This window comes from Mesorhizobium sp. B2-4-18 (assembly GCF_006441385.1).
Taxonomy (GTDB): domain Bacteria; phylum Pseudomonadota; class Alphaproteobacteria; order Rhizobiales; family Rhizobiaceae; genus Mesorhizobium; species Mesorhizobium australicum.
This window is the reverse complement of sequence record NZ_VFUW01000006.1, coordinates 164529-217907: the sequence shown is the minus strand read 5'-3', so window position 1 is coordinate 217907 and position 53379 is coordinate 164529. Positions and strand designations below refer to the sequence as shown.

The window sequence follows — 53379 nt, the reverse complement described above, 5'->3', positions numbered from 1 at the left end:
TAAGGATTGAGCGCTCGAGCCAGACTACCTTGGAATGAAAAAGGGCCAGCGACGTTCGCTGGCCCGGGAATTGTGGCGTTGAACAGTCTTACCAGCGGCAGCGCCGTACTCTCTCGACGATCACCCTGCGATGGCCATGCCGCCACACCACTCGCTTCTTCACGATGATGCGGCAGACCTGCTTGTGGCCGTGCCAATGACGCGCCATGGCCGGCTCAGGGGCCGCCGCCATCGACCCGGCAAGCACCGCGGCCCCTGCCAGGGTAAGGAAAAACTTCTTCATGCAATTAAGCTCCTCTAGCTCCAGTCCCTTCCTGGTGCCGCTGGCGCAAACCTCCCGCCACATCGGCATCGCATCAACGCCTTGGACGCTATACGGTTGCGTTGCGCCGCGCCACTCACAAGCTTGACACCGGTTAAATCTCGGTTTAACCAGCCGCCAACGCCGGGCAGCGATGTCCGGTGTTTGTTTTGCATACGCAAGATCTGTCACGACAATCGTTTCCGATCTTGTTTGAACTGACGTGTCCCGTGGGTTTTCCGCCGCGTTGCGTGGGAAAACCCTGTCAGGTCTCGAAAACAGAGGCCAGAGGAGGGCGCGTTTCCTTCACCCGGACCATGAGGTGCCGGGTGTGTTGTCTTTGAAAGGGAATGCGATGAGCAAGCGCGAATCCGCGAAATACAAGATCGACCGCCGTCTCGGCGAAAATATCTGGGGCCGCCCTAAGTCCCCGGTCAACAAGCGTGAATACGGCCCCGGCCAGCATGGCCAGCGCCGCAAGGGCAAGCTTTCCGACTTCGGCCTGCAGCTCCGTGCCAAGCAGAAGCTGAAGGGCCACTACGGCGACGTGTCGGAAAAGCAGTTCCGCAAGGTCTATGAAGAGGCCGATCGCCGCAAGGGCGACACCTCGGAGAACCTGATCGGCCTGCTCGAATCGCGTCTCGACGCGGTTGTCTACCGCTCCAAGTTCGTGCCGACCATTTTCGCCGCCCGTCAGTTCGTCAATCACGGCCACGTCAACGTCAACGGCAAGCGCGTCAACATCGGCTCGTATCGCTGCAAGCCGGGCGATGTCGTCGAAGTGCGCGAAAAGTCGAAGCAGCTGGTGATCGTCCTGGAATCGGTTGGCCTCGCCGAGCGCGACGTGCCCGACTACATCGAAGCCGATCACAACAAGATGACCGCGACCTTCTCGCGCATCCCGGGCCTGGCGGACGTTCCGTTCGCCGTGCAGATGGAACCGAACCTGGTCGTCGAATTCTACTCGCGCTAAGCGAACGCTTTTTTTGCGATACCGGAAAGGCCGCCCTCGAGGCGGCCTTTTTGTTTCGGGCACCCGCTTTGCGGTGTGTCGTTAAAATCAATTTCGATTTTCCAGACAATGCGCTAAGCCGGGCGGAAGTCACATCCGGGGCCGTCGCGCCATGAACATGCAGCCAGACATCGAAACACTAGAACCGGCCGCCGAAGGCGGCTCTCACCCGCTGTTCGCCGATGTACCGTCCTCGGTCGAGTTCAACAAGCTGCGCAAGCGACTGCTGCGGCTGACCCGCCAGGCGATCGAGGATTTTTCGATGGTGAAGCCGGGCGAGCGCTGGCTGGTCGCGCTATCGGGCGGCAAGGATTCCTACGGTCTGCTGGCCATGTTGCTTGATCTCAAATGGCGCGGGATGCTGCCAGTCGAGTTGCTGGCCTGCAATCTCGACCAGGGCCAGCCGAATTTCCCCAAACATATCCTGCCCGACTATCTCGACACCAACGGCATAGCGCACCGTATCGAATACCGGGACACCTATTCGGTCGTGACCGACAAGCTCCCCGAAGGCAGCACCTATTGCTCACTCTGCTCGCGGCTGCGGCGCGGCCATCTCTACAGGATCGCGCGCGAGGAAGGCTGCTCGGCCCTGGTCCTCGGCCATCATCGCGAGGACATCCTCGAAACCTTCTTCATGAACCTGTTCCACGGCGGGCGGCTTGCCGCCATGCCGCCGAAACTGCTCAACGACGAAGGCGACGTGGTGGTGTTGCGGCCGCTGAGCTACTGCGCCGAAATCGATCTGGAGAAATTCGCTGCCGCGATGCGGTTCCCAATCATCCCTTGCGATCTCTGCGGCAGCCAGGAAGGGCTGCAGCGCAACGCCATGAAAGCGATGCTCGAGGACATCGAAAAGCGCATGCCCGGCCGCAAGGACACCATGATTCGCGCTCTGTCCAACACCAGGCCGTCGCATTTGCTCGACCGAAAGCTGTTCGATTTCGCCGCCCTCAATGAAACCCTCGCGATCAGGCAAGACATTTCCGATGACATTTGACGACACCGCGATCGACTGGCTGGCCGGCATTCTGGCCGAGGCAGCCCAAGCCGAAATCATGCCGCGCTTTCGCCGACTGGGCGACGGCGACATCAGGCAGAAGACTTCCGCCGCCGACCTGGTGACGGAGGCCGATGTCAACGCCGAGCGGCTGATCACCGCCAGGCTGCGCGATCGCTATCCCTCTGCCATGGTGGTGGGCGAGGAGGCCTGCTCCGAAGATCCGGCGCTGCTCGACGGCTTGGGCGATGCCGAACTGGCGTTCACCGTCGATCCGGTGGACGGCACCTTCAATTTCGCGTCCGGCGTGCCGCTGTTCGGCGTCATGCTGGCGGTCGTGGTCAGGGGGGAGACGGTCGCGGGCATCATTCATGATCCGGTGGGCAAGGACTGGCTCATCGCCGCCAGGGGTGCCGGCAGTCATATCAGGCATGCCCATGGCAACCTGGAGAAAGTGCATGTGGCGGCGCCCGTGCCGATCTCGCAGATGACCGGCGCGGTGTCCTGGCAATATCTCGACGAACCGGAGCGCTCACGCCTGGCGCGCAACCAGACCAAGGCACTGTCGCAGTTCGCCTATCGCTGCGCTGCTCACGAATATCGCCTGCTGGCGAGCGGGCATGCGCATTTTGTCGTCTACAACAAGCTGATGCCCTGGGATCATCTGCCCGGCGTGCTGATCCATCAGGAGGCCGGCGGCCATGCCGCTCGCATCGACGGCAGCGCCTATCTGCCCTCGCATGTCGATGGCGGTCTGCTTGTCGCGCCGGACCAGGACAGCTGGCAGGAACTGCGCCGCGAGTTGTGGGCGGAATAGGACCAATTCCTGTCGCTTAAACCGTTGTATGATCGAGTCGGGCGTTTTGGCGGAGGCTCTCGGATGAAACCTCGGTTCGCAATTTTTGCGGCGGCTCTTGCCGTGGTGCTGTTTGCGAACTCCAGCGCGGCAATCGCGCAAGAACGCCCCTGTCACAGTTCCGATCCCATCGACACCATCAAGGAGATGTCGGACGCTATCTATGCCTGCTGGAAACCGCCACCCGGAACCGCGGGCATGTCCTTGACCATGCAGTTCTCGCTCCGTCGCAACGGGACGCTGATCGGGACGCCTCGCGCCTCCTATTCCGATCTGGGGGCCGATCCGCGGCTCAGCCGAGCCTTCGTGGCGTCCATCCTCAAGGCGCTCGACGACGCTCTTCCATTGCCCTTTTCAAACGGCATGGGCGGAGCGATCGCGGGGCGGATGCTCTCTCCTCGCTTCACGGCGGCGCTTGAACGCGCATCCTGACGCCACCAGCAGACGGCAATCAGTGCAGGTCGGTGACGTGGCCTGAAACGGGGGCGTTCTGCGGCTGGAACATCTTGCCGCGCTCCGCAAACAGGATCATCAGCAGCGCGGCCACCGAGACGCTGCAGAAACCGGCGGCCAGCGGCGTCACCGTGCCGTTGAAAGCCTGGCCGATCAGCGTGCCGAGAATGCCGCCGAGAAAAGTCTGCATGAAACCCAGGATCGATGACGCCGTGCCGGCCAGCTGGCCAAGCGGCTCCATGGCCAACGCATTGAAATTGGCTCCAAGACAGCCAAACGGCAGCATGGCACTGGCAAAGAAGGTGATGAACAGCCAGAGCGGCATCTTCGTTTCCAGTGAAACCACCAGCCAGGCCAGGCTGATCACCAGAAACAGCAACAGCGCGCTTTGCGACAGGCGGCGCATGCCGACGCGGCCGACGAGGCGCGAGTTCAGATAGTTGGAGAAGGCGAGTACGCCCGCGACACCGGCGAAGATGACGGGAAACATCTCGCCGACGTCGAAGACGCCGACGTAGATCTGCTGCGCCGAGGCGATAAAGCCGAACATGGCGCCGAAGATGAAGGTGCTGGCGAAGGCATAGCAGAGCGCGATGCGGTTGGTGAGCACGATGCGGAAGCCGCCGAGGATGGATGAAACCGTCAGTGGCCGGCGATATTCGGGATGCAGTGTCTCGGGCAGGCGCAGCAGCGACCACGCCGAGACGATCATAGCTCCGACGGCCATTGTGACGAATATCCAATGCCAGGTCGCGAACAGCATGATGAACTGGCCGATGCCTGGAGCCACGACCGGGATCGCCATGAACACCATGAAGATCAGCGACATGACTTCGGCCATACGCCGGCCGTCGAATGTATCGCGCACGATCGAGACCGCTATGACGCGCGTGGCGGCCGCGCCAAGGCCTTGCACGGCGCGGCATATCAAGAGCGTTTCAAAGCTCGGGGCGATAGCGGCCGCCGCGGCCGCCGCCACATAGATGATAAGGCCGGCGACGAGCGGCGAGCGGCGCCCGAACCGGTCCGAGATCGGCCCGAAAAACAGTTGGCCGCCGCCGAAACCCAGTATGTAGGCGGTGACCACATATTGCCGATGATTTTCGTTCTCGACCCCGAGCGAGGCACCGATCTGCTGCAGCGCCGGCAGCATGATGTCGATGGCCAGCGAATTGAGCGCCATCAGTGCCGCGCAGAGCGCGATGAACTCCCAGCGCGGAATCGGCAATTGGCTTGCCCGGGACACGGTGCTTGCCCCTTGCGGCGCTGATTTCTGCTGGTCCACGGCAAGTCCGATCTCTCAAACGAAAACGCGCCGGCGGGCCGGCGCATTTGGCTCGTCCTGGTCCCGGGATCCGGGCTTGTAAAATTGCCGAGGTGGGGCCGCCCCGGTGGCTTGGGCATGTCGATACCGACACGCCCAAAACTGAAGTCAGGCGGCGCCTTTGACGCTCACGCCCTTCTCGACCAGAAAGGTCTGCAATTCGCCGGCCTGGAACATTTCGCGGATGATATCGCAGCCGCCGACGAATTCGCCCTTGACGTAGAGCTGCGGGATCGTCGGCCAGTTGGAATAGTCCTTGATGCCCTGGCGCAGTTCGGCGGAGTCCAGAACGTTCACGCCTTTGTAGTCGGCGCCGATATAGTCGAGGATCTGGACGACCTGGCCGGAAAATCCGCATTGCGGGAAGCCGGGCGTGCCCTTCATGAAAAGGACGACGTCGTTGCCCTTCACTTCATTGTCGATGTAGTCGTTGATGCCGCTCATGGAATATCCTTTCACGCCTGTGGGAGTCAGGCTCGAAACATGTCCCTCAAATAAACCCATAGGTTGCCCGAAACAAGACTTTAGCCATGCCATCACCCGAATGGCGCAAAGAATGGGCGGCTTTGGGCCAAGCGTGTCGGGTGGAATGCCTCAGTCGGGAACGCTGGTCTGCAGCGCCAGCGCGTGCAGCACGCCGCCCATATTGCCCTTCAGCGCGTCATAGACCATCTGATGCTGCTGGACCCGGCTTTTTCCGCGAAAGCTCTCGGCCACGACCTCAGCGGCGTAGTGGTCGCCGTCACCGGCGAGGTCGCGAATCGTCACACGGGCATCCGGTATGCCGTCCTTGATCAGTTTTTCGATGTCGTGGGCGTCCATTGCCATTGCGGAAATTCCTGTTTCGGAAGGGCGGCGGTGCGGCGGCCCATATGATGAGAGTCGGGCAAGCCTAAAGCCTTTCCAATCCGGATTGAAGCGGTTCTGTCCGGTGTCCGTTCTGTTGGTGTTCAGGCGATGGTTTCATCCGGCCCCTGCGCCGGCTCATCCTCGCGCATCGAGAAGGCGCGGCCAAGGCTGAAGACCAGCACGTAGAGCGGGAGGTTGACCGCCATGTTGGCGATCGGCAGATAGCTGGTCATTCGCCAGGCGGGCGAGAAGAACGGCTGGCCGTAACCATCGCAGACAAGCGAAGAGCCGTACTCCCACAAGGCCCCCAAGACGGCCGAGACGGCGAAAAGCTTGATGCAGGTGACGACGTGTCTTGTCCGCGCCTGGTCCGGCAGAAGCCGGTTCCAAAGCAGCAGGCAGACGATCGGAACCGCATAGATGAGGTTCTGCAGGACAAGCATCGGAATCGTGCCGTTGGCCGCGGCGAGGAATTCTCCGCGCGTTTCCAGCCTGGGACAAACCTCGCTCGATGTTGTCGAGAGCAGGAAGAAGACGAACGGCCCGAGACACCAGAAGAAGAACAGCGACGGCCAGAAGACCACTGCAAGCAGCGCCCGGACGGCCAGTTTCTTATGATTGAGCAGGATCTCTGGACAAAACGGTTTTCCCTTTGTCCGAGAAAACCGGTTTCCACCTTTCAGGATCATGCCCTGGTCAACTGGCCTGATCCATGAAGCGCGGGAACCAGCCTTCATGGGCGGCGGTCAAGTCGCTGACCGGGATTGCCCTGGCATCGCCGAGCTTCAACGCGGCGCCCCCGGTCGAGCCGATCCACGGCGCGAAAATGCCGAGTTCACCCTGCTGCTTGCGGATGGCGTCCCATTCATCGCCATGCGGATCGATCGACAGCGTCAGCAGATAGCGGCCCTGGTCTTCGCCGAACCAGACCGGGATCGGATCGGTACCGACAAGCCCGGGAACGGTCGCGCCGATGCCCGACGCCATCGCCATTTCGGCCAGCGCCACCGCAATGCCGCCATCTGAGACGTCATGCGCGGCCGTGACGATGCCGGCAGCGATCAACGAGCGTACATGGTCGCCGACACGCTTCTCGTGTTCGAGGTCGACCGGCGGCGGCGGGCCGTCGCTGCGGCCGTGGATATCCCTGAAATAAACGGACTGGCCAAGATGCGTTCCCCAGGAAGCCGGTGCGCCGACCAGCAGGATCATCTGGCCTTCCGCGGCGAAACCGATCCGCGCCATCTTCGACCAGTCTGATATCAGGCCGACACCGCCGATGGTCGGTGTCGGCAGGATGCCCTGGCCGTTGGTCTCGTTGTAGAGCGAGACATTGCCCGACACGATCGGGAAACCAAGCGCCCGGCAGGCGTCGCCGATGCCTTTCACCGCGCCCACCAACTGGCCCATGATCTCAGGCCGTTCGGGATTGCCGAAATTGAGATTGTCGGTGGCGGCGAGCGGCAGCGCGCCGGTGGCGGTCAGGTTGCGCCAGCATTCGGCCACCGCCTGCTTGCCGCCCTCGTAGGGGTCGGCTTCGCAATAGCGCGGCGTCACATCGGAGGAGAAGGCCAGCGCCTTGGTTGGATGGCCCTCGACCCGCACCACGCCGGCGTCGCCGCCCGGAAGCTGCAGCGAATTGCCCTGGATCAGTGTGTCGTACTGTTCCCACACCCAGCGGCGCGAAGACAGGTCCGGTCCGCCAAGCAGCTTCAGCAGCGCATCGGCGAGGTCGGCCTGCGGGATATCGTTGGCGGCAAGCGGCGCCGGCTTCTTCGGCTCGACCCAAGGGCGATCGTATTCGGGAGCCTTGTCACCGAGATCCTTGATCGGCAGGTTGGCGACCTCGTTCCCCTGGTGCCGCACGCGGAAGCGCAGATCGTCGGTGGTCTTGCCGACGATGGCGAAGTCGAGGCCCCATTTGTGAAAGATCGCCTCGGCCTCCTTCTCTTTTTCAGGGCGCAGCACCATCAGCATGCGCTCCTGGCTTTCCGACAGCATCATCTCGTAGGCGCTCATGCGCTCCTCGCGCACCGGCACCTTGTCGAGGTCGAGTTCGATGCCGAGGTCGCCCTTGGCGCCCATTTCGACCGCCGAACAGGTGAGGCCGGCAGCACCCATGTCCTGGATGGCGATCACGGCGCCCGAAGCCATCAGTTCGAGAGAGGCCTCCAGCAGGCATTTTTCGGTGAAGGGATCGCCGACCTGCACGGTCGGGCGCTTCTCGTCGATCTTGTCGTCGAATTCGGCCGAGGCCATGGTGGCGCCGCCGACGCCGTCGCGGCCGGTCTTGGCGCCCAGATAGACGACCGGCAGGCCGACGCCCTTTGCCTCGGACAGGAAGATGGCATCGGTCTTGGCAAGGCCCGCGGCAAAGGCATTGACCAGGATGTTGCCGTTGTAGCGGGCGTCGAAATTGACCTCGCCGCCGACCGTCGGCACGCCGAAGGCATTGCCGTAGCCGCCGACGCCGGAAACCACGCCCGCGACCAGATGCCTGGTCTTGGGATGGTCGGGCGCGCCGAAGCGCAGCGCGTTCATCGCCGCGATCGGCCGCGCGCCCATGGTGAAGACGTCGCGCAAGATGCCGCCGACGCCCGTCGCCGCACCCTGGTAGGGCTCGATGAAGGAGGGATGGTTGTGGCTTTCCATCTTGAAGACGACGCAGTCGCCGTCACCGATGTCGACCACGCCGGCATTCTCGCCCGGGCCCTGGATGACTTGCGGGCCGGTGGTCGGCAAGGTGCGCAGCCATTTCTTCGAGGATTTGTAGGAGCAGTGCTCGTTCCACATCGCCGAGAAGATGCCGAGTTCGGTGAAGCTCGGCTCGCGACCGACCAGGTCCAATATGCGCTGATACTCATCGGGCTTCAGCCCATGCGAGGCGATGAGGTCTGATGTGATCGGGACGGAATTGGAAGTGGTCATGGGCGGCGATTTATGTCCATGGAGCAGGGATTTTGAGTCTCCTCTTATCGCAAGCCTTGCGGTCGATACACCCGTCGGCTGAGGAAAAAGGCAGAAAGCAACAGGGCGATAGATCGCGGCAGGCCTTTTGGTGAGCAGCGAAAGGCGTCCACCCAGCTTTCAAGTCCCCGCAAAACCAAAATGGGGAACGCTCCGATGCCCCGGTCGTTAGGTCCCTATCACCGAGGAGACAGAATCATGGCTACCAAGCAAGGCAAGAACGACAATCGCCTCTCGGACAAGGAAGCTCTCCATATCGCGGAGACCACCGACGTTTCGCCGCGGCAGGCCAAGGAATTGGCTGAGAAGCACGGCAAGGAAAAAGCCGAGAAGGAAGCCAAGAACTTCAAGGCCGAAGGTTGATCCGGGTCTGGTTCTGACAAGTCCAGTGTCGCAAGTCGACGTCTCGAGGCAGCAGGGCGGGTGGCCGCGAACGGTTCAGGAAAAACTGTCGTAGCCCGCGCGGCCCTCGTCCAGCAGCCGCCTGATCACCGCGACGCCGCCGGCAACATCCTCGCGCCCGCTCGGCTGCGAAACACCGAAGCGCACCCCATGGAAAACCCGCTCCGAGCGCCCCGCCTTGAATTCATCCTCATCGTCGATCAGCACGCCATGCTCCAGGCAGGCATTCTTGAACGTGCCGGAAAGCCAGGGATCGGGCAGGGTGAGCCAGACGAACGGCACCTTGTCGTGCGATCTGAATGAGAAGCCCGCCAAACTTTCGCGCACTATGAACATGCGGGCGCTGATCTCCGCGATGCTGCGCTTGCGGATTTCGCTGGCCTGGCCGGAAAGCACCAGCCGGGCATTCACCTCCGCCAGCAGGAATGGCATGCCGCCGGTCATCATCTTGTGGGCGACCCGGATGCGATGGCGATAGGCGGGCGGGCAGGAGAGCCAGCCGCCGCGCAGTCCGGCGGCGACCGACTTCGACAGGCCGCCGGCGATGATGGTGCGCTCGGGCGCGAATTCGGCAAGCAGCGGTGTCGGGTCGTCGGTCAAATGGCCGTAGAGGTCATCCTCGATCAGGATGACGTTGTAATCACGGGCGATACGCGCGATCGCCTCGCGTCGAGCCGACGACAAGGTCACCAAGGTCGGATTCTGCGCCGTCGGTATCAGGAAGATCATCCTGGGGTGCTTTTGCGCGCAGACGCGTTCGAAATCCGCCGGATCGAGGCCTTCATCGTCCGATGCAACCAGCGCGGTGCGCCGGCCGATCAGGCCGGCGCTGCGGGAAATCTGGGAGTAGGTGAGGTGCTCGAAGGCGACATAGTCGCCGGGCGTGGTCAGGGCCGCGATCGCGGCCATCACCGCGGCGTGGGTACCGAGGGTAGGCACAATTGTATCGATCGTTGGCCGGAAGGCATTCCGGGACAGCCAACGGGCGCCGGCTTCGTACCAGCGATCCGGGAAGTCGCGCGTGTAACTTGAGATCTCATGCGGATGGTCCTGTGCGGTGCGCGACAGGACGTCGGCTACAACGGCGCCCTGGCCGATATCAGGGGCTGCCGTGCTGTCGAACCGCAACTTGCCCTTGGGGGCATCGACATAGCGCGTGCCCTCCACGCTGGTGTCGGGCGCCTCCGGCTTCGTAACCCCGATGTTCTGGCTAAGCACATAGGTCCCGCGTCCGACTTCGCCGCTGACGAGACCGCGCTCGCGCAGCAACTGATAGGCCCGCCCGACGGTGCCGACCGTGGCGCCGATGTCGTAGGCAAGGTCGCGCTGTGGCGGCAGTTTTGCCCCCGCGCCGATCACTCCTCGATCGATATCCGCCTCGATGGAATCCGCGAGACGCTGATACAGCGGGCCTGAACCGGTGAGATCTGGAACCCAATTTGTCATGGTGACAATTTTCTATATTGCACCGTTTTGGGAGTCAATACATATCGGCAGTGCACCCAACCAAGGGTGCAATTGACATTTGGCAGAAGAAAATGAATACAATCGGACCATTCCGCCACTCGGCAATCCAATTGCTCGGTCAGCCTGCTCGCCCGTCCGGGCAGCGCGGCTTCGCCGGCCGAATTGTGCAAGTGCTCAGTTCGCTGGCGAAATGGATCGACCGCCTGCTGGAGCGCCGGCGCGGCCGGCTGGCGCTGCTGGAGATGACCGACGATCAACTCAAGGACATCGGCATCTCGCGCTGCGACGCTCACCGCGAAGGCATCAAGCCGCTCTGGGAATAGCGACCCGTCTATCGGATGCCTTTGCTCCCGAGGCGCCCGATAGCGTGGTCGACGAAAACGGCGACGATGCATATCACCAGGAAAAGCGTGGTTATGGCGAGCGCGGCCATGGCGACGCTCTCAACGCCGTTCCTGACGACATCGAGGAAGGGGTAGGGCACTTCGCCCGCCAGCGGCGCGCGCGCCAGCGCATAGGCCAGATAGGCGATGGGATAGAGCACCCACCAGGAGATGTCGCTCCATCGCGTCCTGCCATCGGCGCCCGATATCAGCCACCACAGCACGAACAGCACCGGCGTCACATAGTGCAGCAGGATGTCGCAGAGCAGGAACAGGCCTTGCGGCTGCCAGAGCCGCGCCAGAACCGTGGCATAGACGGTGAACACCAGGGTGATCGAAGCCGCGACGCCCGCGCGCATCCGCGGTCCGGCAAAGGCCGGCAGCCATGCATAGAAGCTGGATGACAACAGCGAAGCGTGGACCAGCACGGCGCCAATGTTGGTCAGGATGGTGAAGAAGCTGAAATAGAACACGATCGAGCCGAGCAGGCCGCGGCCCGCTACCATCGAAGCCGGAATGGTGATCGAGAACTGCAAAGCGAGCGCTATCAGGCCAACAAACAATCCCGCGATCTGCAGGAACCGACCCATGGCAGGCTCAGGCGGTGGCCGCGCAGGCCGGATTGCCCGCCTGCCAGCGCGCGACATCAGAGCTGATGCGTGCGCCGAGCGGGTCGTTCATCAACGGTCCGAAGACGTCGACACGGCTTGAATTGCCCTGTGCCTGCACGACCAGCAACGGTTTGCCGCCATAGTGCTTGGCCGGCACCAGAAGGAAGCGCGGCGTGCCGCTGAACGAGTTCAGTTCATTAGCCATCTGATACTGCCTGAAGGCCGGATCCTTGCTGGCGATCCAGCATTTGTGGGCCGATATCGCCACCTGTTCCATGGAGAGCAGCGCGGCGCTCTTGCCGGACGGCACGGGCGTGCTCTTGGGGCTCGATTGGCAAGATGCCAAGGCAAAGCCTGACACGGCGATCAGGGCGATCGTCCTGTTCTTGATCAAGCGGCACCCATTTCGAGTTCGGACAGAGAGATCTTCAGGCCGTCGGTCATCTCGCCCCACACCCTGGACAATGCCGGATGCTGCGAAGCGATCTGCTCATAGGCATCGAATCTGGGATAGGCGTCGAGCAGGTCGTGGCGGCCGGTCATGGCGCGGAAATTGTTGAAGATGAACCGCGTCGGCGTCAGCCAGGCATCGGCGAAACTGATGTCGCTGCCGAGCGCGAAGGGGCCTTGCGCCATGCGTGCCTCGATGGCGGCCAGCCCATGGTGCAGACGGGCGAATTGGGCGTCGATCTCGGCAATGTCGCGCTTCGGCACGAAATGCAGTTCGAAAAGCTTCATCGTCGGTGTGAGTACGTCGAGATCGACGATGCGGGCAAACATGCGCACCAGCGCGCGGTCCTTCGAATCGGGCGGCAACAGAGCCGGTTCGGGAAACCGTTCCTCGAGATATTCGGCGATCACCACCGATTCGACGATCGTTTCGCCTGAGCCGGTGATCAGAACCGGAATCCGGTTCATCGGCGAGATGGCGCGAAACGCCTCGGGGATCGGAAAACCGGGCGGCGGCGCGATGATCTTGATCGGCACGTCCTTGATATAGGCCAGCGCCCGCACGATCGAAGAGTAGGGCGACAACGGCCGCGAATAGAGTTTCATGACCGTCTCTCCCTCACGCTATGATCTTTAATTGCCGCAATTCTTAAGGTTGCAGTTGCAAACCTCAAGCGGCAATGCCCAAGGCGCCTTCGAACAGCGCTCTGCCGTCATTGCCGCCATGCGCTGCTTCTATCAGATTCTCGGGATGCGGCATCAGGCCGAGCACATTGCCTTGTTCGTTGACGATGCCGGCAATGTCGTTGATCGAGCCGTTCGGGTTGGTGCCTTCGGCATAGCGGAACACCACCTGGCCTTCGCCCTCGAGACGGGCAAGTGTGTCGGCGTCGGCAAAGTAATTCCCGTCGTGATGCGCCACCGGCGAGCGGATGATCTGGCCCGGCTGGTAGCGACGCGTGAACATGGTGTTGGCGTTGGCGATCTCGAGCTTGACCTGCCGGCAGACGAATTTCAGCGAGGTGTTGCGCATCAGCGCACCTGGCAGCAGACCGGCCTCGACGAGGATCTGGAAACCGTTGCAAACGCCGATGACCATGACGCCCTTGGCCGCCTTTTCGGCGACCGCCCGCATGACCGGCATGCGTGCCGCGATCGCGCCGCAGCGCAGATAGTCGCCAAAGGAAAAACCGCCTGGGATGGCGATCAGGTCGACATCGGGAATTTCGGTGTCGGTCTGCCAGACGGTTGCCGGCGCCTGTCCGGAAATCTTGGTCAGCGCCGCGATCATGTCGCGGTCGCGGTTGAGGCCAGGGAGAAGGACGACGGCTGATTTCATTTTGGTTCGTAAGGCCTTTGTGCTTCGGCAAGTTCGCGCGGGTCGAGACGGCGCTCGATATGTTCTAGCCAATCATCCCGGCGAGCGAGCACGCCATAGATGTTCTTCACGTCACTCTCGGTGGCTATCAGATGACCGCGGATGGAGCCAAGCTCGGATTTTACCTCTCCGAGCGTCAAATCCATCCTGTCCAACCGTGATTGAATGGACTTGCGGCCTTCAAATATCAAGCTTCCATCGCGCTCGGCCATCAGTTCCTCCGCCACAACTTCAGGTAAGCGTCACACTATAATTCTCAATTACAGTGTTCGCCAGCAGCTTGTCGCACATGGCCTTGAGATCGGCCTCGGCCTTGCCCTTGTCGCTTTCCGAAAGCTCGACGTCGAACACCTTGCCCTGCCGCACTTGGCCGACGCCATCGAAGCCCAGCCCCGACAGCGCGTGTTCGATCGCCTTGCCTTGCGGGTCGAGCACACCATTCTTGAGGGTGACGGTAATGCGGGCCTTGATCACGCTGGACATGCTCCTGTTCTGAACGTTGGGCGCAAGCCGCTGTCAGTGCGGCTTGCCTTTGAGGCCATCGGTCGAGGCGACAAGCACCGGACCGGTAGGACGCGGCGGCTCGTTCTCGTTCATGATGCCGAGGCGGCGGGCGACTTCCTGATAGGCCTCGACGAGGCCGCCCATGTCGCGGCGGAAACGGTCCTTATCGAGCTTGTCCTGCGTCGCCACGTCCCACAGGCGGCAGGAATCCGGCGAAATCTCGTCGGCCACGACGATGCGCATCATATCGCCCTCGAACAGGCGACCGCACTCGATCTTGAAGTCGACGAGCTGGATGCCGACCCCCATGAACAGGCCGGAGAGGAAATCGTTGACGCGGATGGCCAGCGCCATGACGTCGTCGATCTCCTGCGGGCTTGCCCAGCCGAACGCCGTGATGTGCTCTTCCGAAACCATTGGATCGTCGAGCGCGTCGGCCTTGTAATAGAATTCGATGATCGAGCGCGGCAGGACGGTGCCTTCCTCGATGCCGAGGCGCTTGGACAGCGAACCGGCGGCGACATTGCGCACCACCACCTCGAGCGGGATGATCTCGACTTCCTTGATCAGCTGCTCGCGCATGTTGAGCCGGCGGATGAAGTGGGTCGGGATGCCCATGCGGTTCAAATGATTGAAGATGTATTCGGAAATGCGGTTGTTGAGTACACCCTTGCCGTCGATGACCTCGTGCTTCTTCTTGTTGAACGCGGTTGCGTCGTCCTTGAAGAACTGGATCAGCGTGCCCGGCTCGGGTCCCTCATAGAGGATCTTGGCCTTGCCTTCATAAATGCGGCGGCGATTTTTCATTTGAATTTTTCTCTGGATTTGCGGACAGGCGGCAAGCGACCACTTCCTGTCCGTCCGCCTGAATTAATGCGGCGACGGTGACGTTCAATGCCGGGTCTATCCCAATCACACCGTTTGCTCAATCGGCAAATCCTTTCAATCAACCGCTTTCGGGACTGAAATGCCGCAGCGCAGCATATGACGAAGCATATTGACCGGCCCGCGACCTTTTGGTTTGTGCTTCGGCAACACACATATCCATTGCCAACGAATCGGATTTGACCGGAGGGACGCCATGAGCAGCATGAAAGACCGCGAAGAGGGCTTCGAGCGCAAATTCGCATTCGACGAGGAGCTTCGGTTCAAGGCTTCGGCGCGGCGCAACAAGGCGCTTGGTCTGTGGGCAGCCGAAAAGCTCGGAAAGTCCGGCGCCGATGCCGACGCCTACGCCAAGGAAGTCGTTGTTTCCGACATCGAGGAAGCCGGCGACCACGACGTGTTCCGCAAGATCCGCAAGGATTTCGATGCCGCCGGCGTCGAGCAGTCCGATCACCAGATCCGCCGCACCATGGACGAAATGATGGCGCAGGCGATCGAGCAGATCAAGAACACCTGATCCGGCCGCTTTCTGGCCCAATCGACCGCCCGGCCGATCCGGGCGGTTTTTCTTTGCCTTTGCGGCGGTTTCCGGCTGAAACTGCCGACGTTAACGAGGAAAGAGATTAGATGTCCCTGAAGTCCCGTCTTGCCGCAGATGAAACGCTGGTAACCGCCTGGTCGGGCGTGCCGGACGCCTTGACCGTGGAGATCCTCGCCAGGCAGGACTTCGATGCCGTGACACTCGACATGCAGCATGGCGGCCATCACGAGGACAGCGTCCTGCGCGGCCTGGCACCCGTGCTGGCCGTGGGCAAGCCGGCGCTGGTGCGCATTCCCGTTGGCCGTTTCGACATGGCCAGCCGCGCTCTCGATTTCGGCGCCGAGGCGGTCATTGCGCCGATGGTCAACTCGGTGGCCGATGCAAAGCTGTTCGCCGCGGCCATGAAATATCCCCCGCTCGGCGAGCGCTCGTGGGGTCCGACCTATGCCTTTCCCCGCCATGGCAAGGGCGACTATGCCGAATGGCTGCGCGACACCAATCAGCGCACCATGGCTTTTGCCATGGTCGAGACGCGCGCCGCGCTCGATGCGCTTGACGGTATCCTCGACACGCCGGGCATCGACGGCATTTTCCTCGGGCCGTCCGACTTCTCGATCGCCTGGACCAACGGCACCACGGTCAATTCGACGCTGGAAAGCATGATGGAGACGGTGGCTTCGGTTGCCGAGCGCACCCGCAAGGCCGGCAAGCATGCGGCGATCTATGTCGTCGAACCGGCTATCGCCGGCCGCGTCGTGTCGATGGGCTATCGCCTGCTCGCCACGGGTTCCGAGCACGCGCTGATTTCATTGGGAGCAAGGACCTTGCTCAAGGACATGCGGGACTCGATCGGATCCTGAACCAGCGGACTGCTGTCGCCAGCGTGTTGCTCAGGCCTTTGCACCGCGAGCGCCGTGGCGGCCGATCCGCCGCGTCTGATCCTGTCGAACAAAGCGCCGAGCGCCTGGACCCACCAGTTGTTGAAAGCCATCAGCGGCAATGCCGCGAGGATCGACCCAGATATCGCGGCGGCAGCGCCGAGTGCGGCGGAGTCGCTTGCCAACAGCGCCCATGATCCCAACGAGCAGATAACGGGTACATGCACGAGGTAGAGCGGGAAAGACAGGTCGCCCAGGAAACGTGCGGCCTTGCCGGAGAGCCATGACGGTGGGTCATCCATGCTCAGCACGGCGTAAACCAGCATGATGCTTGCCGGGATGGCCACGCAAGCTTGCCGCAAACCAATATCGGAAGCTGCAATATCGAGCACGGCGAAGGGCCGGTATATTCCGACAGCATCTCCTGCATAACCCAGCAGCACCAGCGAAATAATCGCCATGGCCCCTCTCACCCATCGATTCGGGCGAAATCCCATGGCGAGAAGCGGATAGAGTAGGAGGCTGGCCGGAAAGGCACAAAAAAAGAAGCTGACTTGCACCGCCAAGAATACGCCTGTTGCTATGCAAAGCCAGGACAATAGCGCCCAGCGGCCTTGGAAGAAAAAGACGATCGGGGCGAGGGCGAAGGTCAGCATGCTGCCCCAGAACTCGATCGTCATGGTCCACAGGCTGCTGTCGTAATATTTGTCGCCGTAAATGAATGTCCGCCACGCTCCTTGCAGGAATGCGTCGGAGAAACTCGCTGTCTCCCGCGACAATAACTTTGAAGCATTGCCGAATCTGCCGAGCCACTCAGATTGAGCGACCGCCGCTGCATCCTCGAAGAAATACAGATCGAGCTTGAAGATGACACAGGACGATAGAACCACAACAAGCACGGGTCCAGCCAGACGAGGCAAACGTTTGATCGCACCCAGCCGAAGGTCTTGTGCGTCGCGGGACTGGAAATAACGCTTCACAAGCACATAGGAAGAGAGGACGAAAAACAAGTAGACGGCAGAGCCGCCATTGAAAGCGATGAAAGCCAGACTTGTCTTGAGCGATTGCGCAGCCGCCTCTTCGCCCGCCGCGGACGGCGCAAAAGCACACAAGATATGCCAATTGAGAACGATAAGCGCTGCGGCACCTCTCAAGAATTCGAGTGAAGCGTCCTTGCGCAAGCATTGACCTCTGTTTCAAGGGCGAAGAATTGGCAGCCCGGTTCAAGCACGGATGATCATCCAGAAAGCAATTTCCACTGCTTCTGAATAGTTAACGCTGGCCCTCTTAAATTATTATTATTCGAGTCCTGCAGTTTGATCGAAGGCCATCGTGCGTTGATTTTGGCGCGCCTCAGAGGTCCGTCAGGAACTTGGCGAAGGTCATCGATCCCTCGGGCCAGGGGCCAAAGCCTGAATCCTCGCTGAGATGGCCGGTTTCTCCGGCATCGATGAACAGCGAGCCCCAGGCGCCGGCGATGTCCTCGGCGACATCGAAAGGGCAGAAGGGGTCGTTGCGGCTGGCGATCACGATGGAGGGAAACGGCAGCGGTTCGCGAGGATAAGGGCCGAAGGTCATCAGATGTCTTGGCTTGATCTTGGGATTCGCGACGTCCGGCGGTGCCACGAAGAAGGCGCCGGCGACCGGCTTCCGGAACTGCGGAATGGCTTGTACGGCCGCGGCCACTCCAAGTGAGTGGGCGACGAGAACGACAGGTCTCTCGGCCTCGTTGACCGCCTTGGCCACACTCGCCGTCCAGTCCTCGCGTACCGGCTTCGACCATTCCGCTTGCTCGACGCGGCGCGCCGTGGACAGTTTCGATTGCCAGCGGGTCTGCCAATGCTCAGGCCCCGAATTGGTGTATCCGGGAATGATCAGAATATCTGCGTCCTTGACTTTCATGGCGCTCAGATAGCGAGCGCGATTGCCTCATGCAACCGTTGATGGGCAGGCTTCCGGTCGCAACGGTGAACACCATGTTCGCTTTTCGCTGTCTTGTGTGAACGATGAAGATCGACGATCTCTGTCGGGAGAGAAACAGCCGTGGAGGACCGGGATTTTGGCGCTGACACGATGTAGAATGATCGGCGCCGCTGGCCTCCTGGCTTTGGGAGCTTCGCGAGACGTCGCCGCAACGGAGACAATGATGAGCGAATTGCCATTTGCCGCCACCACGCCGGTGAGCGTCGCCCGCGTCGGTCTGAAGGCGCGTGATGCCGAAAGTCTTGCCGCCTACTATCGTAAAGTCGTCGGACTGCAGGAATTGAGCCGTGCCGAAGGCGCGATCACGCTCGGCGCCGGCAGCCGTCCGCTGCTGGTGCTTGAGCCGGACAGCTCTGCCAAACCGGACGATCCGCGCAGCGCCGGCCTGTTCCATACGGCTTTCCTGCTGCCCAGCCGTGCCGATCTCGGACGCTGGATCAACCACGCCATCTCAGACAAGATCGCTATCGAGGGCGCTTCGGACCATCTGGTCAGCGAAGCGCTCTACCTGACCGACCCCGAGGGCAACGGCATCGAAATCTATGCCGACCGCCGCCCGCAGGATTGGAAATGGAACGGCGACAAGATCGCCATGGCGACCGAGCGGATGAACATTCCGTCTGTCGTTGCCGAAGTGGCGGCCGGCGATGCGGGATGGCAAGGCGCGCCGGAAAACAGCATTGTCGGCCATGTCCACCTGCGCGTCGGCAGGCCGGAAGAGGCCGAAGCCTGGTGGAACCAGGAATTCGGCTTCGACACGGTCGCCAAATATGGCGGCCAGGCGGTGTTCCTGTCGTCGGGGCATTATCACCACCACATCGGCGCCAATGCCTGGCAAAGCGCCGGCGCCGGCCGCCGCGACCCCTCCCGCTCGGGCCTTGCCTGGGTCGAGATGCGTTCGGACAATGTGAGCAGCGAAACGACCCGTGAGGATCCTTGGGGCACGGTGATCAGGACCGTGCCGGGTAAGGCTTGATTGGACGTCATCACGGCACCTTCTCCCCGTAAACGGGGAGAAGGAAAGCTCATGCTCCTCCGAACACCCGCTTGAAGATCGTGTCGACGTGCTTGGTGTGGTAGCCTAGGTCGAATTTCTCGCGGATTTGCGCCTCCGGCAGCGCGGCTGTCACTTCCTTGTCGCCCAGAAGTTCCTCAAGAAAATCAGCGCCTTGTCCCCACACCTTCATGGCGTTGCGCTGTACCAGCCGGTAGGAATCCTCGCGTGACAGGCCGGCCTGCGTCAGCGCCAGCATGACGCGTTGCGAATGCACAAGGCCGCGAAACTTGTTCATGTTGTTCAGCATGTTGTCGGGATAGACGACCAGCTTGTCGACGACGCTGGTCAGGCGTGACAGCGCGAAATCAAGCGTCACGGTGGCGTCCGGGCCGATCATGCGCTCGACCGAGGAGTGCGAGATGTCGCGCTCGTGCCAGAGCGCAACGTTCTCCATCGCCGGCAGCGCCATGGAACGCACCATGCGGGCAAGGCCGGTGAGGTTTTCGGTCAGCACCGGGTTGCGCTTGTGCGGCATCGCCGACGAGCCTTTCTGGCCCGGCGAAAAATACTCTTCCGCTTCCAGCACTTCGGTGCGCTGCAGATGCCGGACCTCGATCGCCAGCCGCTCGATCGAGGAGGCGATGACGCCGAGGGTCGCGAAGAACATGGCGTGGCGGTCGCGCGGAATCACCTGCGTCGACACCGGTTCCGGCTTCAGTCCGAGCTTACGAGCCACATGTTCCTCGACATAGGGCTCTATGTTGGCGAAGGTTCCGACCGCGCCCGAAATCGCACAGGTGGCAATGTCTTCGCGCGCGTGCACCAGCCGCTCGCGGCAGCGCGAGAATTCGGCATAAGCCTGCGCCAGCTTTATGCCGAAGGTCGTCGGCTCGGCATGGATACCGTGGCTGCGGCCGATGGTGACGGTGTCCTTGTGCTCGAAGGCGCGGCGCTTGAGCGCTGCAAGCAACGTATCGATGTCGGCCAGCAGAATGTCGCTGGCGCGGGTGAGTTGCACAGCAAAGCAGGTGTCGAGCACGTCCGAAGACGTCATGCCCTGATGGATGAAGCGTGCATCGGGCCCGACGAATTCGGCAAGATGGGTAAGGAAGGCGATAACGTCATGCTTGGTGACGCGCTCGATCGCGTCGATCTTCTCGACGTCGAATTCGGCCGCGCTTCCCTTTTCCCAGATGGTTTTGGCCGCCTCCTTGGGGATGACGCCCAGTTCGGCCAGCGCGTCGCAGGCATGGGCTTCGATTTCGAACCAGATGCGAAATCGGGTTTCGGGCGACCAGATGGCGACCATTTCCGGCCGGGAATAGCGAGGGATCATCGGTCATTCCTGATGTGTCGGAGGGATTTGTCCGCGTCCTAACAGAGGCGGGCCAAATGCTCAACGCTGCTGCCGTGCAAACCAGAGGCTGACGGCGAACAAGGCGACGAAACCAAGCGGGAAATAGAGCCGGATGCCCAGCACCACGAACTGGTAGGACGCCACCGCCATCGTGAAGGCGAGCTGAAAGCCCCAGGTGAGGGTGAATACGGGCGCATGCCATTCGGCATAGTAGGAGCGGTATTGCAGGGCATACAGCAGGGCGGTGAGGCCGATCGTTGCGGCAGCAAGCCCTACGAATATCGCCGCGAAGGCGACCTCCCGGCCCCTTCCGAGCGAAACCAGCCGTGCGGCAAAGAGGCCAACCGGAAAGGCCAGGGCGCCGCCGACGGCAAACAGCAGGGACACGGTGCGGATCTTGCCCGGCGTCACCCAATTGTCCAGCAACAGGTTGACGAGTGCGCTGGCGCCCATGGCGGCGGCCCACAGCAGCGCACCGAGAAGCGCTGCACGCAGTGTCGGCATGGCGCCGCGAAGGTGGTGCAGGGCGCGATTGCGCCTGACGGGTTGGACAAGCTCTGTCACAGGCGGCCGGTCACGGCGATCCAGCGAAAGTCCGGCCCTTCGAAGCCATACTGGCGCACCGCGATCAGCACCGCATAAGCGCTGAGGCTGTCCATCGAGAACGTCTGCACCGCGCCGATGCGGTAGCCGTTCGGGCAGCCCCGGCTCTTGGGGATCGCTTTGTCCTCGTGCAGCAATTTGGTGGCGCCGCCATCCCGCGCCTCGATACGCAGCAACCGGAAGCCATTGATCTCGCCCTGGCTGGCGCAACTTTCGGTGTCATTCATGCCGATCTCGTCGAGCCGGAACTCGAGCGGCTGGTCGACAGGGGAAAAGATCGGTCGCGGATTGACCACTATGCGATGTGGATCGGCCGAAAGCTCGGTCACCGGGTTGGAGCCGGCGGTGATGCCGCGGTTGGCACTCAGCTCGGCCTGGCTGACAATGGCCTCGCCCTTTTGCCGGGCCTGAAGGCGGGCAGCGTCGAGCGTTGCCTTCTCGTCGTCGAGCCGGACCCTGACCGGCGTGCCCTTGAGAAAGCTGTCGTTGCTCGTGTCGATGTAATACCGGTTGGCATAGGGAAAGCCCGACCCGTCCTGGATGCCGTACTCCTCGAAGGCGAACACGCCGCCATCCCGGGTGAAGCCCAGGATTTCGAGCTCCGCGACATCGCCGGCCTGGGCAATCGACGCCGCGAACTGCGTGGCCAGGCAAACGGCAAACAGGAAAAGCGTCCGCATTGTCATCGCTCCTTCGGCCTGATCGCTTCAATCCCTAGCACGACGAGATCAAAACGTCGTGCGGACCAAGGCCGATGCATCCAAACCGCTCGTCATTTGTTATTGTCGGCAGTCCCATGGAGACCCACCCCAATGGAGAAGCTAACATGACCGACACCAGCAAAATTCGTGAGCACATGGAAGTCGTCGGCGCCGACGGCGTGCATATCGGCACCGTCGACAAGGTCGATGGTCAGCGCATCAAGCTGACCAAGGCCGACAGTGGCGAGGGGGCTCACAAGGGCCATCACCACTATATTTCACTGGCCCTGGTTGCCGAGGTCGATGGCAAGAAGGTGTGGCTGTCCGCGAATTCCGATGTCGCGGTGACGTTCGAGGAAGAAAAATCCGATCCGGTTTGATCGACGGCTTTAGCCAGCCTAGTGACGTGACGACCAGACGGGAAACAGGTCGTTGTCGGCTGGCGTCGCGGCAAACACGCCACGGCTGATGGCGCGCGCCATGGTGGCGCCGGCGGCGGCGTAGAGGTCGATTGCCGCGTCGGCGGTCAGTTCGACCCCGCTATTGCCGGTGGCCAGCGCGAACACCAGGTCGCCGTCGGCCGGCGTATGGGTCGGCCAGATGGCGCGTACGAAGCCGTCATGCGCCGAAATTGCCAGGCGTTTGGCGGCGGCCTTGGTGAGAACCGCGTCCGTGGCAATGACCGCGATGGTCGTGTTGCCGCCGCTGTCCAACTGCCGTCCGTGATCCTTGTCCCGGTATTTCAGCAAAATCCGCTTCGCGTCCTCGGGCATGGGCGAGGGATAACCAAGCCCGCCGAATTCATCGCCGATTTCGAAGGGTGCCGCCCAGAAATGGCGGGTGCGGCCGACGGTCACCGAGCCGGTCGGGTTGACGGCGGCCAGCGCGCCGATGGTGATCCCATTGTCCAGCAGTGTCGAGGCGGAACCCAGGCCACCCTTCAGCCCCGACGTCAGTGCACCGGTTCCGGCGCCCGCCGTGCCAAATTGGAAATCGACAGCGGCAGTCTGCACCGACTCGTAGCCGAGGTCGCGATAGGGGGGATAGCGGCCCCAGTCCTTGTCGCCGCCATTGCGCAGGTCGAAGAGGATCGCCGCCGGCACGATCGGTACGCGGAAGCCGCCAACCTCGAAGCCGATGCCGCGTTCGCGCAGTGCGGCCTGCACGCCGGAGGCAGCATCGAGCCCGAAAGCAGAGCCGCCCGACAGCACCACGGCATGGATCGTCTCCACCAAATTGTGCGGTTCCAGCAGATCCGTCTCGCGGGTGCCAGGCGCGCCGCCAAGAATCTGGACTCCCGCGACCGCCGGCTCGTCGCAAAGGACGGTCGTCACGCCGGACTTCAGCCTGGCGTCGGAAGCATTGCCAACGCGCAGGCCCATGACATCGGTGATGAGATTGCGTGGACCGGTGCGGAACATCAGTTGTTTTCCAAGGGCACGAAGCGGGTGCCGTCGAAGCGGAAGACACGGTAGAGGCTCTGGCTGAGGTCGCCCTTGTCGTCGAAGCGGACCGGTCCGATCGCCGTGGTGAAATCATGCCCGGTGAGTGCCTCGGCCAGCGGCCCGCCGGAGCCTGCTGCGTCCGACGATGCGGCCTTGGCGATCTCGACCGCAGCATAAGCCGGCAGGGCGTAGCCGTCCGGCACGATCTTGTGCGCGGAGAAGCTTTCCAGCACTTTGGGATCCGCGACATCGGCCCATTCGGGTGGCGCGATCATCAGCGTGCCGGTCGCGTAAGGCACGTCGCCGGGCGGCGTGCGCAGGTTTTCGCCGCCGGCAAGGACGATGCCCGTCTGGAGCTGGGCGGCATCGCGCCCCATAATGGCGATGTCGTCGCCGTCGCCGCCGGCAAAGACATGCGTGGCGCCGGCCTTTTTCAGCCGTCCCACCAGGCCGATCTGGTTGTCGAGCTGCGGCCGGAACGTGTCGACGAAGACCGGTTTCAGTGCCGCCTGCTCGGCAGCAGCACGAAATGTCTCCGCCATCTCACGGCCATAGATGGTGCCGTCGTCGATGATCGCGAACAGCTCGTTCTGCCATAGGCGGGTAAGGGTGGAGGCGACGGCATTGCGCTCGTCGTCGCCTCGCGGGCCGAGGCGATAAACCGGCCAGCCGGTCTTGGCGCGGCGGTCGGTCAGGCTTTCGGTTCGCACACCAACGGTGATGACAGGAATATTGGCGTCCTTAAGGACAGGCATCGCCGCCTCGATCGCCTCCGTGCAGAGGAAGCCGATCACGACATTGACCTTGGCTGCCACGAATTCCCTGGCCGCCGCGGCGCCGCCATCGCCGGTGCAGGCGTCATCAACAGTCTTGAGTTGGATGCCGTCCACCTCTGCCGCGAGCCCGGCGCCAGCCTCGATCTGCCTGCCGAGGATGGCCGATGGTCCCGACAGGGGTGCTGCGACACCAATCGTGAGCGTCTGTGCGCTGGCGGCGCCGGCCATGAACAGCCAGGCCAGCGCTGCGGTTGTGGTTGCCCCGGATCGCATGCTGCCGAAGAATTCCTCCAAGCCCGCGACGTCGCGCAGGCGTCAAATTCCCGCCAAGACCTAAAGGCTGCCCGGCCTTGGTGCAACACGCGAATTCGGGATATGGGCCAAGCACTTCGCTTGTGGCATGTGATGTCTGGCCATATATGTCAGGTGAACAATGGCCATGGAATCTTCCAGTGCTGAAGAAGAACGATATTGGACCGCAGGCCTATCGCGACGCGATGAGTCATTTTGCCGGTCATGTCCATGTGGTGACCACCGACGGACCCGCCGGAAAGCGCGGGACGACGGTGATCGCGGCGTGTTCCGTATCGGACACGCCGCCGACCATCCTGGTCTGCCTCAATCGTGAAAATGCCAAGAATGAGCTGTTCGTGAAGAACGGCAAATTTGCCCTGAACACGCTGGCTTCGCACCAGGAGCCGCTGTCGATTGGATTTTCCGGCATGACTGGCCTGCCGGTCGAAGAGCGCTTCGCGCTCGGCGAATGGGATGTGATTTCCACCGGCGCGCCGACGCTGAAGGGCGCGCTCGCCGTGTTCGACTGTGAACTGATCGACACCAAGGACCTGGCCACCCATCGTGTGCTTTTTGGCAAGGTGACAGGCCTGCGTATGGGCGATAATTTGCGGCCGCTGATCTATCACGCCCGCGGCTACCACGTCCTGGAAAGTGGGGCCGCCGCACCCACGGAGAAGGAATGAGCGACTTGAACCCGCGCCCCGTGCCGCGGACGATCGACGAAACGCTCGATCTCCTGACCGGCGCGGACTATGTCGCGGACCGGTCGCTGGCAACGGTGCTTTTCCTGTCTCTGCGCATGAGACGGCCGCTTTTCCTCGAAGGCGAGGCCGGCGTCGGCAAGACCGAGATCGCCAAGGTGTTGGCCGAGGCGCTTGGCCGCCGGCTGATCCGTCTGCAGTGTTATGAGGGGCTCGACGTCTCCTCGGCCGTTTATGAGTGGAATTACGCCGCGCAGATGATCGAAATCCGCATGGAGGAGGCCGCCGGCAAGGTCGACCGCTCCGCCATGGAGCGTAACGTTTTCTCCGAAAAGTACCTGATCCGCCGGCCGGTGCTCGATGCGCTGACCGGTAAGACGGGCGCAGCCCCGGTTTTCCTGATCGACGAACTCGACCGCACCGATGAAGCCTTCGAAGCCTTCCTGCTCGAAATCCTCTCCGACTTCCAGGTGACTGTGCCTGAACTCGGCACGATCAAGGCGGAAGAGCCGCCGATCGTCATCATCACCACCAACCGCACCCGCGAAATCCACGATGCGCTGAAGCGGCGCTGCCTTTATCACTGGGTCGACTATCCCAGTGCCGAGCGCGAACTGGAGATCGTGCGCCGCAAGGTGCCTCGGGCCAACCAGCGGCTTTCGGCCGAAGTGGTGTCATTCATCCAGAAGCTGCGCCAGATCGAGCTGTTCAAGGTGCCGGGCGTCGCCGAAACCATCGACTGGGCCGGCGCGCTGACCGAACTCGACAAGGTGGCGCTCGATCCGGAGACCGTGTCCGACACGATCGGGGTGCTGCTGAAATACCAGGACGACATTGCCCGCATGGGCGCGGGCGAGGGCCGGCGCATCCTCGACGAGGTCAAGACCGAGCTCGCGGCGGCGGAGTAGGGTGGTGAAGGCGTCCCGACCCGACCCTGGAGAGGCGACGGCGGACGGCCGGATCGCAGACAACATCGTCTATTTCGCCCGCGCCTTGCGCAAGGCCGGCATGCGGGTCGGGCCCGCTTCGGTCAAGGACGCGATCGAGGCGGTGCTCGTCGCCGGCATCGGCTCGCGTGATGACTTTTACTGGACCCTGCACGCCGTTCTGGTCTCGCGGCATGAGGATCATGCCACCTTCGACGAAGCTTTCCGGCTGTTCTGGAAATCGCGCGAATTGATCGAGAAGCTGTTGGCGATGTTTTCACCGGTGGCGCCTGATGTCAGGCAGAAGCAGAAACCGCGCGCGGCTGAAAATCGCGTCAGCCAGGCGATGTTCGAGGGTCATCAGAAGAACCAGACGCCTCAGGAAATCCCTGAGATCGAGGTCGACGCCCGCTTCACCTTTTCCGGCAACGAGCTGTTGCGGGGCAAGGACTTCGCGCAGATGAACGCAGTCGAGATGGCTGACGCCAGGAAGGCGATCGCGGCGTTGCGGCTGCCTGTCGACATGGTGCGGACCAGACGCTTCAAGGCCGATGCGCATGGCCGCCGCATCGATCCACGCGCCATGATGCGCTCGGCGGCGCGTACCGGCGGTGAATTGATCCTGCCGAAATTCCGCTCGGTCCGCGAAGTTCATCCGCCCCTGGTGGTGCTGGCCGATATTTCCGGTTCGATGAGCCAATACACGCGCATCTTCCTGCATTTCCTGCATGCGCTGACGGAAAAGCGCCGGCGCGTGCACACTTTCGTCTTCGGCACGCGGCTGACCAACCTGACCCGGCAGATGCGCCACCGCGATCCCGATGCCGCCCTTGCCGATTGCTCGGCGGCGGTCAAGGACTGGTCGGGTGGCACGCGCATCGGCGATACGTTAGCCGAGTTCAACCTTGTATGGTCGCGACGTGTGCTGGGACAGGGCGCGGTGGTGCTTCTGATCACCGACGGGCTGGAGCGCGACGATATAGGGGGCTTGGCGGAAGAAATGGAGCGGCTGCACAAATCCTGCCGGCGGCTGATCTGGCTCAATCCGTTGTTGCGCTTCGATGGTTTTCAGGCGCGCGCCCGCGGCGTCAAGGCGATGCTGCCGCATGTCGACGAATTCCGCTCGGTGCACAATCTCGACGCGCTCGCCGATCTCTGCGCCTCGCTGGACAAGAAATCGGTTCTTTCCGTCGATCCACGGCGGTGGATGGATGCTGGCGCAAGGCGCGCCGCATAGCCATATATTTCCCGGCTTTTGGAAAAACAGACCCTGAGAGAAGCAACGATGAGTGACAGTCTTTATCTCGATGAGGCCCGCGACCCGCTGATCATCGCGGAAGCCTGGATGAAGGACGGCAAGGATGTCGCAGTCGCGACCGTGGTCGAGACCTGGGGTTCAGCGCCGCGCCCGGTCGGCAGCCACCTTGTCATCGATGCCCATGGCAATTTCCACGGCTCTGTTTCGGGCGGTTGCGTCGAGGGCGCTGTCGTGACCGAGGCGGTCGACGTCATCGGCTCCGGCAAAGCCAGGATGCTGGAGTTCGGTGTTGCCGATGAGACCGCCTGGCAAGTCGGCCTGTCCTGCGGCGGCCGCATCAAGGTTTATGTTGAGCGATTGGGCTGACCTCCGATGGATCCTTATGCGCTGAAGACGCTCAATGCCGAGCGGCGCGCCCGCCGCGCGGCGATCCTCGTCACTGATCTCGGTGATGGTCGCGATCGTATCGTGCGGGAGGGCGATCAGGTCGCCGGCGATCTCGGTGCGGCGATCGCCAAGGCGTTTCGATCCGGCAATTCGGGGTCCGTCGAGGCGGAAGGGCGGACCTTCTTCCTCAATGCGCATCTGCCGCGGCCGCGTCTGGTGGTGATCGGCGCCGTGCATATCAGTCAGGCGCTCGCGCCGATGGCACGGATCGCAGGCTATCCCTTGGAGATCATCGATCCGCGCACCGCCTTTGCCACATCGGACCGCTTTCCCGATGTCGCCTTGCATGCCGACTGGCCGCAGGACGTGCTGGGACGCCAGCCGCTCGACGCTTACACCGCGCTCGCCGCCGTTACCCATGACCCGAAGATCGACGATTTCGCGCTGAAGGCGGCACTCGACGCCAACTGTTTCTATGTCGGAGCGCTCGGCAGCCGAAAGACGCATGCCAGGCGCGTCGAGCGCCTGCTGGCGCTGGGCGCGAGTGCGGACCAGATCGCGCGTATCCACGCGCCGATCGGGCTGGACATCGGGGCGGCAAGCCCCGCCGAGATCGCCGTCGCCATTCTCGCGCAGACCATTCTTGCCTTCCGCTCACGCGGCCTCGATGCGAAGGGCGCGGCGGCGTGAAATTCGGTCCGATCCCGATCGACGCGGCCGAAGGGGCGGTGCTGGCGCATGCGACCGCGGCCGGCGAAAAGCGATTTCGCAAGGCGCACAGGCTGAGCGCCGAAGATGTCTCAACGCTCAAGAGGGCAGGTGTTTCGCAGGTCGTTGCGGCCGTGCTGGCGCCGGACGATCTCGGCGAGGACGCCGCGGCGCAAAAAATTGCCGAAAGCATGACCCTCGGCGGCATCGAGGCGAAGCCCGCCGCTACCGGCCGGGTCAATCTCCACGCCAAGGCGGCTGGCATCTTCACCGTCAATGCCGCTGTCATCGATGCGATCAATGCGGTCGATCCCGCTATCACCATCGCCACGCTTGGCCAGCACGCGCCGGTCGAAAAGGGCCAGATGGTCGCGACGGTGAAGATCATCCCCTTCGCGGTCTCTTCCTCGTTGGTGGCCGCCGTGACGGAAATCTGTGCCAGCGGCGAAATTTTTGCCGTCAACGCCTATCGGCCGATGCGTGTCGGCGTCGTCCAGACGGTGCTGCCGGGCACCAAACCAACCGTGCTCGACAAGACGCTACGCGTCACCGAAGCCCGGCTGGCGCGCTCCGGCGGCAGGCTGACGGCGGAGCGCCGTACGCCGCATGAGATCGCCCCTGTCGCCGAGGCTGCCATCGCGCTTGCGCGCGACAACGACATGGTGGTGATCTTCGGGGCTTCCGCCATGAGCGATTTCGCCGACGTCGTTCCGGCGGCGATCGAGAGGGCGGGCGGTACCGTCATCCGCGCGGGCATGCCGGTCGATCCCGGCAATCTGCTGGTGCTCGGCACACTCGGCGGCAAGCGCATCATCGGCGCGCCTGGCTGCGCCCGCAGCCCCAAGGAGAACGGCTTCGACTGGGTGCTCGACCGATTGATTGCCGGCCTGGACGTCACCGCGCGCGACATCGCCGGCATGGGCGTCGGCGGCCTGCTGATGGAGATACCGACGCGGCCGCAGCCGCGCGAGCCGCTGCCGGCCAAAAGTCGGCTCAAGGTCGGGATCGTGCTTCTGGCGGCGGGCCGGTCGAGCCGCATGGGCGGGCCGAACAAGCTGATGGCGCTGTTCGACGGCCAGCCGCTGGTGCGCCGCACCGCCGAACGCGCGCTCGCCTCGAAGGCTTCGGGCACGATCGTCGTCACCGGTCATCAGCGCGAGCGGGTGCGCGCGGCATTGTCGGGCCTCGACGTCACCTTCGCCAACAATCCCGATTTTGCCGATGGTCTGTCGACCTCGCTTAAAGCCGGCACTGCCTATCTGCCCGAAGACGCCGCTGGTGCGATGATCGTTCTGGGAGACATGCCGGGTGTCGCATCCGACGACCTCGACAGGCTTATCGATGCCTTCCGCAGGGCCGGCGGCAACTCGGTGGTCCGTGCCACGCACCAAGGCAAACGCGGCAACCCGGTGCTTTTGCCGCGCTCGTTATTCGCGGCAATCGCCCATCTCGAAGGCGACACCGGCGCTCGCCATCTGGTCGAGGCCGAAGGGCTCGATGTCATCGATGTCGAGATCGGGGAGGGCGCGTCCGTCGATGTCGACACCCGAGAGGCACTGGAAGGCGCGGGCGGCGTGCTGCAGGATTGACAAACGGAGGCGGCATTAGCATGCCTGCGGTATGGCTATTCGTACCGTCGCGTGCCGCGCTTTCGTCACGGCAATGCTTTTCTTGTTTTCCTCGGCCGCCAGTGCCGACACATTGTCCCTGAAACCCTTCAAGGACGATCTCTTCGCCTATCCGGCGACGCTGTCATCCGACAGCAACGGCGCCTACACGGTCCTCGACTACCGCGAGATGCGCGACATCAACCAGCGCGACGAGGTGCCGGAAAAACGCGTGCATGCCCAGTACACCGACACCGGCGTGCGCAAGGTGCAGCAGGATCTGATGCTGAAGACCGATGCGGGCGATGTCAGGCATGTCGCCGTCGGCAAGACGAAAGGAGCCGCCATCATCGTGCTTTACCTGCACGGGCAGGGCGGCAGCCGCAAGCAAGGCGTCGACGACTTCACCTTCGGCGGCAATTTCAACCGGCTCAAGAACCTGATGGCCGGCAATGGCGGGCTCTATATTTCTCCGGATTTTCCTGATTTCGGCGACAAGGGCGCAGCACTGGTCGCCGCCCTGATCGACCATTATGCCGAACAGTCTCCGGGCGCGAAAATCTTCGTCGCCTGCGGCTCGATGGGCGGCGCGCTGTGCTGGAAACTTGCCGCACGCAAGGATACTGGTGGCCGCGTGAATGGACTGCTGCTGCTCGGATCGCTGTGGGACGAGGGCTTTCTTGCAAGTCCCGCCTTCAAGCGTCGCGTGCCAGTGTTCTTCGGCCAGGGCAGCCACGATGTGGTCTTTCCCGTGGCCAACCAGGAAGCGTTCTTCCGCTCCATCCTTGCCAAATCAAAAAACTATCCGACCCGCTTCGTGCGCTTCGAGACCGGCACGCACGGCACGCCGATCCGCATGGTAGACTGGCGCGGCACGCTCGACTGGATGCTGTCGAAGGCACCATAAGCCTGATGCGCTAGAGGATCTAAGGCGCGGTGTTGTAGTCGACGATCGTCTGCGGGTTCTCCTCGCCGTCATAGGACGCGTCGACGTCATACTGGACCAGCGAGAAATCGCCGTTGCGGAACAGATATGTCCCGGCATCCGAAGCATCGCCGACGCCGCGCCATTTGTTGAAGGTGGTGATGGTGTGAGCATTCTGGTCATAGTCGGAATTGACCGCCCACCCTGTGGTCCGGAAGCCGATCACCGTTACACTCAACAGCTTGCCGTCGCTGTCGTTGTTCTCGTAGCGTATATCGGTCTCCGGCTCGGCGAACTGCAATTGCCTGACACCGTCCACCTCGTCGGTCATGTAATAGACCGAGCTTTCATTGTAGGCGGCGGCCGAGCAGGAGAAGTGGAACAGCCGGGTCTCCTTGTCAGGATCGTTCGGCTGAGCATTCCTGTCCTTGTATTTGATCGAAAAGACCTCTGGCTCATTGGCCTGGCGGTCCTTGTCGCATTGGTCGCCATAGGTCGCCAGGAAGGCCTTCTTGGCCTTTTCCAGTGCGGTGTCCTTTTTCGGCGGCGGCGGGCCGTCGCCGCAGCTTGGCGGCAACGCCTCGTCAAAGTCGGCGGTGGAGGGCTTCAGCGCTCCCTTGTCGATGAAGATAGGCTGGAACGGCGGCGCCTGGATCTGGGCGTTGACCTGGCGCAGCGTATAGCAGCCGGCGAAAACTTTCGCCTCGCCCTTCTTATCGGTTGCCTGGATGGCGACCGGGACGTTGTAATAGATGCTGCCCGCCGCGCCCTCGTCCGAAATCGGACCGGTCTTGACCTCCACCTTGTCGGTGCCGTCATAGCCTTTGGCGAATGTGTCGAAATCCTTTGCCGGCTTTGTATCACCGAAGTAGCCCCAGGCGCGGGCGAATTCATGCCGGTTGATGGCGCTGTAGAGTGAATGCACGACCGCATCCGCGCTCGACCGATCATCGACGTAAGGCGCTTCGGGCGTATCGGCTGCGGCCAATGCCGCGTGGCCTGTCGTGGCAAGGGAGAGAAGGGCAGTCGCTGCGAAAAGGGCGCGTCTCATCGGGAATCTCCGCTCGATAACGAAGATTCTACCACGGCGATTGCGGCGACGTGGTGACGCCATGCGCCCGCCGCTTGAAGAATCGCGCCTGAGAGCGCTACGTCCTCCCGCCGGCGTTCCTGCCGGACAGGAGATCCGACGTGACGATATCGATGTATGAGGCATCCGTGCCCGTGTTTTCAGCCAGGCTGAAAGCACTTTCCAGTGTGCTGGCTGCAGCCGAACAGAATGCGCTTGACCGCAAGATCGACCCGCAGGTGTTTTTGGCGGCGCGGCTGGCGCCCGACATGTTCGCACTTGCCAGGCAGGTGCAGATCGCAACCGACCATGCCAAGGGCGCGCCTTCACGGCTGGCCGGCCGCGAAGTGCCTAAATATGAGGACAATGAAGCAAGCTTCGCCGATCTCGAAGCGAGGCTCGCCAAGACGGTCGCCTACCTGGCGACTTTTTCCGCAGCCGATATCGACGGGTCGGATGACCGGATGATCGAACTAAAGCTGGGGGGCCGGGAAACGACGCTGAGCGGCACGCAATATCTGCTGCATGTGGCCATGCCCAATTTCTATTTCCACCTGACCACCGCCTACGACATCCTGCGCCACAATGGCGTGCCGTTGGGCAAGGCGACATTCCTCGGATCGCGTTGAGAAATCGGACTTTGAGATGTCCCGGGTCGATCCGGGACATCTCGCAACCTGCTTAGCGGATGGACATTTCGCGGGCGATGCGCGGGAAATCGGCGGGCTTGATGCCGATGTCGGCGCGCTCGGCATTGCTCATCGAATAAAGGAGCGCCAGCGCCGCGCGATATCTCAGATGTTCCTGCGGGCGCGGCCGGGCGAACATTTCCGTGAAGAAACCCATGATTCAGGCTCCTGGTTGGTCCTCCACGTCAGGCAATATAGATGAATCGTGAAGATTGTGCAGTGCAGCATATGCATGCCTGCCATGTCCGGATGTTTTTTAAAATTTTTGCAGCAAGGTGAAACTCTTGCGCCGCGCCCAACGTAGGCTTCGAAGCTGGTACATGGCCAGTTTTCCTCGCCACTCCTGGCGAATTTCCGGACTGCATGAACATGCGGTCCGGCTTTTGCCGGCGACTCCGGCAACGATCCCCTGAAGGGGAATTAGTTAAGACCGGCGGTATTTATTTTTAACGAGCTGGTTCTATGGTCTGAAACTCGAACTGTCGGGCATGGGGGAGGCTGAAATCGCTACCGGCGCCAAGCGGGATTTTGCGTCACTGCTCGACGACCTCTTCGTTGCCACCGACAAGGGCAACGGCAGTGAGGGCGTAGAGACCGGCGCGCGCCCATCCATCCCGTTCGACTATCTCTCGGTCGCCGATGAACTCCATTCCGGCCGCATCAAGGTGTCCGCTGCGGAATATCGCGAGGCCGGCGCTGATCTGGCCAGCGAGTTTGCCGCCGTGCTTGAACAGGCAAGGCTGGCGCTGGCTGGCGAAGAGCCGAAGCCGGAAGAAACATTGCCGCCAATCGATCCTGAATCGATTGCGGTCGAACTGGGACTGGAGCAGTCCAAGAGCGCCGCCGACTTCGGCCGCATGCGCCGCAGCTTTGCTTTCGCCAACCATCCCGATCGCGTCGCCCCGCATTTGCGCCAGCGCGCCATGATCCGCATGCAGGTGGCCAACATGCTGATCGACGAGGCCAAGCGCCGCGCCGTGGCCGCCGCACGACGCTAACCCCGCTCTGCTCACGCAAAAGTCGGCCTGGCAAGGCTTGGAGAGCGCCTCTGCTTTTCCTATAAGATGCGAACTCCTCCCCGCGCAGCCGCGCACATATGCCCTCCGGAGCAGAATCCCATGCACAAACGCCGTCTCGGTCGGACCGATCTTCTTGTTACCCAGATCTGCCTTGGTTCGATGACCTGGGGCCAGCAGAACACCGAGGCCGAAGGCCATGCCCAGATGGACCTGGCCTTCTCGCGCGGCGTCAATTTCATCGACACCGCCGAACTCTATCCGATCCCGCCCAAGGCGGAGACGCAAGGACGGACGGAGAAGATCATCGGCAGTTGGATGAAGGCCAAGGGCAACCGCGACAAGGTGATCCTGGCCTCCAAGGTCGTCGGCCGCACGGCCAACAGCTGGTTTCGCGGAGACCGGCCCTCGCAATTGGTGCGGGCCGATATCTTCGATGCCATAGACAAGTCGCTGGCCAAGCTTGGCACGGATTATCTCGACCTTTATCAGATCCACTGGCCGGAGCGGGACATCCCCTGGGGCGCCAACCCGACGCGCGTCGGCGCCGTGGCGCGGCGTGCCGATTCTGTCGGCGCGCCGGTCGGTGAAACGCCGATCGCCGAGACGCTCGCGGTGTTCGATGACCTGGTGAAGGCAGGAAAAATCCGCCATTTCGGTCTCTCCAACGAGAGTTCCTGGGGCGTGATGCGCTTCCTTGCAGAGGCCGACAAAGGGATCGGTCCGCGCGTCGCCTCGATCCAGAACGCCTACAATCTCGTCAACCGTACTTTTGAGGTGAACCTCGCCGAGGTCTGCGAGCGCGAAGGGGTGTCGCTGCTTGCCTATTCGCCGCTGGCCCAGGGTTATCTGACCGGCAAATACGATCATGGCGCCCGCCCGCAGGGCTCGCGCTCGCAGCTGTTCAACCGCGGCCAGCGTTACGAGACGCCCAATGCCGCCGAAGCGCAGCTCGAATACAATGAGCTGGCACGCTCTTTCGGCCTGGAGCCGGCGCTGTTTGCCAATGCCTATGTCTCGAGCCGGTCCTTCGTGACCTCCAGCATCATCGGTGCGACAACCATTTCCCAACTGGAGATGGCGCTGTCTTCGGTGGATGTCGTCTGGACTGAAGAAATGCAGAAGGCGGTGGATGCCGTTCACCAGAGGGTCGGCAATCCCTGCCCGTGACCGAGCCCGGAATTGTCGTGTAGCAGCAAAGGGATGGAGACGATGGTGGATTTTTCGATCGAGGCCGTGCGTGGAAAATTCCCCGCTCTCTCACTGACAGACAACGGACGCCGGCGCATCTATCTCGACAATCCTGCCGGCACGCAGGTGCCGCAGGCCGTGGCCGACGCGGTGTCGCGCTGCCTGCTTACGACCAACGCCAATCTGGGCGGTTATTTTGAAACGACGATCGCGGCGCAGCAGGTCGTTGACGAGGCGCACCTGGCGATGGCCGACTTCCTCGGCGCGGCGAGCCCGCACGAGATTGTCATCGGCGCCAACATGACGACGTTGACCTATCATATGTCACGTACGCTCGGCCGCACGATGAAATCAGGCGACGAGATCATCCTCACCCGCATGGATCATGAGGGCAATGTGTCGCCCTGGCTGCAACTGGCCGAGGACCTCGGCCTCGTCGTGCGCTGGCTGCCGTTCGACGAAAAGACCTGGCAGATCGAGGAGGCGACGCTCGCCGGTCTGCTGTCCGGGAAGACAAGGCTGGTGGCATTGAACTACGCCAGCAATCTCACCGGCTCGATCAACCGGGTCAGGTCCTTGACCCAACTTGCAAAACGGGCCGGCGCGCTGGTTTATGTCGATGCGGTGCAATTCGCACCGCATGGGCTGATCGATGTGCAGGAGCTCGGCTGCGATTTCCTGATCTGCTCGGCCTATAAATTCTTCGGTCCGCATATGGGTATCTTGTGGGGCCGGCGCGACGTCATCGACGGTCTGCAAGCCTATAAGTGCCGTTGCTCCTCGAACGGCTTGCCCGAGCGGTTCGAACTCGGCACGCCGCAGATCGAACTGATGGCCGGCTTGACCGCCGCGGTCGACTATTTCGCCGAGCTCGGCGCGGCGGCAGGTGAGGGTGGTTCAAGAAGGCAGAAGATCGCCAGGGCGTTCCAGATCTCCATCGCCCATGAAAACCCGCTGGCGCAAAGGCTGATCGATGGCTTGTCCGACATTTCCGGGCTGACGGTCCGAGGCATCACCGATTCGAAACGGCTCGGCGATCGTGTGCCGACCGTCTCCTTCACCGTCGATGGCATTGTCCCCGAAACGATCGTACGGCAGATGAACGCCAAGAACATCTTCGTGTGGTCGGGCCACAACTATGCCTGGGAGATCGTCCATCAGCTCGGCATTCCGGCCGAGCAAGGCGTCGTGCGCATCGGCATCGCGCATTACAATACCGCGTCCGAAATCGACGAGACGCTGGAGAGCGTGCACCGGGTGATTGCCATGCTCAGGCAGCAACGCTCCTGACTTGGGTTTGAACTCACCGCGCCTTGCCGCCAAAGCCGGTGAGGAAGGCGGTGAGATTGTCGCCGAGTTCGTCACAGAGATAGCCGCCTTCCTGGACGATGACCGCCGGCAGGCCGAGCCCGGCGATGGCCTCGCCGATGCGCGAGAAGCCCGGCGTCGTCACCGAAAGCCCGCCGAACGGATCGCCCTCGAACGCGTCGAGGCCGAGCGCCACGACCAGCGCATCGGGGGCGAAGGCGCGGATACGCTGGAACGCCACGCCGATCCCTTCCAGAAACGCCGCATCCGCGGATTTGCGTGGCAGCGGCAGGTTGAAATTATAGCCAAGCCCGGGACCTTCACCGCGCTCGTCGGCATGGCCCCAGAAGAACGGGTAGAACCGCACCGGATCGGCATGCAGCGACACCGTCAGCACGTCAGGTCGCGCATAGAAAATGCCTTGCGTCCCGTTGCCGTGATGCAGGTCGACATCGAGGATCGCTACGCGGGCCGCCTGCCTGCGCAGCACTTGCGCCGCCACGGCTGAGTTGTTGATGAAGCAGAATCCGCCGGCGACATCGGCGAAGGCGTGGTGGCCAGGCGGGCGGCACAGCGCATAGGCGGCCGGCGCTCCGGCCATGACGGTTTCGGCGGCCTCGACCGCGCTCCAGGCGCTCCACAGCGCGCTCTGCCATGTCTCGCCCGAGATCGGGCAGGCGGTGTCGGCCATGTGGTAGCCGGCTTGGCCCACTGCTGAGGCCGGATAGGAGCCGTTGCGGGCGATCGGGTGGATGTTGGGAATGACCTCGGCCGACGCCCCTTCGATCCGCTGCCAGCGTTCGAAAATATGTTCGAGGAAGTCGAGATACTCGGGTGTGTGCACCGCCGAGATCGGACCGAGGCCGTGATCGCGCGGTCGCTCGATCGTGCAACCAGCGGACTTTGCGCCAGCTAACAATCTTTCGACGCGCTCCGGCTGTTCAGGGTTGGGCTGCGCCGCGCCACTGGAAAGAAAGGCCTTGGGATCGTGGCGCTTCTGCTCCTGCGCATAGAAGGCCTTCATTGCTGCTCCCCATTTTCCGGCGCATCGGCGAAGGCGAAAAAGGCCTCACCGATGATTTTCTGCGTCTGCTCGTAGCTCGACCAGGCAATGCCCAGCCGTTCGTAAAAGGCCTTGGCACCCTCATTGTCGGTGTCGACCGACAGCCTCAGATACACGCCGCCCTCTTTGCGGCACTCGGCAGCCACGCGTCGCAGCAGGCGTTCGCCGATCTTGCGGCCGCGAAACCTGTCCTCGACATAGAGGTCCTGCACATAGACGCCGGGACGTCCCATCCAGGTCGAGAAGATCGGGAAATGCAGGCACAGCCCGGCGAATTCGCCGTCGACTTCTGCGATCAGGGTCGAGAAGGCGGGTTTTTCGCCAAAGCCCCAGCTTCTGAGATCGTCCGCCGTCGAGATGATTTCCTCGGGCGCCCCGATATGAGTGCCAAGCTTCAGGATCGCCGCATGAATGGTTTCGACGTCATCAATGGTGCCGGGGCGAAGGATAACCGCACGCGTGACAGGTACAGTGGCAGGAGCGGGCGCTGTCATCTCGTCAAAAAGCCACCCTGTCGCCGCCCTTGAGCGCCAGCATGTCACGCGCTTCGGCCGGCGTGGCGACCTCCAGCGACAGTCCATCGAGAATGCCACGGATGCGCCGCACCTGGTCGGCGTTGGACTTCGCCAGCTGGCGGCCATCATAGAGGCTGTCCTCCAGTCCGACCCGCACATTGCCGCCCATCGCTGCGGCGATCGAGATCAGCGGCATCTGGTTGCGGCCGGCGGCCAGCACCGAAAACTGGTAGCTGTCGCCGAACAATTTGTCGGCGATGCGCTTCATATGGATGAGGTTGTCCGGGTCGGCGCCGATGCCGCCCAGGATGCCCAGCACGAATTGGATGAACAGCGGCCCCGAAACCAGCCCCCGGTCGCGGAAATGCGCCAGCGAATAGAGGTGGCCGACATCGTAGCACTCGAACTCGAAGCGGGTGCCGCAGCCCTTGCCCAGCCGCTCGATCACGCCTTCCATGTCGGCGAAGGTGTTCTTGAAGATAGTGTCGCGGGTGGCTTCGAGCAGCTTCGGTTCCCACTCGTGCTGCCAGTCCCTTGGCTTGTCGAGCATCGGGAACAGCGCGAAATTCATCGAGCCCATATTGAGCGAGCACATTTCGGGCTGGGCCCGAAGCGGCGCCGCCAGCCGCTGGTCCAGCGTCATCAGCGAGGAGCCGCCTGTCGTGATGTTGATCACCGCATCGGTCGCCTGCTTGATGCGCGGCAGGAACTGCATGAACACTTCGGGATCGGCGGTCGGGCGGCCATCTTTGGGATCGCGGGCGTGCAGATGCAGGATCGAGGCGCCGGCCTCGGCCGCGGCGATAGCGTCCGCGGCGATCTGGTCCGGCGTCACCGGCAGATAGGGCGACATCGACGGCGTGTGTACCGAGCCTGTAACGGCGCAGGTGATGATGACTTTTCGCGGCGCCATTTTTCGCTACCCCCGGCCTTCGACCGGCAGGTCGAATTCGGCGGCCAGAACCTCAAGCGAGTCGCCGATGATGGAGATGATCTCGCCGACCTGCTCGCTGGTGACGATCATCGGCGGCGCGACCATGAAATTGTCGCCGTCGACGCCACCCTTGACCCTGCGGCCATAAATGATCAGCCCGCGCTCATAGGCGAGGCCGAGCAGGCGCTGCGTGGCTTTTTTGCTCTGCTCGATAGGTTTCAGCGTATCGGGATCGGCGACCATTTCGGCGCCCGTAAGCAGCCCCTTGCCACGCACATCGGCAATGAACGGGAACCGCTTCGCAAGTGCGTTCAATCCGTCCATCAGCACGTCGCCCATGGCAGCCGCATTGGCAATCAGGTCGAGCCGGTCCATTTCGCCCAGCACCGCAAGCCCGGCGGCGCAAGCGAGCGGATTGCCGGCATAGGTGTGGCCATGCTGGAAGCCACCGGTGGCGAGCAGCGGCTCGACCAGTCGCATCGGTGCGGCCAGCGCGCCGAGCGGCGCATAGCCCGACCCGAGCCCCTTCGACAGCGCAACGATGTCAGGCTTGCAGTTCCAGTGGTCGCCGCCGAGGAATTTGCCGGTGCGGCCGGCACCGCTCATCACCTCGTCGTGGATGAGCAGGATGCCGTAGCGATCGCAGATCTCGCGAATGCGCGCATAATAGCTGTCGGGTGCTACCAGGGCCGCGGTCGCAGCACCCCCGATCGGCTCCATGATGAAGGCGACGACGCTTTCGGGACCTTCGGCGAGGATCTTCTCCTCCAGCATGTCGGCGTAGCGGACGCCGCGCTGCTCCATCGAGAGATTGTCGCGGTCGCGCCAGGCGGTCGGTGCCGGCACGGTCGGCATCACCCGCATCATCGGCGTAAAAGTTTCGGCCAGCGCGTCGTCGCCGGTGATCGAAAGCGAACCGAGCGTGCCGCCGTGGTAGGAAGGAAACCGCGTGATCACCTTCCAGCGGCTGGCCTGGCCGGTGGCCACGGCCAATTGCCGCGCCAGCTTGATGCAGGATTCCGTCGCTTCCGAGCCGCCGGACACGAAAAAGATGCGGTCCATGCCTTCCGGCAACTTTCCAGCCAGTTCGCGCGCCAATTCTTCCGCCGGCCCGTTCTCGAAATGCAGCCGGTAGGCGAAGGTGGCTCGGTCCATCTGCCGCTTCATCGCATCGAGCACATTGCGGTTGGAATGGCCGATATTGGCGACCATTGGGCCGCTCGATCCGTCGATGAAACGGCGGCCGTCCTGCGTCCACATGTAAATGCCTTCGGCGCGGTCGATCAGCGGCCGGCGCAGGCTGGAGAGGTAGAACAAGTGCGATTGGCGCCGGGCATCAGTGTCTTGAACGGCGGTCTGGGCTGTCGACATGTCAGGACTTTCCGATATAGCGGTCGAGGACATTCTGGGTGACCCGTTCGACCATCGGGTCTTGTCTTAGCAGGCCGGCGACCCATTCGCAGCTTCCGGCATGGAACACCTCGCCCTTGCCGCGCGGGAAGTTGACGATCATGCCATTGCCGCGTTTGACCTTTTCGAGATTGGCGTCGCTTGCCTCGCCAAACAAGGTTTCGGCGGTGAAGCGGCCATCCTCGTCGGTGAGGAACTGGTCCTCGATCGGAATGTCGGCGCTTTCCTCGACCTGGCTGGCCATGCCGACGGCCAGCACTTGCAGGCCGTCGGGCGCGCCGCTGTCTGGCGTGGGGTAGGGCAGCCCACCGCGGATCTCGAAATCGAGCCCGTCGACCTCATAGCCATAGACGTGGCTGTCGGCGCCCAGCAGGTCGCCATAGTAGATGCCGGTGCCGGCAAAGGCCCAGTGCTCCGGCCGATAGACCGGAAAGCCGCGTACGCCACGTGGCGCGCAGCCACCCCAGCCGGCATAGACGCCCCGTGTCGCATTGAGCCCGAAGGTCGCCGAACCCGGCCGGCCGATTTCCGGTGCTTCCCAGGAATTGGTGGCGCGGGTCACGTCGCCGCCGCGATAGGCCGGGTCCTCGGTGCGGGCGCGATATTTGTAGCAGACCTGCCGGCGGCCCTCATCTTTCAGCCGCGTCTGCCACATGAAATTGCCGGCAAAACGCGCCGCATGGCCGCCGCGTTCGACATAGAAGTCGACCGCGTCGCGCATCTCCCAAGTCCAGTATTCGTCATGGCCGACGAAGACCGCGCAGTCATAACCGTCGAGAATTTCCGGCGAGAAGTGAAGGTCATGCTGACTGGCGAGGTCGACGCCGTAGCCTGATCGTTCGGCGAAGCGAAAAAAATGACTGTCGTAGCTGGCCCAGCCGGACGAGGCATATTTCTTCGAATGGCCGGTGGCGAGCGCCCATTCCATGTGCGGATAACGCGGCACGGTCTTCGGCGGCACCGCCACCTCCAACGGCACGCGCGGTGCATCCCCGGGCAACACGACGAAGCCGCGGCACCAGGGGCGCTGCGTCGACACGATGGGCGAGTACTGGTCGCGATCGGGCCCGGTGATGCCCTGATAATGGTTGGAGCCGCCCCAGGTGTTGTAGGCAAGCCAGGTGCCCGTCGCCGCCACCTGCAGCACACGGCCAGGTTTCTTGCCGGGCTGGGGAGAGACGATGAAAATGTGGTGACTTTGGATCGGCTTGCCGTCACGTCCGTCGGCGGTCAGCGTTATCAGGTAGGCGCCGGAGGGCCAGTCGCTCTCCACGCGAAATTCGAAGGAGGCTTCCCAGCCGCAGCCTTCGACCGAGCATTGCTCCGGACTCTCCTGCCAGCGCGCCGCAATGTCCGATTTCTCGAATACTCTCGTTTCGGTGCCGCCATCGCGGATGATCCTCATGCCGAAGGACGGAGCGGTCGAGCTGACATGCAGCGTAACTGTCTCGCCGGCGCGATAGGAAAACCGGTCGCTGTAGCACCAGATTTCGCCGCGCTCGCCATCCATGCCCGGCCACTCGTAATAGTGGCCGCGCACCGCGTGGCGGCGTTGCTCGGCTGTCAGCCCGAAATCGGGGAATTCGGTCGGCGGATTGATCATGAAGCCCTGGCCCATCTGAGGCGCCATTTCGGCGATCCGCCCGCCAGGCGTCAAATGGAAACGATCATGCCAGCATTCGTTAGCCGCACCCTTGGCCGCCTTCGCCAAACCGACTATCTCAGGAAGACGGCGGCAGTTCCGCCATGGGGACAGGGCATGCTCAGGGTTCAACAGGTCAAGGTCGACGACATCTACGTGCCCACGGCGCGGAAGAAGACGCTGCACCCCGAGACCGTCCGGCATCTGGCCGAGGACATACTCGAGAACGGCATGAAGACGCCGATCCAGGTCCGCCACGATGGCAAGCGGCACATACTTGTCGAAGGCCTGCACCGGCTCGAAGCCGCCAAATGGCTGGGCGAGACCGTAATCGACGCCTACCTGGTGCAAGCCAAGCGGCACTGACACGCGCTCCGCTCACGGTTTTCAACCTGCGTTTCCAGAATTTTTCGCGGGCGATGTCGGTTTGCTTTGCGTCGGCTCGTCCTTGGGACGGAAGCCAGATCAAACCGAGGAGACCACCGTGGCCACCAAGCTCGACATCGCCCCCGCCGACGACCGCGAACTGGTTCTCGCCCGCATCATCGATGCACCGCGCGGGGACGTCTATCGCTGCTGGACCGAACCGAAATTGATCACGCAATGGTTCGCGCCAAAGCCGTGGACGACGCCGCGTGCCGAGATGGATGTGCGCACCGGTGGCAACAGCCTGGTCGTCATGGCAGGGCCCGACGGCAACGAGTTCCCCAACCCCGGCGTCTTCCTCGAGGTCGTTCCCGGCGAGAAGATCGTCTTGACCGATGCTTATACCCAGTCATGGGTGCCATCGGAAAAACCGTTCATGACAGTCGTACTGACCTTCGAGGACGAGGGCGAGGGCAAGACCCGCTACATCGCGCGCGTCCGGCACTGGAGCGTCGCCGACCGCGAGCAGCACGAGGCCATGGGCTTTCACGCCGGTTGGGGCCAGTGCACCGATCAGCTCGAAGATCTCGCCAGGACGCTCTGACAGAGCCACACCGGAGGAGTTCGATATGTCCAAAGTTCTGTTTTTTGCCATTTTTGCCTCGGCCGCTGCGTTTCTCGCTTGCCCGGGCAATGCAGAGGAGACAAAGCCTGCCATGACGACCGAAACGAAAACACTGCCGAAGCCACAAAAGTCCGGCCTGCTGCCGATCAATGGCGTGAATTACTATTACGCCGTCTATGGCAAGGGTGAGCCGCTGCTTCTGCTGCATGGCGGCCTCGGCTCCACCGACATGTTCGCGCCGATCCTGCCCAAGCTTGCCGAAAACCGCACCGTCATCGGCGTCGACCTGCAGGGGCATGGCCGCACCGCCCTTGGCGACCGGCCATTCAGCCTGCAGGCGATCGGCGACGACATGGCTGGTATCGTCAAGACACTCGGCTACGACAAGGTCGACGTCATGGGCTATTCGCTGGGCGGCGGGGTTGCCTTCCGCATGGCGGTCCAGCATCCCGAGGCCGTGCGCCGGCTGGTCCTTGTTTCGACCGGTTATGCCGCCGACGGCTTCTACGACGAGATGCGTCCGCAGCAGGCACAGGTGAGTGCCGCCGCCGCGACGTACATGAAAGACACGCCGATGTACAAATCCTACGTCGCCGTCGCCCCGCATCCGGAGGACTTCCCGAAACTGCTCGACGCGCTCGGCAATTTCATGCGCCAGAACTACGACTTCTCGGCCGACGTTCCCAAGCTGAAGATGCCCGTGATGCTCGCCTATGGCGACAACGACATGTACAAGCCCGAGCACGAGATCAAGTTCTACCAGATGCTCGGCGGCGGCCTGAAGGATGCCGGCTGGATGCGCGAGAACCTGTCGCGGAACCGGCTGGCCATCCTGCCCAACCGCACCCACTACGATGTCTTCTTCGCTCCGGAACTGACGGCCGCCGCACTGCCGTTCCTCGATGGCGAGACCAGGGTGAAGAGCTGGGACGAGGTGGTCGGCGAAGCCGAATGACCCCTGCCATCTCCGCCGGCCGTCTCCAGCGAGACAGCCGGCGTGCTGTTCAGGAAGCCTTGGCCCGGCGCGGCTGCCTCAGATGCTTGATGCCGCTCATTTCGACGAAGTTCGTCGCCGACTCCCAGAGATAGTCGCCGTAAAGAAACGGCGCGAAGGGTTCGGCGCCGTCCAGCGGCAAAGGCGAGATTTCCGCGTCGACGCGTGGCTCGTGGAAGAACGGGATCGAGAACCGCACCGTTTTTGGCGCAATGACCCGGTGCCGTGTCGCCCGCACGCGGCCGCCGGTCCAGCGTTCCAGCAATTGGCCGAAATTGACCGCCAGCGTGCCATCGGCTGGAGGCACGTCGATCCATTCGCCGGCGAGGTTCTTCGCCTGCAAGCCCTCGACGCCGTCCTGCGCCAGCAAGGTGACGAAGCCTGAATCGGCATGTTCGCGGCCTATGATGGTGCGCGTCTCGCCTTTGTGGGTCACCGAAAACTCGGGCCCACTGGTATCGACGCCCGCACTGGCGTCGCGCAGCGGATAGCGGATCAGGCGCAGCGTCGAGATGCCACCGTCGAAATAGGCATCGAAGGTCATCTCGGGCAGGCCAAGCCCGCGGGCGATCGACCGCATCAGCATGGTGCCGACCGTTCCCATCACGCGATAGTAGTCGGCTGCGGCAGCGCGCCAGCCGGGCAGGGCATTCTCGTCCGGCAACGGTGTCGGCTCGCACAAAGGATCGTCGGAAGCCGTGCCTCGCGCCGCATCGGCAAGGTCTGGCCCCATGTCGATGCCTTCCTTGTAGGAAACGGCTTGCGGCTGCAGCGGAAACCAGCCGCGGTAGAAATTTTTCTTGGTGTGATCGAAATTCCAGCGCAGCAATTCCTGTTTCTCGGCGTCAGGAAGCGCGAAGATGCGCAGCAATTGCGCGCGCTTGTCGGGCGTCAGCCAGTCATCGCCGGGAAAATCCCGGACCGCCAGGAAGCCGATGCCGGCCGCCGCGGCCATGATCCCAGCGTCGGCGCGGTCGCGCGCGGGCGAGGGCGACCCGAACAGGGCCGCGATGCCGATCGTTTCGATGTCGGGTGTCATGACAATCCTGCTGCATCACGATAATCGATGACCTTGTATCAAAGCTTTTCAATTGACCCAATCGGCCTCGCCGTTACTTTTGCCGCCTGTTCACTCCACCAATGGATCCAGGCGATGGCAAAATACGAGGGCGGATGCCTGTGCAGGGCCGTGCGCTATCGCACCGATGCCGCGCCCATCAACGAGCGCATCTGCCATTGCCGGCTTTGCCAGAAGGCGATCGGCGCGGCGTTCAATGCGCGTGTTCTTTTCCGCATCGACGATGTGACGGTCGAGGGCCCGTCGGCCACGGTCAACACCTCGCCGGACCTCAAGCGCGGGTTTTGTCCGGCCTGCGGTACGACGCTGTTTTCGCGGCGCGATTCCGCCGGCATCATCGGCGTGACGACCGGTTCGCTTGACGACCCGTCGCTGTTCAGGCCCCAGATGCACATCTGGACCGTCTCGAAACAGCCCTGGGTGATGCTGGATGACGGCCTGCCGCAATTTGAAGGCGCTCCGCCGGCCTAGCTTTCTTCTTCCCCGCGAAGGGAAAGGACGTGCCCCAGGATGACCAAAAATTAATCCAAAGAGACACGTGATAGCCGGCAAAGCGTCATTGGCGGGCCATCTTTGTCTCCCTATCTAAGCGTCGCGGGCCCGGCATTCGAGGAGACGACGGATGAACGACAGCATCAGCACCCTGGACGAGCTTTTGAGCGATCCTATGGTCCTGCTCGTGATGGAACGTGACCGTGTGCGCCCGGAACAGGTGCGCATGCTGCTCGAGCGGGCTCGCCGGCCCTCCGCAGGGGAGCCTGTCGTGCCGCCCGCGCATGTTATTGCCAGGACCTGCCAGAAACTTTGGCTTTGCCCGTAGTCGTCTTGCCAACCTCCACCCATGGGAGCATCGCCGGCCCTTCGGGCCGGTTTGAACCGTGCGCGTCCGAGGCGGCGACGCCAGCTTACAAATCCGTAAATTGATTATCCGCCGCATGACGGTATGCCTTGCCGGGCACCGATCTCCTCCGATGGTGCCTTTGCAACTCCGATCTCTCCCGGATGGAACCCGACATGGCTGATATCTGCACGCAAGGCGTCGACACGGGCTTTGTCGGCCTTGGATTTGCCAAGGTCGCATTCCTCGGCCTGGTGCAAGGCATAACCGAACTGCTGCCGATTTCCTCGACCGCCCATATGCGCATCGTGCCGGCGGTGCTTGGCTGGCAGGATCCGGGTTCCGCCTTCTCCGCCGCCATGCAGCTTGCCGCCCTTGCCGCCGTGGTCAGCTATTTCTGGGGCGATGTCAGGGATCTCCTGTTCGGTTCGATCGACGCTCTCACACGGCGCGATTTCGCCGATCGGCATTTCCAACTGGCTTCCTGGATCGTGCTGGCGACAATCCCGATTGTGATCGCCGGCGTGGTACTTTCGGGTGTTCTCAACACCTGCAATTCGCCGTTGCGCAGCTTGAGCGTGATTGGCTGGGCCTGCATAGGCATGGCTATCCTGCTGGCCCTGGCCGAGATTTTCGCCCGCCACAAGCGCACCATCGGCGAAGCGTCGCTCGCCGACGCGCTTCTTGTCGGTGTCGCCCAGGTCGGCGCGCTGATCCCGGGCGTCTCTCGCTCCGGTTCGACGCTGACGGCGGCACTGGGGCTCGGCTTCAAGCGGGCCGAGGCGGCACGCTTCTCGTTCCTGCTCGGGCTGCCGGCCATCGCGCTCGCCGGCCTCAAGGAATTGTGGGAACTGCACAAGGTGCATCTCGATGCCCATGGATGGTCGGTTCTTGGCCTGGGGCTGCTCGTCGCCTCGATTTCGGCCTTCTTCGCCATTTGGGGCCTGATGCGTGTGCTGGAACGCTTCTCCGCCTGGCCCTTTGTCATCTACCGTGGCCTGCTTGGCGTCGTCCTGTTGCTGGGTGTGGCGATGCGATGGCTCGTCTAGCTCCCTAGCCCGAACCTCGGTGTTGCGCTGCTGCAACCCTCGAAGGGGCATGCGGCGTCCCTCCAAGATGTGATCGGCCGGTTTGGTTGACTTCGGGATACAACCGCCCTTAACGTTCTGTTAACAAAACAGATGGGCGGGGCCGGATGGCATCCTCGATGGGTTGGCGCCGGAAGGCGAAGGGGCTGGGGCTTGCGATTGCCCTGATTGCTTTCTGTTCGGCGGCGAATTCCGCCTACACGGCTCCCGTTTCCATGGCTATCGGCGGCTCGACGTCCCAGCCGATCGGCCACTATGATTTTTGCAAGATTCATGCCGCCGAGTGCTCGATCCGTTCATCCGACAGCGAGCCGGAACAGATGACTGGCAAGCTGTTGCGGGAGATCAGCGCCGTAAACCTCTCGGTCAACGCGCGCGTCAAGCCGATGAGCGACATGGACAATTACGGCAAGGAGGAATGGTGGGCCTATCCGGACAATGGCTTCGGCGATTGCGAGGATTACGCGCTGGAAAAGCGGCGTGAGCTCAACAGCCTGGGCATCGCCATAGCCAATCTCCTGATGACGGTGGTTCGCAAGCCGGACGGCGAAGGCCATGCCGTGCTGACGGTGCGCACCGACAAGGGCGACTTCATCCTCGACAATCTCGTCGACAAGGTTCGCCTCTGGAACCAGACCCCGTATCGCTATCTCAAAAGACAGGCGAGCGACAATACCGGGCGCTGGGTCTCCATTCTTGCCGGCGAGGAGAAGCTGGTCAGCGCGGTCAAATAATCGCTGCCCGAAGTCCGGGTTATAATCCATACTTCTTTCAGCAAATCCTTCATCGTGCCGGCAAGCGGTGCTATCCACGACAGTTCGTTGGAATGGCAATCCGGAACGCGCATGGATTTTTTGACCGTCCTGTATTCGGCGCCCTTGCTGCTGAGCTTGTTCAAGGCCGCGTTGCCGTACGCGGTCGCCACGACAGCGGCATTCGGCCAGTGGTTCGCTTCGGTGCCGCCGTGCCGCGACGTCTCCTTCGAGGCTACGAGCTTCCTCGTCTGCGAGGTCGATCCGAAGCTCTATTCGATCGAACTGTTCTGGAAAGACCCGGCAGGCAAGCCTTTTCAGTCGCTGCACAATCTCGACAACGCCCAGCGCATGGCGGGCCGGACCATGCTGTTTGCCATCAATGCCGGCATGTACCACCCCGATCTCAGGCCGGTCGGCCTTTACGTCGAACGCGGCCAGGAAATGGCCGGTGTGAAAACGGGATCGGGAAGCGGCAATTTTTCGCTGCAGCCGAATGGCATTTTCTATATCAGCCGCGGCAAGGCCGTGGTGCGGGCGACCAAGGACTTCGTCAGGCAGCGGCCAGCCACCGACTATGCGACACAATCAGGGCCAATGCTGGTGATCGACGGCCAGCTTCACCCGAAATTCCAGGCCGACGGCACCTCGCGCAAGAGCCGCGACGGCGTCGGAGTGCGAAAGGACGGTGTTGCCGTCTTTGCCATCTCGAACGGCACGGTGACGTTCCATGCCTTCGCTCGCCTGTTTCGCGACGCGCTCGGCTGCGACAACGCGCTCTTTCTCGACGGCACGATATCGAGCCTGCTCGCTCCGGCCATCGGCCGCAACGACGACTACTGGAATCTGGGGCCGATGATCGGCGTCTTCAGGAAGCGCGGCTGATGCACGGCGCCCTCAATCGCGAGACGCGCTAAATCCGTGCATCATGCCTGCCGCGCAGTCTGACGACCAGCACGGCGACGATGATCGCTACCACCATGGCCGCGATCACCGCCAGGCCGAACAGGCTGGTCGAGTCGAGTTCGGGCAGATTGTCGGCTCCTTTCGCCACCAGCCATCCAGGCGACAGCACGACCGGCGCCCAGATGATCGCCGACAGGATGTTGGCGACCTGGAAGCGCCGCCTGTTCATGCCCATCATGCCGGCGACCAGCGGCACGGTGGCACGCACCGGACCGAAGAAGCGGCCGACGAAAACGGCGGCGACACCGTAGCGATGGAAGAACAGGCGCGCCCTGGCGATCTCGCGGCGATAGCGGTTGAGCGGCCATTTGTGGACGACGCCACGCCCCAGCCATTTGCCGAGAAAATAGGAAATGGTGTCGCCAAGCGCCGCGCCGAGCATCGCGGCGAGGAGAACGGGCAGGGGCTGGACGATACCGGCGCCCACCAGCCCGCCGACGATGATCAGCACCGTGGTGCCAGGCAACAGGATGCCGACCAGCACCAGCGACTCGCCGAAGGCCAGCAATCCGACCACGAGACCCGCCCAGGCCTGATGGTTCTCGATGAAACATACGCTCTGGTCGATGAACGACTGCACGCAAGCTCCGTGTTGAAAGTGTTCCTCAGCTGCCCTGTCGAGCAAGATCCTGAGTTCGTCGAGCTTGCCGTCGACGAGCCAGCCGTAATAATTCTCGACCGGCAGCTTGCGGCCCTTGGCGCGGGCAGGGCCGCCGCGCCGCACCCCGTTCTCAACAGCCACATCATGGCCCTGTCAAGGCTTGGCCGGGCCGCTGCCGACGACTGTCAGAACGCGGCCACAGCTATGGTAAAAAACTTGATTCAAACTTTATTGGTAATTTCTCGTTCATAACTCGTCTGGTTGTCCGTCGGCCGTCGCCTTCGGTCTGTTGTGTTCGAGTACAGGTCCAGATGCGGTTACCAGGCGTCGTGAGTTTCGTGATCGCATCGCTCTGCCTTGCCGGCTGTTCGTCGACATCGGGCATGGATGCGCTCGACATGCAGAAGCCGTCCAATGAAGTCACCAGTTCGGTGGTGCGTCCAAGCGCGCCGATCGCGTCCGTTCCGGTGGCCAGGGCAAACGCGGCGCGCAAGCGGATTGAGGCTGCGGCAGAGGATAGCACCGCTCGGCCTTATGGCCTCGCCGAGGAAGAGACGGTGGCGTTTCCCGCACCCGAACTGCCCGACAGCGTCGAGCCGCCGATCGAGGAGGCAGCCCTGGTGTCGCCGCCGAAGCTGTTGTCGCGGGCGGCACCGTCCATGCTGGCCGGCCCGGTCACGCGTTATGGCTTCCGCGATGCCAAGCCGATCAATTTCGGCCGCTCGTCGCCCCGTCACCTTGCCGTGCACGGGGTGGACGTGTCGCGCTGGCAAGGCAACGTCAACTGGGAGAAGCTGCGCGCCCAGGGCGCCAACTTCGCCTACATCAAGGCGACCGACGGCGGCGACCACCTCGACCCCCTGTTTATGAAGAACTGGCGTGATGCCGACGCGGCGGGCCTGAAGCGCGGTGCCTATCATTTCTTCTACTGGTGCCGCACCGCCGGCGAGCAGGCCGACTGGTTCATCCGCAACGTGCCGAAGGTCGACGGCGCGCTGCCGCCGGTGATCGACGTCGAGTGGAACGGCGACTCCAGCTGCCAGCGGCGCCCGTCGCGCGAAAAGGTCCTGGAGAAGATGCAGGTGTTCATGGACAAGCTGGAGCGCCATTACGGCCAGCGGCCGATCATCTACACGGCGCCCGATTTCTATCGCGACAACCTTCAGGGCGCATTCCCGGATTACCCGTTCTGGCTGCGCGCCGTGGCCCGGCATCCGTCAAAGGTCTATCCCGATCGCAAATGGCTGTTCTGGCAGTATTCCGGCTCCGGCCTGTCGCATGGCGTAACCGGCCGCATCGATCTCAACGTCTTCCATGGCGATGAGCGGCAATGGCGCGCCTGGGCCGGCGGCGGAGGTCGGGCCATGATGGCCGACGCGGATTAGAACCGATGCTTTCGCGTCGGCGCTCGTCCTGTCCACCTATTGGAACTGGTTGCTCCCGCCGTTCTTTTCCTCGCTCAACCGCAGCCGCGCCCTCAAGCCCATGATCTCGGCGATCGCGGCATCGATCATGGCGAGAAGGGTCAACGTGTCGTGCTGGGTCGGATCGGCCCTGACATAGGCGAGCTGGTTCAGTATATCGGTGTCATCTTCGGTTTGTTCGCTCATGCGCATCGTCCCGGCTGTCGTCTCCTGGATATTTCATCCGATCGGATCGATCGTCCTTTTATCACGTCATCGTGCGGATGGCCCGCCGCGTTGGCCACCAGTTCCTGGCGCGGTTCCCACCGTGCTTCGGATACGTCCTCGGAGGCAAGATGGAGAACATCGGTGTGAGGCTTCGGCTCGGTGGGGCACTGGTCTGCCTGCTGACATTGCTGTTGCCCGCGAGCCCGATGGCCGCGGGTCTGAAAGACGCCACCGCCGATACGCTCGACCGCTGCCTGGATGATCCAGCCAATGGCTCTACAGCAGGCCAAACCGACTGCGAGGCGACGGCATCAAGCGACTACGATCGCCGCATGAATGCCGCTTATGCGACACTCCTGCGCAAATTACCGCGCCAGGCAGCGCAAAATCTTCGTCTGTCACAACGCGCCTGGCTGGCCTTCCGCGACAGCGAGGCGAAGACACGGGGCGCTCTCTATGAAACAAGGCAAGGCACGATGTACGTGCCCATGCAGGCTGCCGACGCCACCAACATCATCCGGGATCGCGCCCTTCAGCTGGAGGGCTATGTTCGTGTCATGGCAATAGAGGATGCCGAATAGCGGCTGGTCGCCGCTCCCATGGCCACGCGACAGCATTGAACCTTGCCGGCGGTCATTTCCTGATCTTGCGAATAGACAAGACATTGCCCTCGCCATGCTGTCTATATGCGTGCTGCTGTACTCTAGTCGTCGGGGGGACGAGTTGGAGCTCAAGTTTCTGTTGGTCGGCTTTGCCTGCGCGGTCGCCGGCATGCTGTCGATCGTCACTTTCCTGAAATGGCTCGAGGTCAAGGCGGCCAGCCGCTGGTTGCCGACGCCTGGAAAGATCGTCTCGTCGCGCGTCGAGGCGCGCGAGGTGACAAGCTCGGGTACCGGCTCGGAGAGCAGCACCTCGACCGAAATCCGCAACTTTCCGGCCATCACCTATGAGTACAAGGTGGGCGGCAAGACATTTCAAAGTTCGCACTACAGCGTGCAGGAGAACCTCGGAAATTTCGAAGTCGCGGAAACCCTTGCGCGGTTTCCGCGTGGCGCGGCGGTAACCGTGTTCTATGACCCGTCCAGCCCGGGCAAGGCCGTGATCGAGCGCACCATGCCGGACGGCGCCTTCAAGTTCATGGTCCAGCTTTCGGCGGGGCTCGTGGTTGGTGCGCTGGTGTTGGTGTTCTCGGTCGGTGGCGTGCTGGAGGCTCTCGGGCCGCATCTGCCCAAGCCGCGGAACCTCGGTGCGGCGGCATTCCTGCTGTTCATGGGGCTTTTCGTGCTGCGCATGGGCTTTGCCCAAAGATCGATGGCCGGGCAGGCGGCAACATGGCCGACCGCCGCCGGCCGTATCGATGCGTCCGGCCTGCAGGCGATCAAGACCCGCGACCGGTTTGAGGGCGGTGGGTACCGGCCTTGGCGCACGGTGTTCAAGTCCCGCATCGTCTACAGCTATGGTGTCGCCGGACAGCGCTACAGCGCCGATCGCGTCGCTTTCGGCGCTAGCGTGACGGCCTCGCTGCCCGGCCTCGTCGGCGGTCAGGCGCGGCGCTATGTCCAGGGCAGCAAGGTCGACGTTCGCTATGACCCCGCCAACCCCGCCTCGGCGGTGCTCGAATGCCGGGTGCGTGGGCTATGGCTGCTGTGGGTCTGCTCGGCAGGCTTTCTCGGCGGCGCGGCCTTGCTGGTCGGATTGGTCTGAGTGTCACCGCCTTGAGCAGCGCACGAGAGGTCCGCTGTCGAATCCGCGCCAGCTCAACCGCACCGTCGCGCCGTCGATTTTGATATGGATGGTGCGAGAAAATGGCTCGTCGAGCGATGGGTCCGCGCCGTAGCACTGGTTGGCACGAACCACCCAGCCGATGGCGGTTTTGCGAAAGATCGCGTGCTCGCAGCCGAGGTTGGGAAACGACAGGGCCGACTGATCCACAGTGAAGACAGTCTGGCGCTGGACGTCGGCGGTCGCATGGCAGTTCAACCTGTCCCTGGACCACGTCCCGACATAGGGCGCTGCCGCTACGGCCGGCACAATCGCAGTTGCGGAGATCGCTATGATCAGTGCCAAACGCTGCATCTTTTGTCTCCTGGGCCGCTGCGTTCGATCATACAGATTGCGGGTTTGTGTGGCGCAAGTTTTCGATCGAGGCACGATAAACGCAGCGGTTCCGGATTTCGCTTATGTTTTGTACGGATGATGCGACTGTGCGGCCCGGCACGCAGCCGGCCTTGCTTCACAACAGATTGCCCGAGATATCGATGATCATTCGCAAACTGGCCTTCGTTGTCCTGGGTTCGCTCGGGCTCATGCAAGCGGCGAGCGCCAAGGAATGCCTCCTGAGCCACGCCACCTATCAGGAGCCACGCTCGGGCGCGGTCATGCAATTTCGGCCGCTGGGCAACGAACCGGCGGCACTGACGACGCAGGTGTTCTCGCTGGCCGTGCCTCATACCGGCATAAGCCTGCCGGCCGATATTACCTGGACCAACGGCAAGAACTCGTTTCCGCTCGGTACCATCCGCCACCCCTGCACCGACGACGACCGCGAAGCGGGTCTGCAAGACGACAGCGGGCTTTGCCGGATATGGGACGGGCAGGTCTATGCCTTGACCGGAGGCGGCGCCGAGCAGCTGAATTCGCGCGAAGCGACACCGGCGCCGAAAGGGTTGCT

General features: G+C 62.7%; 66 protein-coding genes (2 of these 66 running past the window's edge). 34 read left to right on the top strand and 32 right to left on the bottom strand.

Translation table 11 applies throughout. The features are described from left to right. A protein-coding gene (locus FJ527_RS16815) for a DUF3008 family protein (RefSeq protein ID WP_015318153.1) crosses the window boundary here: on the top strand, positions 1-3 show its end. It extends 180 nt beyond the left edge of the window; the window shows 3 of its 183 coding nt (coding positions 181-183); the start codon falls outside the window, past its left edge; it ends in the stop codon at positions 1-3. Positions 4-88: 85 nt separating this feature from the next. Here the strand turns inward: FJ527_RS16815 and FJ527_RS16810 are convergent, their stop codons facing one another. Next, positions 89-283: a hypothetical protein gene (locus FJ527_RS16810; RefSeq protein WP_140787543.1), complete on the bottom strand. Its 195-nt coding sequence runs from the start codon at positions 281-283 to the stop codon at positions 89-91. Between the two features lie 373 nt (positions 284-656). Here FJ527_RS16810 and rpsD point away from each other — a divergent pair, with 373 nt between their 5' ends. The 4 genes from rpsD to FJ527_RS16790 all read left to right on the top strand — a co-directional run bounded on the left by rpsD (position 657) and on the right by FJ527_RS16790 (position 3601). Then, a complete protein-coding gene (gene rpsD, locus FJ527_RS16805; protein ID WP_015318151.1) occupies positions 657-1274 on the top strand; it encodes a 30S ribosomal protein S4 in 618 nt (205 codons plus the stop codon). Between the two features lie 151 nt (positions 1275-1425). Next, a complete protein-coding gene (ttcA, locus tag FJ527_RS16800) occupies positions 1426-2313 on the top strand; it encodes a tRNA 2-thiocytidine(32) synthetase TtcA (protein WP_140787541.1) in 888 nt (295 codons plus the stop codon). Further along, positions 2303-3130, top strand: coding sequence for an inositol monophosphatase family protein (locus tag FJ527_RS16795; RefSeq protein WP_140787539.1), 828 nt, complete (start codon positions 2303-2305; stop codon positions 3128-3130). Before ttcA ends, FJ527_RS16795 begins: the two co-directional genes overlap by 11 nt. A 63-nt stretch (positions 3131-3193) precedes the next feature. Beyond that, on the top strand, positions 3194-3601 hold the full coding sequence (locus tag FJ527_RS16790) for a TonB C-terminal domain-containing protein (protein ID WP_140787537.1): 408 nt from the start codon (positions 3194-3196) through the stop codon (positions 3599-3601). Between the two features lie 19 nt (positions 3602-3620). Here FJ527_RS16790 and FJ527_RS16785 read toward each other — a convergent pair whose 3' ends face one another. From FJ527_RS16785 to purL, 5 genes are all read right to left on the bottom strand, one after another. Next, entirely contained in the window at positions 3621-4844 is a 1224-nt protein-coding gene (locus FJ527_RS16785) for a multidrug effflux MFS transporter (RefSeq protein WP_167331159.1), read from the bottom strand. A gap of 210 nt (positions 4845-5054) precedes the next feature. Next, positions 5055-5390, bottom strand: coding sequence for a Grx4 family monothiol glutaredoxin (gene grxD, locus FJ527_RS16780; protein ID WP_013895877.1), 336 nt, complete (start codon positions 5388-5390; stop codon positions 5055-5057). Positions 5391-5540: 150 nt separating this feature from the next. Further along, positions 5541-5774, bottom strand: coding sequence for a BolA family transcriptional regulator (locus FJ527_RS16775; protein WP_015318146.1), 234 nt, complete (start codon positions 5772-5774; stop codon positions 5541-5543). Positions 5775-5896: 122 nt separating this feature from the next. Further along, complete coding sequence (locus FJ527_RS16770) at positions 5897-6484, bottom strand: hypothetical protein (protein ID WP_246677730.1); 588 nt, start codon at positions 6482-6484, stop codon at positions 5897-5899. A gap of 7 nt (positions 6485-6491) precedes the next feature. Continuing rightward, positions 6492-8723: a phosphoribosylformylglycinamidine synthase subunit PurL gene (purL, locus tag FJ527_RS16765; RefSeq protein ID WP_140787535.1), complete on the bottom strand. Its 2232-nt coding sequence runs from the start codon at positions 8721-8723 to the stop codon at positions 6492-6494. A gap of 237 nt (positions 8724-8960) precedes the next feature. Between purL and FJ527_RS29305 the strand changes: the two genes are divergently transcribed. Next, a complete protein-coding gene (locus FJ527_RS29305) occupies positions 8961-9125 on the top strand; it encodes a hypothetical protein (RefSeq protein ID WP_015318143.1) in 165 nt (54 codons plus the stop codon). 75 nt (positions 9126-9200) lie between these two features. On the opposite strand, the gene FJ527_RS16760 is transcribed toward FJ527_RS29305, so the two are convergent. Then, on the bottom strand, positions 9201-10610 hold the full coding sequence (locus tag FJ527_RS16760) for a PLP-dependent aminotransferase family protein (RefSeq protein WP_140823624.1): 1410 nt from the start codon (positions 10608-10610) through the stop codon (positions 9201-9203). 92 nt (positions 10611-10702) lie between these two features. Here FJ527_RS16760 and FJ527_RS16755 point away from each other — a divergent pair, with 92 nt between their 5' ends. Continuing rightward, positions 10703-10954 carry a DUF1127 domain-containing protein gene (locus tag FJ527_RS16755; RefSeq protein WP_140823623.1) on the top strand — a complete coding sequence of 84 codons (252 nt, stop codon included), beginning with the start codon at positions 10703-10705 and terminating at the stop codon, positions 10952-10954. An 8-nt stretch (positions 10955-10962) separates the two neighbouring features. Here FJ527_RS16755 and FJ527_RS16750 read toward each other — a convergent pair whose 3' ends face one another. From FJ527_RS16750 to purC, 7 genes are all read right to left on the bottom strand, one after another. Next, complete coding sequence (locus tag FJ527_RS16750; RefSeq protein WP_140823622.1) at positions 10963-11604, bottom strand: Pr6Pr family membrane protein; 642 nt, start codon at positions 11602-11604, stop codon at positions 10963-10965. Positions 11605-11611: 7 nt separating this feature from the next. Beyond that, positions 11612-12019, bottom strand: a complete 408-nt coding sequence (locus tag FJ527_RS16745; RefSeq protein WP_015318139.1) for a hypothetical protein — start codon at positions 12017-12019, stop codon at positions 11612-11614. Continuing rightward, on the bottom strand, positions 12016-12681 hold the full coding sequence (locus tag FJ527_RS16740; protein ID WP_140823621.1) for a glutathione S-transferase family protein: 666 nt from the start codon (positions 12679-12681) through the stop codon (positions 12016-12018). The genes FJ527_RS16745 and FJ527_RS16740 overlap by 4 nt, the downstream gene beginning before the upstream one ends. 64 nt (positions 12682-12745) lie before the next feature. After that, positions 12746-13414, bottom strand: a complete 669-nt coding sequence (gene purQ / locus FJ527_RS16735; protein ID WP_015318137.1) for a phosphoribosylformylglycinamidine synthase subunit PurQ — start codon at positions 13412-13414, stop codon at positions 12746-12748. Then, positions 13411-13665 (bottom strand): hypothetical protein, encoded by a 255-nt coding sequence (locus FJ527_RS16730; RefSeq protein ID WP_140720646.1) that lies wholly within the window; start codon positions 13663-13665, stop codon positions 13411-13413. The genes purQ and FJ527_RS16730 overlap by 4 nt, the downstream gene beginning before the upstream one ends. Before the next feature lie 19 nt (positions 13666-13684). Then, positions 13685-13927 carry a phosphoribosylformylglycinamidine synthase subunit PurS gene (gene purS / locus FJ527_RS16725; protein ID WP_015318135.1) on the bottom strand — a complete coding sequence of 81 codons (243 nt, stop codon included), beginning with the start codon at positions 13925-13927 and terminating at the stop codon, positions 13685-13687. Positions 13928-13969: 42 nt separating this feature from the next. Further along, the gene (gene purC, locus FJ527_RS16720; protein ID WP_013532127.1) at positions 13970-14764 is read right to left on the bottom strand and encodes a phosphoribosylaminoimidazolesuccinocarboxamide synthase; all 795 of its coding nucleotides are present in this window, start codon (positions 14762-14764) and stop codon (positions 13970-13972) included. A 274-nt stretch (positions 14765-15038) separates the two neighbouring features. Between purC and FJ527_RS16715 the strand changes: the two genes are divergently transcribed. Then, entirely contained in the window at positions 15039-15359 is a 321-nt protein-coding gene (locus FJ527_RS16715) for a DUF1476 domain-containing protein (RefSeq protein ID WP_015318134.1), read from the top strand. A gap of 110 nt (positions 15360-15469) precedes the next feature. Further along, positions 15470-16243 carry an HpcH/HpaI aldolase/citrate lyase family protein gene (locus tag FJ527_RS16710; RefSeq protein ID WP_140823620.1) on the top strand — a complete coding sequence of 258 codons (774 nt, stop codon included), beginning with the start codon at positions 15470-15472 and terminating at the stop codon, positions 16241-16243. Here the strand turns inward: FJ527_RS16710 and FJ527_RS16705 are convergent. Next, complete coding sequence (locus FJ527_RS16705) at positions 16150-17442, bottom strand: acyltransferase (protein ID WP_140823619.1); 1293 nt, start codon at positions 17440-17442, stop codon at positions 16150-16152. The genes FJ527_RS16710 and FJ527_RS16705 overlap by 94 nt on opposite strands. Positions 17443-17614: 172 nt before the next feature. Beyond that, a complete protein-coding gene (locus tag FJ527_RS16700) occupies positions 17615-18163 on the bottom strand; it encodes an alpha/beta hydrolase (RefSeq protein ID WP_140616988.1) in 549 nt (182 codons plus the stop codon). A gap of 244 nt (positions 18164-18407) precedes the next feature. On the opposite strand from FJ527_RS16700, the gene FJ527_RS16695 reads away from it, so the two are divergent. Continuing rightward, positions 18408-19220: a VOC family protein gene (locus FJ527_RS16695; protein WP_140823618.1), complete on the top strand. Its 813-nt coding sequence runs from the start codon at positions 18408-18410 to the stop codon at positions 19218-19220. 49 nt (positions 19221-19269) lie between these two features. Here the strand turns inward: FJ527_RS16695 and purB are convergent, their stop codons facing one another. Genes purB through FJ527_RS16680 form a run of 3 tightly spaced genes read right to left on the bottom strand, consistent with a single transcriptional unit; the run spans position 19270 to position 21881 of the window. After that, positions 19270-20577, bottom strand: coding sequence for an adenylosuccinate lyase (gene purB / locus FJ527_RS16690; RefSeq protein ID WP_140823617.1), 1308 nt, complete (start codon positions 20575-20577; stop codon positions 19270-19272). 60 nt (positions 20578-20637) lie between these two features. Beyond that, positions 20638-21102: a hypothetical protein gene (locus FJ527_RS16685; RefSeq protein ID WP_015318128.1), complete on the bottom strand. Its 465-nt coding sequence runs from the start codon at positions 21100-21102 to the stop codon at positions 20638-20640. A gap of 56 nt (positions 21103-21158) precedes the next feature. Further along, complete coding sequence (locus tag FJ527_RS16680; protein ID WP_140823616.1) at positions 21159-21881, bottom strand: DUF2259 domain-containing protein; 723 nt, start codon at positions 21879-21881, stop codon at positions 21159-21161. A 146-nt stretch (positions 21882-22027) separates the two neighbouring features. Here FJ527_RS16680 and FJ527_RS16675 point away from each other — a divergent pair, with 146 nt between their 5' ends. Next, complete coding sequence (locus tag FJ527_RS16675) at positions 22028-22282, top strand: DUF2171 domain-containing protein (RefSeq protein WP_023773164.1); 255 nt, start codon at positions 22028-22030, stop codon at positions 22280-22282. Positions 22283-22300: 18 nt separating this feature from the next. Here FJ527_RS16675 and FJ527_RS16670 read toward each other — a convergent pair whose 3' ends face one another. Beyond that, positions 22301-23323, bottom strand: coding sequence for a P1 family peptidase (locus FJ527_RS16670; protein ID WP_140823615.1), 1023 nt, complete (start codon positions 23321-23323; stop codon positions 22301-22303). Further along, positions 23323-24396, bottom strand: coding sequence for an ABC transporter substrate-binding protein (locus tag FJ527_RS16665; protein ID WP_140823614.1), 1074 nt, complete (start codon positions 24394-24396; stop codon positions 23323-23325). Before FJ527_RS16665 ends, FJ527_RS16670 begins: the two co-directional genes overlap by 1 nt. A gap of 179 nt (positions 24397-24575) precedes the next feature. Here FJ527_RS16665 and FJ527_RS16660 point away from each other — a divergent pair, with 179 nt between their 5' ends. From FJ527_RS16660 to FJ527_RS16630, 7 genes are read left to right on the top strand one after another with little or no spacing between them, the layout of a single operon-like run. Then, a complete protein-coding gene (locus tag FJ527_RS16660) occupies positions 24576-25103 on the top strand; it encodes a flavin reductase (RefSeq protein ID WP_140662039.1) in 528 nt (175 codons plus the stop codon). After that, positions 25100-26029, top strand: coding sequence for a MoxR family ATPase (locus FJ527_RS16655; RefSeq protein ID WP_140823613.1), 930 nt, complete (start codon positions 25100-25102; stop codon positions 26027-26029). Before FJ527_RS16660 ends, FJ527_RS16655 begins: the two co-directional genes overlap by 4 nt. Positions 26030-26033: 4 nt before the next feature. Next, on the top strand, positions 26034-27284 hold the full coding sequence (locus tag FJ527_RS16650; RefSeq protein WP_140823612.1) for a VWA domain-containing protein: 1251 nt from the start codon (positions 26034-26036) through the stop codon (positions 27282-27284). Between the two features lie 48 nt (positions 27285-27332). Further along, positions 27333-27671, top strand: coding sequence for an XdhC family protein (locus FJ527_RS16645; protein WP_140823611.1), 339 nt, complete (start codon positions 27333-27335; stop codon positions 27669-27671). A gap of 6 nt (positions 27672-27677) precedes the next feature. Then, entirely contained in the window at positions 27678-28382 is a 705-nt protein-coding gene (locus tag FJ527_RS16640) for an XdhC family protein (RefSeq protein WP_140823610.1), read from the top strand. After that, complete coding sequence (locus tag FJ527_RS16635; RefSeq protein WP_140823609.1) at positions 28379-29989, top strand: molybdopterin-binding/glycosyltransferase family 2 protein; 1611 nt, start codon at positions 28379-28381, stop codon at positions 29987-29989. Before FJ527_RS16640 ends, FJ527_RS16635 begins: the two co-directional genes overlap by 4 nt. A 31-nt stretch (positions 29990-30020) precedes the next feature. After that, positions 30021-30914, top strand: a complete 894-nt coding sequence (locus tag FJ527_RS16630; RefSeq protein WP_181166377.1) for an alpha/beta fold hydrolase — start codon at positions 30021-30023, stop codon at positions 30912-30914. A 19-nt stretch (positions 30915-30933) separates the two neighbouring features. Here FJ527_RS16630 and FJ527_RS16625 read toward each other — a convergent pair whose 3' ends face one another. Then, complete coding sequence (locus FJ527_RS16625; protein ID WP_140823608.1) at positions 30934-31983, bottom strand: DUF1176 domain-containing protein; 1050 nt, start codon at positions 31981-31983, stop codon at positions 30934-30936. Between the two features lie 140 nt (positions 31984-32123). On the opposite strand from FJ527_RS16625, the gene FJ527_RS16620 reads away from it, so the two are divergent. Continuing rightward, positions 32124-32630, top strand: coding sequence for a DUF1993 family protein (locus FJ527_RS16620; RefSeq protein WP_140823607.1), 507 nt, complete (start codon positions 32124-32126; stop codon positions 32628-32630). Positions 32631-32682: 52 nt separating this feature from the next. On the opposite strand, the gene FJ527_RS16615 is transcribed toward FJ527_RS16620, so the two are convergent. Continuing rightward, the gene (locus FJ527_RS16615; RefSeq protein WP_015318114.1) at positions 32683-32847 is read right to left on the bottom strand and encodes a hypothetical protein; all 165 of its coding nucleotides are present in this window, start codon (positions 32845-32847) and stop codon (positions 32683-32685) included. 331 nt (positions 32848-33178) lie between these two features. On the opposite strand from FJ527_RS16615, the gene FJ527_RS16610 reads away from it, so the two are divergent. From FJ527_RS16610 to FJ527_RS16600, 3 genes are all read left to right on the top strand, one after another. After that, positions 33179-33688: a hypothetical protein gene (locus FJ527_RS16610; protein WP_181166376.1), complete on the top strand. Its 510-nt coding sequence runs from the start codon at positions 33179-33181 to the stop codon at positions 33686-33688. A gap of 120 nt (positions 33689-33808) precedes the next feature. Beyond that, complete coding sequence (locus FJ527_RS16605; protein WP_140720622.1) at positions 33809-34876, top strand: aldo/keto reductase; 1068 nt, start codon at positions 33809-33811, stop codon at positions 34874-34876. Between the two features lie 42 nt (positions 34877-34918). Further along, positions 34919-36187 (top strand): cysteine desulfurase-like protein, encoded by a 1269-nt coding sequence (locus tag FJ527_RS16600; protein ID WP_181166375.1) that lies wholly within the window; start codon positions 34919-34921, stop codon positions 36185-36187. A gap of 13 nt (positions 36188-36200) precedes the next feature. On the opposite strand, the gene FJ527_RS16595 is transcribed toward FJ527_RS16600, so the two are convergent. The 5 genes from FJ527_RS16595 to FJ527_RS16575 are packed head-to-tail and all read right to left on the bottom strand — an operon-like array spanning position 36201 to position 41730. Further along, positions 36201-37229 (bottom strand): histone deacetylase family protein, encoded by a 1029-nt coding sequence (locus FJ527_RS16595; RefSeq protein WP_140823606.1) that lies wholly within the window; start codon positions 37227-37229, stop codon positions 36201-36203. Beyond that, a complete protein-coding gene (locus tag FJ527_RS16590) occupies positions 37226-37762 on the bottom strand; it encodes a GNAT family N-acetyltransferase (protein ID WP_140823605.1) in 537 nt (178 codons plus the stop codon). Before FJ527_RS16590 ends, FJ527_RS16595 begins: the two co-directional genes overlap by 4 nt. 4 nt (positions 37763-37766) lie before the next feature. Beyond that, positions 37767-38696: a 3-keto-5-aminohexanoate cleavage protein gene (locus tag FJ527_RS16585; RefSeq protein WP_140717409.1), complete on the bottom strand. Its 930-nt coding sequence runs from the start codon at positions 38694-38696 to the stop codon at positions 37767-37769. A gap of 6 nt (positions 38697-38702) precedes the next feature. Beyond that, entirely contained in the window at positions 38703-40088 is a 1386-nt protein-coding gene (locus FJ527_RS16580; protein ID WP_140823604.1) for an aspartate aminotransferase family protein, read from the bottom strand. A gap of 1 nt (position 40089) precedes the next feature. Beyond that, on the bottom strand, positions 40090-41730 hold the full coding sequence (locus tag FJ527_RS16575; protein WP_140823697.1) for a N,N-dimethylformamidase beta subunit family domain-containing protein: 1641 nt from the start codon (positions 41728-41730) through the stop codon (positions 40090-40092). 156 nt (positions 41731-41886) lie between these two features. Between FJ527_RS16575 and FJ527_RS16570 the strand changes: the two genes are divergently transcribed. The 3 genes from FJ527_RS16570 (at position 41887) to FJ527_RS16560 (ending at position 43715) form a co-directional block, all read left to right on the top strand. Beyond that, complete coding sequence (locus FJ527_RS16570) at positions 41887-42135, top strand: ParB N-terminal domain-containing protein (protein ID WP_140617245.1); 249 nt, start codon at positions 41887-41889, stop codon at positions 42133-42135. 118 nt (positions 42136-42253) lie between these two features. Then, positions 42254-42739 (top strand): SRPBCC family protein, encoded by a 486-nt coding sequence (locus tag FJ527_RS16565; RefSeq protein ID WP_140823603.1) that lies wholly within the window; start codon positions 42254-42256, stop codon positions 42737-42739. Positions 42740-42764: 25 nt separating this feature from the next. Beyond that, on the top strand, positions 42765-43715 hold the full coding sequence (locus FJ527_RS16560; RefSeq protein ID WP_140823602.1) for an alpha/beta hydrolase: 951 nt from the start codon (positions 42765-42767) through the stop codon (positions 43713-43715). 49 nt (positions 43716-43764) lie between these two features. On the opposite strand, the gene FJ527_RS16555 is transcribed toward FJ527_RS16560, so the two are convergent. Continuing rightward, on the bottom strand, positions 43765-44793 hold the full coding sequence (locus FJ527_RS16555; protein ID WP_140823601.1) for a 2OG-Fe(II) oxygenase family protein: 1029 nt from the start codon (positions 44791-44793) through the stop codon (positions 43765-43767). Between the two features lie 114 nt (positions 44794-44907). Between FJ527_RS16555 and FJ527_RS16550 the strand changes: the two genes are divergently transcribed. From FJ527_RS16550 to FJ527_RS16530, 5 genes are all read left to right on the top strand, one after another. Continuing rightward, complete coding sequence (locus tag FJ527_RS16550) at positions 44908-45303, top strand: GFA family protein (RefSeq protein WP_140720612.1); 396 nt, start codon at positions 44908-44910, stop codon at positions 45301-45303. 151 nt (positions 45304-45454) lie between these two features. Beyond that, positions 45455-45652, top strand: coding sequence for a hypothetical protein (locus tag FJ527_RS16545; RefSeq protein WP_140662054.1), 198 nt, complete (start codon positions 45455-45457; stop codon positions 45650-45652). Positions 45653-45846: 194 nt separating this feature from the next. Then, positions 45847-46719 (top strand): undecaprenyl-diphosphate phosphatase, encoded by an 873-nt coding sequence (locus FJ527_RS16540; protein ID WP_140717404.1) that lies wholly within the window; start codon positions 45847-45849, stop codon positions 46717-46719. 146 nt (positions 46720-46865) lie between these two features. Further along, on the top strand, positions 46866-47492 hold the full coding sequence (locus tag FJ527_RS16535; protein WP_015318098.1) for a transglutaminase-like cysteine peptidase: 627 nt from the start codon (positions 46866-46868) through the stop codon (positions 47490-47492). Positions 47493-47603: 111 nt separating this feature from the next. Further along, entirely contained in the window at positions 47604-48395 is a 792-nt protein-coding gene (locus FJ527_RS16530; RefSeq protein WP_140616962.1) for a phosphodiester glycosidase family protein, read from the top strand. Between the two features lie 28 nt (positions 48396-48423). Here FJ527_RS16530 and FJ527_RS16525 read toward each other — a convergent pair whose 3' ends face one another. Next, positions 48424-49056: a DedA family protein gene (locus tag FJ527_RS16525; protein WP_318011820.1), complete on the bottom strand. Its 633-nt coding sequence runs from the start codon at positions 49054-49056 to the stop codon at positions 48424-48426. A gap of 332 nt (positions 49057-49388) precedes the next feature. Between FJ527_RS16525 and FJ527_RS16520 the strand changes: the two genes are divergently transcribed. Next, the gene (locus FJ527_RS16520; RefSeq protein WP_140823600.1) at positions 49389-50462 is read left to right on the top strand and encodes a GH25 family lysozyme; all 1074 of its coding nucleotides are present in this window, start codon (positions 49389-49391) and stop codon (positions 50460-50462) included. A 36-nt stretch (positions 50463-50498) separates the two neighbouring features. Here FJ527_RS16520 and FJ527_RS16515 read toward each other — a convergent pair whose 3' ends face one another. Beyond that, a complete protein-coding gene (locus FJ527_RS16515; RefSeq protein WP_140662059.1) occupies positions 50499-50687 on the bottom strand; it encodes a hypothetical protein in 189 nt (62 codons plus the stop codon). Positions 50688-50836: 149 nt separating this feature from the next. Between FJ527_RS16515 and FJ527_RS16510 the strand changes: the two genes are divergently transcribed. Next, a complete protein-coding gene (locus FJ527_RS16510; protein WP_140720989.1) occupies positions 50837-51289 on the top strand; it encodes a lysozyme inhibitor LprI family protein in 453 nt (150 codons plus the stop codon). A gap of 142 nt (positions 51290-51431) precedes the next feature. Then, positions 51432-52412 carry a DUF3592 domain-containing protein gene (locus FJ527_RS16505; protein ID WP_246677729.1) on the top strand — a complete coding sequence of 327 codons (981 nt, stop codon included), beginning with the start codon at positions 51432-51434 and terminating at the stop codon, positions 52410-52412. Positions 52413-52415: 3 nt separating this feature from the next. Here FJ527_RS16505 and FJ527_RS16500 read toward each other — a convergent pair whose 3' ends face one another. Further along, on the bottom strand, positions 52416-52784 hold the full coding sequence (locus tag FJ527_RS16500) for a hypothetical protein (RefSeq protein WP_140823599.1): 369 nt from the start codon (positions 52782-52784) through the stop codon (positions 52416-52418). A 182-nt stretch (positions 52785-52966) separates the two neighbouring features. Here FJ527_RS16500 and FJ527_RS16495 point away from each other — a divergent pair, with 182 nt between their 5' ends. Continuing rightward, positions 52967-53379: the 5' portion of a hypothetical protein gene (locus tag FJ527_RS16495; protein WP_140823598.1), read on the top strand. 109 nt of this gene lie beyond the right edge of the window; the window shows 413 of its 522 coding nt (coding positions 1-413); the start codon lies at positions 52967-52969; the stop codon falls past the right edge of the window.

Excerpts from the sequence above, each read along its gene's own strand:
- FJ527_RS16810 (WP_140787543.1), bottom strand. The coding sequence starts at position 283 with ATGAAGAAGTTTTTCCTTACCCTGGCAGGGGCCGCGGTGCTTGCCGGG.
- rpsD (WP_015318151.1), top strand. The coding sequence starts at position 657 with ATGAGCAAGCGCGAATCCGCGAAATACAAGATCGACCGCCGTCTCGGC.
- ttcA (WP_140787541.1), top strand. The coding sequence starts at position 1,426 with ATGAACATGCAGCCAGACATCGAAACACTAGAACCGGCCGCCGAAGGC.
- FJ527_RS16795 (WP_140787539.1), top strand. The coding sequence starts at position 2,303 with ATGACATTTGACGACACCGCGATCGACTGGCTGGCCGGCATTCTGGCC.
- FJ527_RS16790 (WP_140787537.1), top strand. The coding sequence starts at position 3,194 with ATGAAACCTCGGTTCGCAATTTTTGCGGCGGCTCTTGCCGTGGTGCTG.
- grxD (WP_013895877.1), bottom strand. The coding sequence starts at position 5,390 with ATGAGCGGCATCAACGACTACATCGACAATGAAGTGAAGGGCAACGAC.
- FJ527_RS16775 (WP_015318146.1), bottom strand. The coding sequence starts at position 5,774 with ATGGCAATGGACGCCCACGACATCGAAAAACTGATCAAGGACGGCATA.
- FJ527_RS16770 (WP_246677730.1), bottom strand. The coding sequence starts at position 6,484 with ATGATCCTGAAAGGTGGAAACCGGTTTTCTCGGACAAAGGGAAAACCG.
- purL (WP_140787535.1), bottom strand. The coding sequence starts at position 8,723 with ATGACCACTTCCAATTCCGTCCCGATCACATCAGACCTCATCGCCTCG.
- FJ527_RS29305 (WP_015318143.1), top strand. The coding sequence starts at position 8,961 with ATGGCTACCAAGCAAGGCAAGAACGACAATCGCCTCTCGGACAAGGAA.
- FJ527_RS16760 (WP_140823624.1), bottom strand. The coding sequence starts at position 10,610 with ATGACAAATTGGGTTCCAGATCTCACCGGTTCAGGCCCGCTGTATCAG.
- FJ527_RS16755 (WP_140823623.1), top strand. The coding sequence starts at position 10,703 with ATGAATACAATCGGACCATTCCGCCACTCGGCAATCCAATTGCTCGGT.
- FJ527_RS16750 (WP_140823622.1), bottom strand. The coding sequence starts at position 11,604 with ATGGGTCGGTTCCTGCAGATCGCGGGATTGTTTGTTGGCCTGATAGCG.
- FJ527_RS16740 (WP_140823621.1), bottom strand. The coding sequence starts at position 12,681 with ATGAAACTCTATTCGCGGCCGTTGTCGCCCTACTCTTCGATCGTGCGG.
- purQ (WP_015318137.1), bottom strand. The coding sequence starts at position 13,414 with ATGAAATCAGCCGTCGTCCTTCTCCCTGGCCTCAACCGCGACCGCGAC.
- FJ527_RS16730 (WP_140720646.1), bottom strand. The coding sequence starts at position 13,665 with ATGGCCGAGCGCGATGGAAGCTTGATATTTGAAGGCCGCAAGTCCATT.
- purC (WP_013532127.1), bottom strand. The coding sequence starts at position 14,764 with ATGAAAAATCGCCGCCGCATTTATGAAGGCAAGGCCAAGATCCTCTAT.
- FJ527_RS16715 (WP_015318134.1), top strand. The coding sequence starts at position 15,039 with ATGAGCAGCATGAAAGACCGCGAAGAGGGCTTCGAGCGCAAATTCGCA.
- FJ527_RS16710 (WP_140823620.1), top strand. The coding sequence starts at position 15,470 with ATGTCCCTGAAGTCCCGTCTTGCCGCAGATGAAACGCTGGTAACCGCC.
- FJ527_RS16700 (WP_140616988.1), bottom strand. The coding sequence starts at position 18,163 with ATGAAAGTCAAGGACGCAGATATTCTGATCATTCCCGGATACACCAAT.
- FJ527_RS16695 (WP_140823618.1), top strand. The coding sequence starts at position 18,408 with ATGAGCGAATTGCCATTTGCCGCCACCACGCCGGTGAGCGTCGCCCGC.
- purB (WP_140823617.1), bottom strand. The coding sequence starts at position 20,577 with ATGATCCCTCGCTATTCCCGGCCGGAAATGGTCGCCATCTGGTCGCCC.
- FJ527_RS16685 (WP_015318128.1), bottom strand. The coding sequence starts at position 21,102 with ATGCCGACACTGCGTGCAGCGCTTCTCGGTGCGCTGCTGTGGGCCGCC.
- FJ527_RS16680 (WP_140823616.1), bottom strand. The coding sequence starts at position 21,881 with ATGCGGACGCTTTTCCTGTTTGCCGTTTGCCTGGCCACGCAGTTCGCG.
- FJ527_RS16675 (WP_023773164.1), top strand. The coding sequence starts at position 22,028 with ATGACCGACACCAGCAAAATTCGTGAGCACATGGAAGTCGTCGGCGCC.
- FJ527_RS16670 (WP_140823615.1), bottom strand. The coding sequence starts at position 23,323 with ATGTTCCGCACCGGTCCACGCAATCTCATCACCGATGTCATGGGCCTG.
- FJ527_RS16665 (WP_140823614.1), bottom strand. The coding sequence starts at position 24,396 with ATGCGATCCGGGGCAACCACAACCGCAGCGCTGGCCTGGCTGTTCATG.
- FJ527_RS16655 (WP_140823613.1), top strand. The coding sequence starts at position 25,100 with ATGAGCGACTTGAACCCGCGCCCCGTGCCGCGGACGATCGACGAAACG.
- FJ527_RS16645 (WP_140823611.1), top strand. The coding sequence starts at position 27,333 with ATGAGTGACAGTCTTTATCTCGATGAGGCCCGCGACCCGCTGATCATC.
- FJ527_RS16640 (WP_140823610.1), top strand. The coding sequence starts at position 27,678 with ATGGATCCTTATGCGCTGAAGACGCTCAATGCCGAGCGGCGCGCCCGC.
- FJ527_RS16630 (WP_181166377.1), top strand. The coding sequence starts at position 30,021 with ATGGCTATTCGTACCGTCGCGTGCCGCGCTTTCGTCACGGCAATGCTT.
- FJ527_RS16625 (WP_140823608.1), bottom strand. The coding sequence starts at position 31,983 with ATGAGACGCGCCCTTTTCGCAGCGACTGCCCTTCTCTCCCTTGCCACG.
- FJ527_RS16615 (WP_015318114.1), bottom strand. The coding sequence starts at position 32,847 with ATGGGTTTCTTCACGGAAATGTTCGCCCGGCCGCGCCCGCAGGAACAT.
- FJ527_RS16610 (WP_181166376.1), top strand. The coding sequence starts at position 33,179 with ATGGGGGAGGCTGAAATCGCTACCGGCGCCAAGCGGGATTTTGCGTCA.
- FJ527_RS16605 (WP_140720622.1), top strand. The coding sequence starts at position 33,809 with ATGCACAAACGCCGTCTCGGTCGGACCGATCTTCTTGTTACCCAGATC.
- FJ527_RS16600 (WP_181166375.1), top strand. The coding sequence starts at position 34,919 with ATGGTGGATTTTTCGATCGAGGCCGTGCGTGGAAAATTCCCCGCTCTC.
- FJ527_RS16595 (WP_140823606.1), bottom strand. The coding sequence starts at position 37,229 with ATGAAGGCCTTCTATGCGCAGGAGCAGAAGCGCCACGATCCCAAGGCC.
- FJ527_RS16590 (WP_140823605.1), bottom strand. The coding sequence starts at position 37,762 with ATGACAGCGCCCGCTCCTGCCACTGTACCTGTCACGCGTGCGGTTATC.
- FJ527_RS16585 (WP_140717409.1), bottom strand. The coding sequence starts at position 38,696 with ATGGCGCCGCGAAAAGTCATCATCACCTGCGCCGTTACAGGCTCGGTA.
- FJ527_RS16580 (WP_140823604.1), bottom strand. The coding sequence starts at position 40,088 with ATGTCGACAGCCCAGACCGCCGTTCAAGACACTGATGCCCGGCGCCAA.
- FJ527_RS16575 (WP_140823697.1), bottom strand. The coding sequence starts at position 41,730 with ATGATCAATCCGCCGACCGAATTCCCCGATTTCGGGCTGACAGCCGAG.
- FJ527_RS16570 (WP_140617245.1), top strand. The coding sequence starts at position 41,887 with ATGCTCAGGGTTCAACAGGTCAAGGTCGACGACATCTACGTGCCCACG.
- FJ527_RS16560 (WP_140823602.1), top strand. The coding sequence starts at position 42,765 with ATGTCCAAAGTTCTGTTTTTTGCCATTTTTGCCTCGGCCGCTGCGTTT.
- FJ527_RS16555 (WP_140823601.1), bottom strand. The coding sequence starts at position 44,793 with ATGACACCCGACATCGAAACGATCGGCATCGCGGCCCTGTTCGGGTCG.
- FJ527_RS16550 (WP_140720612.1), top strand. The coding sequence starts at position 44,908 with ATGGCAAAATACGAGGGCGGATGCCTGTGCAGGGCCGTGCGCTATCGC.
- FJ527_RS16545 (WP_140662054.1), top strand. The coding sequence starts at position 45,455 with ATGAACGACAGCATCAGCACCCTGGACGAGCTTTTGAGCGATCCTATG.
- FJ527_RS16540 (WP_140717404.1), top strand. The coding sequence starts at position 45,847 with ATGGCTGATATCTGCACGCAAGGCGTCGACACGGGCTTTGTCGGCCTT.
- FJ527_RS16535 (WP_015318098.1), top strand. The coding sequence starts at position 46,866 with ATGGCATCCTCGATGGGTTGGCGCCGGAAGGCGAAGGGGCTGGGGCTT.
- FJ527_RS16530 (WP_140616962.1), top strand. The coding sequence starts at position 47,604 with ATGGATTTTTTGACCGTCCTGTATTCGGCGCCCTTGCTGCTGAGCTTG.
- FJ527_RS16520 (WP_140823600.1), top strand. The coding sequence starts at position 49,389 with ATGCGGTTACCAGGCGTCGTGAGTTTCGTGATCGCATCGCTCTGCCTT.
- FJ527_RS16515 (WP_140662059.1), bottom strand. The coding sequence starts at position 50,687 with ATGAGCGAACAAACCGAAGATGACACCGATATACTGAACCAGCTCGCC.
- FJ527_RS16510 (WP_140720989.1), top strand. The coding sequence starts at position 50,837 with ATGGAGAACATCGGTGTGAGGCTTCGGCTCGGTGGGGCACTGGTCTGC.
- FJ527_RS16500 (WP_140823599.1), bottom strand. The coding sequence starts at position 52,784 with ATGCAGCGTTTGGCACTGATCATAGCGATCTCCGCAACTGCGATTGTG.